Annotated in this window: 45 protein-coding genes and 4 pseudogenes (2 of these 49 cut by a window edge); 41 read left to right on the top strand and 8 right to left on the bottom strand. The window is 45.1% G+C overall.

The genetic code is table 11. The features are described 5' to 3' along the window. On the bottom strand, positions 1 to 286 hold the start of the coding sequence (locus tag AC0IYG_RS11675) for a 3-hydroxyacyl-CoA dehydrogenase (protein WP_471711244.1). It extends 494 nt beyond the left edge of the window; 286 of the gene's 780 nt are visible here — the first part of the coding sequence; it begins with the start codon at positions 284 to 286; its stop codon lies off the left edge, out of view. Between the two features lie 111 nt (positions 287 to 397). Continuing rightward, positions 398 to 3,829 (bottom strand): isoleucine--tRNA ligase, encoded by a 3,432-nt coding sequence (gene ileS, locus AC0IYG_RS11680; RefSeq protein WP_471711245.1) that lies wholly within the window; start codon positions 3,827 to 3,829, stop codon positions 398 to 400. Between the two features lie 200 nt (positions 3,830 to 4,029). Between ileS and can the strand changes: the two genes are divergently transcribed. Continuing rightward, positions 4,030 to 4,662, top strand: a complete 633-nt coding sequence (gene can / locus AC0IYG_RS11685) for a carbonate dehydratase (RefSeq protein ID WP_471711246.1) — start codon at positions 4,030 to 4,032, stop codon at positions 4,660 to 4,662. A 108-nt stretch (positions 4,663 to 4,770) separates the two neighbouring features. Beyond that, a complete protein-coding gene (locus AC0IYG_RS11690; RefSeq protein WP_471711247.1) occupies positions 4,771 to 5,937 on the top strand; it encodes a PepSY-associated TM helix domain-containing protein in 1,167 nt (388 codons plus the stop codon). Position 5,938: 1 nt separating this feature from the next. Here the strand turns inward: AC0IYG_RS11690 and AC0IYG_RS11695 are convergent, their stop codons facing one another. Further along, complete coding sequence (locus AC0IYG_RS11695; RefSeq protein WP_471711248.1) at positions 5,939 to 6,715, bottom strand: glycoside hydrolase family 16 protein; 777 nt, start codon at positions 6,713 to 6,715, stop codon at positions 5,939 to 5,941. 168 nt (positions 6,716 to 6,883) lie between these two features. Between AC0IYG_RS11695 and AC0IYG_RS11700 the strand changes: the two genes are divergently transcribed. From AC0IYG_RS11700 to AC0IYG_RS11730, 7 genes are read left to right on the top strand one after another with little or no spacing between them, the layout of a single operon-like run. Next, positions 6,884 to 7,894 carry a bile acid:sodium symporter family protein gene (locus AC0IYG_RS11700; protein ID WP_471711249.1) on the top strand — a complete coding sequence of 337 codons (1,011 nt, stop codon included), beginning with the start codon at positions 6,884 to 6,886 and terminating at the stop codon, positions 7,892 to 7,894. A 15-nt stretch (positions 7,895 to 7,909) separates the two neighbouring features. After that, positions 7,910 to 8,533 (top strand): DUF4230 domain-containing protein, encoded by a 624-nt coding sequence (locus AC0IYG_RS11705; RefSeq protein ID WP_471711250.1) that lies wholly within the window; start codon positions 7,910 to 7,912, stop codon positions 8,531 to 8,533. A 27-nt stretch (positions 8,534 to 8,560) separates the two neighbouring features. After that, on the top strand, positions 8,561 to 9,937 hold the full coding sequence (locus AC0IYG_RS11710; RefSeq protein ID WP_471711252.1) for a glutamine synthetase family protein: 1,377 nt from the start codon (positions 8,561 to 8,563) through the stop codon (positions 9,935 to 9,937). Positions 9,938 to 9,973: 36 nt separating this feature from the next. Then, positions 9,974 to 10,747 carry a glucose 1-dehydrogenase gene (locus AC0IYG_RS11715; RefSeq protein ID WP_471711253.1) on the top strand — a complete coding sequence of 258 codons (774 nt, stop codon included), beginning with the start codon at positions 9,974 to 9,976 and terminating at the stop codon, positions 10,745 to 10,747. 2 nt (positions 10,748 to 10,749) lie between these two features. Next, positions 10,750 to 12,141, top strand: coding sequence for an aldehyde dehydrogenase family protein (locus AC0IYG_RS11720; protein ID WP_471711254.1), 1,392 nt, complete (start codon positions 10,750 to 10,752; stop codon positions 12,139 to 12,141). Between the two features lie 7 nt (positions 12,142 to 12,148). Then, positions 12,149 to 12,847: a glutamine amidotransferase-related protein gene (locus AC0IYG_RS11725; RefSeq protein WP_471711255.1), complete on the top strand. Its 699-nt coding sequence runs from the start codon at positions 12,149 to 12,151 to the stop codon at positions 12,845 to 12,847. Between the two features lie 34 nt (positions 12,848 to 12,881). Beyond that, positions 12,882 to 13,397, top strand: coding sequence for a phosphoribosyltransferase family protein (locus AC0IYG_RS11730; RefSeq protein WP_471711256.1), 516 nt, complete (start codon positions 12,882 to 12,884; stop codon positions 13,395 to 13,397). A 6-nt stretch (positions 13,398 to 13,403) separates the two neighbouring features. Here the strand turns inward: AC0IYG_RS11730 and AC0IYG_RS11735 are convergent, their stop codons facing one another. Next, positions 13,404 to 15,350: a KUP/HAK/KT family potassium transporter gene (locus AC0IYG_RS11735; RefSeq protein WP_471711257.1), complete on the bottom strand. Its 1,947-nt coding sequence runs from the start codon at positions 15,348 to 15,350 to the stop codon at positions 13,404 to 13,406. 183 nt (positions 15,351 to 15,533) lie between these two features. Continuing rightward, a pseudogene (locus AC0IYG_RS11740) lies at positions 15,534 to 16,884 on the bottom strand (Nramp family divalent metal transporter). Between the two features lie 152 nt (positions 16,885 to 17,036). On the opposite strand from AC0IYG_RS11740, the pseudogene AC0IYG_RS11745 reads away from it, so the two are divergent. The 10 genes and pseudogenes from AC0IYG_RS11745 (at position 17,037) to AC0IYG_RS11790 (ending at position 28,210) form a co-directional block, all read left to right on the top strand. Beyond that, positions 17,037 to 17,700 (top strand): annotated as a pseudogene (locus AC0IYG_RS11745) (metal-dependent transcriptional regulator). 13 nt (positions 17,701 to 17,713) lie between these two features. Continuing rightward, positions 17,714 to 18,796, top strand: coding sequence for an LptF/LptG family permease (locus AC0IYG_RS11750; RefSeq protein ID WP_471711258.1), 1,083 nt, complete (start codon positions 17,714 to 17,716; stop codon positions 18,794 to 18,796). Between the two features lie 2 nt (positions 18,797 to 18,798). Further along, positions 18,799 to 19,713 (top strand): DMT family transporter, encoded by a 915-nt coding sequence (locus AC0IYG_RS11755; protein WP_471711259.1) that lies wholly within the window; start codon positions 18,799 to 18,801, stop codon positions 19,711 to 19,713. Between the two features lie 90 nt (positions 19,714 to 19,803). Continuing rightward, entirely contained in the window at positions 19,804 to 20,754 is a 951-nt protein-coding gene (locus AC0IYG_RS11760; protein ID WP_471711261.1) for a glycosyltransferase family 2 protein, read from the top strand. After that, on the top strand, positions 20,747 to 22,087 hold the full coding sequence (locus tag AC0IYG_RS11765; RefSeq protein ID WP_471711262.1) for a hypothetical protein: 1,341 nt from the start codon (positions 20,747 to 20,749) through the stop codon (positions 22,085 to 22,087). The genes AC0IYG_RS11760 and AC0IYG_RS11765 overlap by 8 nt, the downstream gene beginning before the upstream one ends. An 80-nt stretch (positions 22,088 to 22,167) precedes the next feature. Beyond that, positions 22,168 to 23,868 (top strand): hypothetical protein, encoded by a 1,701-nt coding sequence (locus tag AC0IYG_RS11770; protein ID WP_471711264.1) that lies wholly within the window; start codon positions 22,168 to 22,170, stop codon positions 23,866 to 23,868. Positions 23,869 to 23,939: 71 nt separating this feature from the next. Further along, positions 23,940 to 24,887, top strand: a complete 948-nt coding sequence (locus AC0IYG_RS11775; RefSeq protein ID WP_471711265.1) for a glycosyltransferase family 2 protein — start codon at positions 23,940 to 23,942, stop codon at positions 24,885 to 24,887. Between the two features lie 4 nt (positions 24,888 to 24,891). Further along, a pseudogene (locus AC0IYG_RS11780) lies at positions 24,892 to 26,354 on the top strand (MBOAT family O-acyltransferase). A gap of 97 nt (positions 26,355 to 26,451) precedes the next feature. Further along, the gene (locus AC0IYG_RS11785; RefSeq protein ID WP_471711266.1) at positions 26,452 to 26,832 is read left to right on the top strand and encodes a co-chaperone GroES; all 381 of its coding nucleotides are present in this window, start codon (positions 26,452 to 26,454) and stop codon (positions 26,830 to 26,832) included. A 58-nt stretch (positions 26,833 to 26,890) separates the two neighbouring features. After that, positions 26,891 to 28,210 (top strand): DEAD/DEAH box helicase, encoded by a 1,320-nt coding sequence (locus AC0IYG_RS11790; RefSeq protein ID WP_471711365.1) that lies wholly within the window; start codon positions 26,891 to 26,893, stop codon positions 28,208 to 28,210. Positions 28,211 to 28,407: 197 nt separating this feature from the next. Here AC0IYG_RS11790 and AC0IYG_RS11795 read toward each other — a convergent pair whose 3' ends face one another. Further along, complete coding sequence (locus AC0IYG_RS11795) at positions 28,408 to 28,599, bottom strand: cold-shock protein (RefSeq protein ID WP_026630672.1); 192 nt, start codon at positions 28,597 to 28,599, stop codon at positions 28,408 to 28,410. A 224-nt stretch (positions 28,600 to 28,823) separates the two neighbouring features. Between AC0IYG_RS11795 and AC0IYG_RS11800 the strand changes: the two genes are divergently transcribed. The 17 genes from AC0IYG_RS11800 to AC0IYG_RS11880 all read left to right on the top strand — a co-directional run bounded on the left by AC0IYG_RS11800 (position 28,824) and on the right by AC0IYG_RS11880 (position 52,019). Beyond that, positions 28,824 to 29,684 (top strand): YheT family hydrolase, encoded by an 861-nt coding sequence (locus tag AC0IYG_RS11800; RefSeq protein WP_471711268.1) that lies wholly within the window; start codon positions 28,824 to 28,826, stop codon positions 29,682 to 29,684. Positions 29,685 to 29,793: 109 nt separating this feature from the next. Then, positions 29,794 to 31,701, top strand: a complete 1,908-nt coding sequence (serA, locus tag AC0IYG_RS11805; protein WP_471711270.1) for a phosphoglycerate dehydrogenase — start codon at positions 29,794 to 29,796, stop codon at positions 31,699 to 31,701. Positions 31,702 to 31,760: 59 nt separating this feature from the next. After that, entirely contained in the window at positions 31,761 to 32,834 is a 1,074-nt protein-coding gene (locus AC0IYG_RS11810) for an aminotransferase class V-fold PLP-dependent enzyme (RefSeq protein WP_471711271.1), read from the top strand. Positions 32,835 to 32,904: 70 nt separating this feature from the next. Next, entirely contained in the window at positions 32,905 to 33,813 is a 909-nt protein-coding gene (locus AC0IYG_RS11815; RefSeq protein WP_471711272.1) for an Rpn family recombination-promoting nuclease/putative transposase, read from the top strand. 152 nt (positions 33,814 to 33,965) lie between these two features. After that, the gene (locus AC0IYG_RS11820) at positions 33,966 to 34,583 is read left to right on the top strand and encodes an RNA polymerase sigma factor (RefSeq protein ID WP_471711273.1); all 618 of its coding nucleotides are present in this window, start codon (positions 33,966 to 33,968) and stop codon (positions 34,581 to 34,583) included. A 63-nt stretch (positions 34,584 to 34,646) separates the two neighbouring features. After that, positions 34,647 to 35,108, top strand: a complete 462-nt coding sequence (locus AC0IYG_RS11825; protein ID WP_471711274.1) for a hypothetical protein — start codon at positions 34,647 to 34,649, stop codon at positions 35,106 to 35,108. Between the two features lie 37 nt (positions 35,109 to 35,145). Continuing rightward, the gene (locus tag AC0IYG_RS11830) at positions 35,146 to 35,424 is read left to right on the top strand and encodes a FecR domain-containing protein (protein WP_471711275.1); all 279 of its coding nucleotides are present in this window, start codon (positions 35,146 to 35,148) and stop codon (positions 35,422 to 35,424) included. A 77-nt stretch (positions 35,425 to 35,501) separates the two neighbouring features. Next, a complete protein-coding gene (locus tag AC0IYG_RS11835; protein ID WP_471711276.1) occupies positions 35,502 to 35,816 on the top strand; it encodes a FecR domain-containing protein in 315 nt (104 codons plus the stop codon). Between the two features lie 238 nt (positions 35,817 to 36,054). After that, positions 36,055 to 39,534: a TonB-dependent receptor gene (locus tag AC0IYG_RS11840; RefSeq protein WP_471711277.1), complete on the top strand. Its 3,480-nt coding sequence runs from the start codon at positions 36,055 to 36,057 to the stop codon at positions 39,532 to 39,534. An 18-nt stretch (positions 39,535 to 39,552) separates the two neighbouring features. After that, the gene (locus AC0IYG_RS11845; protein WP_471711278.1) at positions 39,553 to 41,442 is read left to right on the top strand and encodes a RagB/SusD family nutrient uptake outer membrane protein; all 1,890 of its coding nucleotides are present in this window, start codon (positions 39,553 to 39,555) and stop codon (positions 41,440 to 41,442) included. 28 nt (positions 41,443 to 41,470) lie between these two features. Further along, the gene (locus tag AC0IYG_RS11850) at positions 41,471 to 42,172 is read left to right on the top strand and encodes a DUF3823 domain-containing protein (RefSeq protein WP_471711279.1); all 702 of its coding nucleotides are present in this window, start codon (positions 41,471 to 41,473) and stop codon (positions 42,170 to 42,172) included. A 38-nt stretch (positions 42,173 to 42,210) separates the two neighbouring features. Next, positions 42,211 to 45,747: a PVC-type heme-binding CxxCH protein gene (locus AC0IYG_RS11855; RefSeq protein WP_471711280.1), complete on the top strand. Its 3,537-nt coding sequence runs from the start codon at positions 42,211 to 42,213 to the stop codon at positions 45,745 to 45,747. 47 nt (positions 45,748 to 45,794) lie between these two features. Continuing rightward, positions 45,795 to 46,526, top strand: a complete 732-nt coding sequence (locus tag AC0IYG_RS11860) for a ThuA domain-containing protein (RefSeq protein ID WP_471711281.1) — start codon at positions 45,795 to 45,797, stop codon at positions 46,524 to 46,526. 152 nt (positions 46,527 to 46,678) lie between these two features. Beyond that, positions 46,679 to 47,797, top strand: a complete 1,119-nt coding sequence (locus AC0IYG_RS11865) for a Gfo/Idh/MocA family protein (RefSeq protein ID WP_471711282.1) — start codon at positions 46,679 to 46,681, stop codon at positions 47,795 to 47,797. Positions 47,798 to 47,857: 60 nt separating this feature from the next. Continuing rightward, the gene (locus tag AC0IYG_RS11870; protein WP_471711283.1) at positions 47,858 to 48,706 is read left to right on the top strand and encodes a sugar phosphate isomerase/epimerase family protein; all 849 of its coding nucleotides are present in this window, start codon (positions 47,858 to 47,860) and stop codon (positions 48,704 to 48,706) included. Between the two features lie 10 nt (positions 48,707 to 48,716). Then, on the top strand, positions 48,717 to 50,792 hold the full coding sequence (locus tag AC0IYG_RS11875; RefSeq protein WP_471711284.1) for a CehA/McbA family metallohydrolase domain-containing protein: 2,076 nt from the start codon (positions 48,717 to 48,719) through the stop codon (positions 50,790 to 50,792). A gap of 84 nt (positions 50,793 to 50,876) precedes the next feature. Further along, complete coding sequence (locus tag AC0IYG_RS11880; RefSeq protein WP_471711285.1) at positions 50,877 to 52,019, top strand: cellulase family glycosylhydrolase; 1,143 nt, start codon at positions 50,877 to 50,879, stop codon at positions 52,017 to 52,019. Between the two features lie 61 nt (positions 52,020 to 52,080). Here AC0IYG_RS11880 and AC0IYG_RS11885 read toward each other — a convergent pair whose 3' ends face one another. Both AC0IYG_RS11885 and AC0IYG_RS11890 read right to left on the bottom strand, forming a co-directional pair. Continuing rightward, a complete protein-coding gene (locus tag AC0IYG_RS11885) occupies positions 52,081 to 52,242 on the bottom strand; it encodes a hypothetical protein (RefSeq protein ID WP_471711286.1) in 162 nt (53 codons plus the stop codon). A 9-nt stretch (positions 52,243 to 52,251) separates the two neighbouring features. Then, the gene (locus AC0IYG_RS11890; RefSeq protein ID WP_471711287.1) at positions 52,252 to 52,989 is read right to left on the bottom strand and encodes a DUF6934 family protein; all 738 of its coding nucleotides are present in this window, start codon (positions 52,987 to 52,989) and stop codon (positions 52,252 to 52,254) included. Between the two features lie 254 nt (positions 52,990 to 53,243). Between AC0IYG_RS11890 and AC0IYG_RS11895 the strand changes: the two genes are divergently transcribed. From AC0IYG_RS11895 to AC0IYG_RS11915, 5 genes and pseudogenes are all read left to right on the top strand, one after another. Beyond that, on the top strand, positions 53,244 to 54,776 hold the full coding sequence (locus AC0IYG_RS11895) for a sulfatase family protein (RefSeq protein WP_471711288.1): 1,533 nt from the start codon (positions 53,244 to 53,246) through the stop codon (positions 54,774 to 54,776). A gap of 68 nt (positions 54,777 to 54,844) precedes the next feature. Next, the gene (locus tag AC0IYG_RS11900; RefSeq protein WP_471711289.1) at positions 54,845 to 55,879 is read left to right on the top strand and encodes a T9SS type A sorting domain-containing protein; all 1,035 of its coding nucleotides are present in this window, start codon (positions 54,845 to 54,847) and stop codon (positions 55,877 to 55,879) included. 144 nt (positions 55,880 to 56,023) lie between these two features. Further along, a pseudogene (locus tag AC0IYG_RS11905) lies at positions 56,024 to 56,164 on the top strand (RNA polymerase sigma factor); the annotation flags it as partial. A 181-nt stretch (positions 56,165 to 56,345) separates the two neighbouring features. Continuing rightward, positions 56,346 to 56,540 carry an RNA polymerase sigma factor gene (locus AC0IYG_RS11910; RefSeq protein ID WP_471711290.1) on the top strand — a complete coding sequence of 65 codons (195 nt, stop codon included), beginning with the start codon at positions 56,346 to 56,348 and terminating at the stop codon, positions 56,538 to 56,540. 118 nt (positions 56,541 to 56,658) lie between these two features. Then, a protein-coding gene (locus tag AC0IYG_RS11915) for a FecR family protein (protein ID WP_471711291.1) crosses the window boundary here: on the top strand, positions 56,659 to 57,671 show its 5' portion. 112 nt of this gene lie beyond the right edge of the window; only the first 1,013 of its 1,125 coding nucleotides appear in the window; the start codon lies at positions 56,659 to 56,661; the stop codon falls past the right edge of the window.

Consider the following 57,671-nt stretch of genomic DNA (forward strand, 5'->3'; position numbering starts at 1 on the left):
CGATTTTCCGGGCAGGAGCAATGCCTGCGCAGTTAATGACAATGCTTATAAAGCCAAACGTTTCCAGCGCAAGATCGATAGCATTTTGCACATCACTTTCACTGGAAACGTCGGTTTTTATAAATTTTATTTTGTCAAAGAATTCAGACTCTAACTTTTCTCCGGCAGCAACATTGAGATCAAGAATAACAACATTAACTCCCGATTCAACAAACAAACGCGCCGTCGCCTCGCCAAGCCCCGAAGCTCCACCTGTTATTACGGCTGCGGCATTGTTAAGTTGCATTTGATTAGCTGTTTAATATCACCTTATTAAAAACACCACGCTTCCCAATGCTTTGGAAATGGAAGCGGGTGTTTTCTTGATTGCTTTCGGTTGGATAAGCCTCGTAATGCATTACGAGACAACCTCGATCTTAACTTTTAACAAAAATTCATCCATTTCGATCTCGTTGGCTTCGCCGTTGAGGTCACCGATGAAATTGAGTTCCAGGGCTTGGACTTCCTGGCAGATGTAATCTTTATTAGCCGTTACCGCACTCGTTAGCAGCCGGTCATTGTCTTGTAACGTGATTTTGATTTTGTCCGTAACCTCGAAACCGCTGTCTTTCCGCAGGTTTTGAACACGGTTAACAAAGTCACGCGCAATTCCTTCCAGGCGAAGCTCGTCTGAAATAGTCGTGTCGAGAGCGACTGTTAACCCGCCTTCGCTTGCTACAAGCCATCCCGGAACGTCTTCTGCGTGAATTTCAACGTCGGTCAATGCGATCTCAATAGGTGAAGTGGCTGGATTCAAAGTGATCGTGCCATTTCTTTCAATTTCTTTGATCGCCGCGTCATCCATAGCGGAGATTGCTGCTGCAACTTCTTTCATTTTTGGGCCAAATTTCGGTCCTAATGTCTTGAAGTTCGGCTTTATTTTTTTAGTCAAAATGCCGCTGTCGTCATGTACAAATTCAATGTTCTTCACATTAACCTCGGACAAAATAATCGCAGTAACCTGCTCGATCTGACGTTTCGTGGTGTCATTCAAAACTGGGATCAAGATCTTAGACAATGGCTGGCGCACTTTGATTTTATGTCCTTTCCGGATCGAATGCACCAACGAACTGATCGTCTGCGCCCGCTCCATAGCAGCTTCCAAATCCAGGTCTACGACTTCCGTTTCAATTTTTGGCCAATGCGTTAAATGCACAGATTCATATTTATGCTCCGTGTTATTTGCAATCGAAGCCGCGCGGTCGCCATCCGTCAGGTTTTTGTACAACCATTCACCGAAGAATGGCGCGATTGGTGACATCAGCTGCGCAACGGTTACAAGGCAATGCTGCAATGTTTCGTATGCCGCTTGTTTGTCTTCCGTAAGACCTTCGCCCGATTCCTGAGATGGATTCCAGAAACGGCGGCGGTTCAGGCGGATATACCAGTTGGAAAGCTGATCCGTCACAAAATCCTGAACAAGTCGGCCCGCTTTGGTTGGGTTATAGTCGTCAAATTGCTCACCGACTTCCTTAACCAATGTATTCAGCTTAGAAAGGATCCAGCGATCCAGTTCTGTGCGTTTCTCAATCGGCACCGAATTGGATTCACCGAACTCATAACCATCCAGATTGGCATATAATGCAAAGAAATTATACGTGTTAACCAGCGTTCCGAAGAATTTGCGCTGCACTTCTCCGATGCCTTCAATGTTGAATTTCAAGTTGTCCCAAGGCTCTGCGTTGGTGATCATATACCAGCGCGTCGCATCCGGACCATATTTTGACAATGTTGCAAATGGATCAACCGCATTTCCAAGACGTTTGGACATCTTGTTGCCATTTTTATCCAAAACCAAACCCGTGGAAACCACATTTTTGAACGCAACCGAATCAAACAACATGCCGGCGATGGCATGCAATGTGAAGAACCAGCCACGCGTCTGATCCACACCTTCCGAGATGAAATCGGCAGGATAGCTGTTTTCGAAAATTTCTTTATTTTCAAATGGATAATGCCATTGCGCATAAGGCATGGCACCCGAATCAAACCAAACGTCGATCAGATCCGGCTCCCGGTGCATTACATTGCCTTTTTTGGAAACCAATACAATGTTATCCACATAAGGACGGTGCAGATCGAAATCTCCGTTTTCCAGTTTCAGCAAATAATCGGAGTTGGTTGCAGCTTGCTCTCTCGTCAAATGTTCAGAAAGCAATGCTTCTTCGAGCAAATCCTTCAATTCTTCGATTGAGCCAACACACACCTCGTCGCCGTGCTCGCTGCGCCAGATCGGCAGGGGCGTTCCCCAATAACGCGAGCGCGACAAGTTCCAGTCAACAAGGTTTTCAAGCCAGTTGCCAAAACGTCCGGTTCCTGTGCTTTCCGGTTTCCAGTTGATGGTTTTGTTCAATTCCACCAAACGGTCCTTCATTGCAGTGGTTTTGATAAACCAGCTGTCCAAAGGATAATATAAAACAGGCTTGTCCGTCCGCCAGCAATGCGGGTAAGGGTGCTCGTATTTCTCAACTTTAAATGCCTTTCCTTCTTCTTTAAGCTTAATGGCGATCAAGACATCGGTTGCCCTGAATTCCGGATCATTCTGCTCTTCATCTGAGTAATATTCAGGTTTTACAAAACGACCGGCGTAATCAGTGATTTCTTTGACAAAACGGCCTCTGCGATCCACAATAGGAACATCTTTACCAGTTTCGTCCTTCACCATAATCGCCGGAATGCCATTGGCTTGCGCCACCCGGAAGTCATCCGCACCAAATGTTGGCGAAGTGTGCACGACGCCCGTTCCGTCCTCGGTTGTCACAAAATCACCAAGGATAACGCGAAAAGCAGGTGCTGTGGGCTTCACATAAGGCATTAGCTGCTCATAATGAACACCTTCCAGATCTTTTCCTTTAAATTCTTTCAGGATCGTCCAGGGAAGCAGCTTTTTATCGCTGGCTTCGTAACCTTCAAAATCACCGTCAAGTCCTTTTTCTGAAAAATATTTTCCAAGCAGGTCTTTGGCCAACACTACGGCCACCGGCGCATGCGTGTATGGGTTAAAGGTTTTTACCAAAACATAATTAATGTTGGCGCCAACCGTCAATGCGGAGTTTGCAGGAAGCGTCCATGGCGTTGTGGTCCAAGCCAGTATACGGATATCCAAATCTTCCTGATCTGCAAAAACCTGGAAAGTCTGCGGCGTTGTAACCTTAAACATGGCCACAATTGTGGTGTCCTTAACATCCTTGTAAGTCCCGGGCATATTCAGCTCGTGGGACGAAAGTCCGGTGCCGGCAGCCGGGGAATAAGGCTGGATTGTATAACCTTTATAAAGCAAACCCTTGTCATACAGCTTTTTAAGCAGGTTCCAAAGGCTCTCAATGTATTCACTTTTGTATGTAATGTATGGATCTTCCAGGTCAACCCAATAACCCATCTTTTCAGTCAGGTCATTCCATTGATCCGTAAATTTCATCACCGTTTGGCGGCATTTCTCATTATATTCTTCAACAGAAATGGTTTTGCCAATGTCATCTTTGGTGATTCCAAGTTCTTTTTCAACCTGCAATTCTACGGGAAGCCCGTGCGTATCCCAGCCTCCTTTTCTTTTTACCTGGAAGCCTTGTAATGTTTTGTAACGGCAAAAAATATCCTTAATAGAACGCGCCATAACGTGGTGAATACCAGGTGTTCCGTTGGCCGAAGGAGGGCCTTCGAAGAATGTAAATGAAGGAGCGCCTTCGCGTGTTTCAACCGACGCTTCAAAGATTTTTTTCTCTTTCCAAAATTGCAGGACTTCGTCTCCTATTTGTGGATAACTGAGGTTTTTATATTCGTTGTATTTCATATGCGCTGTGAGCTTTTAGCCTCGACTATTAGCTTTGTAATGTTATTTCAATGTATTGTTAACACCAACCGAGGATTTTAAGAGCGCAAAATTACGATTTTTTTTCTGCTAAAAGGATGCTTGGTTCCGATCGAATATGAAAGCATATTGTATTATTTTGCAGCCGTTTCCTCACCAATTTTTCACAACTCAAACCGCATATGGAACAATACAAGAGGCTTTTGACCTACAATAAGACCTGGGCTGCCGAGCAGCTGGGAGTGGATGAGCAATATTTCGAAAATCTGGCCCAAGACCAGAAACCGGATTTCTTGTGGATCGGTTGTGCGGACAGCCGCGTCCCTGCCGAGGATCTTACGGGCTCGCGGCCTGGTGAAATGTTTGTCCACCGCAATGTGGCCAACCTCGTTGTTCACACCGACATTAACATGTTGAGCGTGCTGCAATATGCCGTTGAAGTGTTGAAAGTGAAGCATATCCTTGTTGTGGGACATTATGAATGTGGTGGTGTAAGGGCTTCGCTGACAAATAATGACCTTGGGCTGATTAACAAATGGCTGCGCCACATTAAGGATGTTTATGACAAACACGAAGTTGAGCTGGAATCGATTACGGAAGAAAAAAACCGTTTCGACAGGCTTGTTGAGCTGAATGTTGTGGAACAGGTGAAAAATTTATCCAAGACGGACATTGTTCAGAAAGCGTGGCACAGAAATCAGCCTCTGCATCTGCATGGCTGGGTCTATGGCATGCATGACGGCATTCTCAAACCGATTATCGATATGCCGCCGGGCACGGAGATCACAGGAATCAATAAATATAATTTTGATTGATAAAAGAAATCCCGCTCCTAATCGAGCGGGATTTCTTGTTTTTCGAAATGTTCGCATTACATTAGTAATTTGATTGAGTCTAAATAGTAATTGCGAACTGGCGTATCGATGAAAAAACTGATCGGGAAACTCCATCTTTACCTTGGTCTGGCCACGGGGATTGTTGTATTTATGGTGGCAATCACCGGCTGTATTCTGGCTTTTGAGCAGGAAATCAAGAGCATTACGCAGCCTTATATGTTTGTAGAGCCGCCAGCCAATGCCAAAGTGCTGCCTCCGTCTGTTTTGCAAGCCAGTGCAGAAAAAATGCTTCCCGGTAAAAAGGCCAACGGCGTGCTTTATGGCGTTCCGACGCGCAATGCGGAGGTTGGATTTTACAATGCAGATCCTGAATATTATTACGTCGTTTATGTCAATCCTTATACGGCTGAGGTGAAGCATGTGTGGAATGAAGAAGATGATTTTTTCCACTTCATCCTGCACGGACATTATTATTTGTGGCTTCCGCCGACAATCGGGCAGCCTGTTGTTGCATCCGGCACATTGATATTCCTCGTGATGCTGATCAGTGGGCTTGTGTTGTGGTGGCCAAAGAACAAATCGGCCGCGAAGCAGCGTTTTTCAATTAAATGGAATGCTGCATGGCGCCGGAAAAATTACGATCTGCACAATGTCTTTGGGTTTTACGTGCTATCGATCGGTTTTCTGCTTGGTTTTACGGGTTTGATCTGGGGTTTCAAATGGTTTTCGCAATCCGTTTACACTGCGACCGGCGGGCAAGGCTCGGATGAATATTACAATCCAGCCTCCGACTCCACTTTGCAAGTGGGCGCTTTTACGCCAATTACTGCGGTTGATAAGGCTTGGAGCACATTAAGGAAGGAGTATCCGACGAATGCAGGCATGAACATCTCCATCCCGCACTTGAAATCAGAGTCGATATTTTCTTACGTGAATTTCCGTGCAGGGACTTATTATACAGTTGATTACAATTATTTTGATCAATATTCCCTGAAAAGAATCAAAACGACCGGCCCTTATTCGGGAAGATATAAAGACGCAGATTTTGCCAATAAACTGCGTAGAATGAATTACGATATCCACGTGGGCGCCATACTGGGACTTCCTGGCAAGATCATCGTTTTCCTGGCCAGCCTCATTTGCGCGAGCTTGCCCGTAACCGGAACGATAATCTGGTGGGGAAGGAAGAAAAAGCAATCCAAAAAGGTGAAGAAAAGCTTCCGGACATTGAAGCCGGACCTGGTGAGCCGCTGAATTATTCGTTCTGATAAACGCGAACGTAATCGATTTCAAACTTTGACGGAAACGTCGTTTTTGAAACATCGCCACCGTTATCACCGCCCAGCGCAAGTCCCAGCAAAATGTAATGCGGATGCCGGAAAGGATGCATGGCAGTTTGTTTCGCATTTGTCGCCTTGTCGAGATCCTGCGAATTGATCAGCTTATCATCAAGATATATTTTGATTGATTTTTCGTCCCAATCCATTCGCCAAACATGAAACTTTTGTGACCATTCAGGATCATTGAAGTCCTTGACGGGCAGTTTTACTGTGTTCCAAATGGGTTTATAACGCTCAGACGAGCCCCAGGCCAGGTTTGCGAGCAGCATTCCGCGGTAAAATTCCATGATATCAATTTCGCCATTATCCGGCCATTCGCCTTTCTCGCCCAATGTCCAGAAAGCCGGCCATAAGCCTGATCTGGTGTCAATTTTGGCTTTCATTTCAAACCGTCCGTATTGCCAGCTTTGCTTGTTTTTTGTCATTAAACTTGCGGATGTGAATGCAGCATACTCGCGGTTTTCTTTCCAATTATTGCTATTTGGCACGTAATTCGGATTTTTAACTTTCTCTTCCTTTGCCTCAATGATCAGATGTCCGTTTTGACAATAAGCATTTTGTGCCTGATACCATTGCGCTTCATGATTTCTCACAAAACCCTTCTCAGCTTGCCAGACTTCCGGATTTGGCACACCGTCTTTTTCAAATTCATCGGCCCAAACCAGCTTCCATTGTGCTTGTGCAGCGGGCATAATTATTAAGTTAAGAAGTGCAAAGAGGCTTAAATGCTTCATGAATCGGGGCATGCGTGGAAAATTCAGCGTTATGCCATACAAAGTGTGCCATTTAAATAATATACCGTACGGCAGTTTTGCACGAACTTTTCGCCTTCTTTGTGAAAGTGCCGAATTAAAGTAACGATGAGTAAAATATTTGAAACAGCTAAAAAAGCGGGTCTGGACGCCTTTATGCTCGCTTTACTAAGCATGATCTTCCTGGCCTGGCTTTGGCCTTATCCGGGGATGAAAGAAAGTCCCGTGCCTCTTTCGCAAATATCGACCATGGCCGTTTCCATCATTTTTTTCTTCTATGGTTTGCGGTTGAGTCCGGAAAAACTACGCGCCGGTTTGGTTAACTGGCGGCTGCATGTGATGGTCCATTTGTCCACATTTGTGCTTTTTCCGCTGCTGGCGCTGGCCTTTAAGCCTTTTTTTAAAACAGAAGACAGTCAAACATTATGGTTGGCAATTTTCTTCCTGACCGTGCTCCCTTCAACAGTTTCTTCGTCCGTCGTGATGGTTTCTATCGCCAAAGGAAACATTCCTGCGGCCATATTTAATGCCAGCATATCAAGTCTCATCGGCGTGTTCATTACGCCCTTATGGATGGGCGTGGTGATGGATACCGGGCCAGGACATTTCGATCTTTTTTCAGTAGTCGGAAAGTTGTCTTTACAAGTATTGTTACCGGTGCTTGCGGGGATCTTGCTTAATAAAAAGTGGGGCCACGTGGCTGAAAAGAACAAAAAGTACATTCGTTATTTCGACCAATCGTCTATTTTGCTGATCGTTTACACTTCCTTTTGTGAATCGTTCGGCGAGCATTTGTTTAGTTCGTTGGGAGTAAAAGAAATCGTATTTTTAGGGATAGGAATGCTGAGTTTGTTTCTCGGAATTTATTTCCTTTTGACATTCATCAGCGGCTTGTTACATTTCAATCGTGAAGACCGGGTTACTGCGGTTTTCTGCGGTTCTAAAAAGTCTTTGGTTCAGGGAGCGGTTATGTCGAAAGTGCTGTTTCCAGGAGCTCAGGCAGGATTAATGCTTTTGCCGATTATGATTTATCATGCGCTGCAATTGATAGCAGCGAGCATTATTGCGCAGCGCATGGCTCGTGAAGTGGAAGAAGAAGGGCAGAAGCAGATTTTATAATTAAAACAAAACCTTATGCGCCTATTATCGTGGCTTATGCGCCTGATTGTGCTCATTTTGCTACTCGCCGGGTTGCAATCGATGTGGAGTAAATTCCAAGACGGCAATTGGGTTCCGGACTGGATGGGCAGCAAAGATCAGACTGAAACCACGCATGCGCTTGTGTTGCAGGAGATTAGTGCAATGGGTAAGCTGGAATTGGTCAAATATAATTTCAAAGATGTTGTGGAACAGCAGATTGTAAAAATGTGGCTGCCCAATGCAAAGGCGATTCTGATCGTTCAGGGCGAAGCAATCGGTTGTGTGGATTTAACCAAAATAGAAATTGCCGACATTTCCTCAGAAGCAGAAACATTGGTCGTTAACATGCCCGAACCCGAGCTTTGTGTTTTCAAAATAGATCACAGTAAGTCAAGGGTTTACAATACAGAATATGCATTCAATGAAGAAGCGAAACTTGTTCAGGAAGCATACAAACAAGCTGAAAAACAGATCCATAAATCGGCTCTCGATATGGGCATTTTGGATCAGACAAAAGAAAATGCAAGAAAGATCCTGACGCCGGTTCTGGAAAAAGCCTCTGGGAAAAAGGTCGTTTTGAAATTTCCGCTTGAAACAAAAATTGAAAAGTTGCGCTAGTTAAATGTTCCTAAATAACCCTTTCTGATGAGTAAAAGAGGATTCCTTACGCAAGAAGAACTGACAACAAAAATAGGGGAAGGGCTGATAGAAACGATTGTTGTTGCCTTTACGGATCATTACGGACGGCTCATGGGAAAGCGCGTTGACGCTGATTATTTCCTCGATTCGGTCATCAAGTCCGGAACGCATGGCTGCAATTATCTGCTGACGACGGATATGGCGATGGATCCGGTGCCGGGTTACCAATATGCCAACTGGGAGCTCGGTTACGGCGATTTTCACCTCGTCCCCGATCTGTCGACTTTGCGCATAGCAGACTGGTTAGAGAAAACGGCCTTGATCATTTGTGATTTGCACAATGAAAAGTCGCACACATTGGAATCCGTCGGGCCAAGATCGATTTTGAAAAAACAGCTGCAAGCACTTGAAGAAGATGGTTTTAAATGCTTCGCAGCCTCAGAACTCGAATATTATTTACTGGAAAACAGCTATAAACAAGCATTTCAGCAAGGCTATCAAAATCTTTCGCCAGCGGGCTATTATCTTGAAGATTACCACATTATGCAAGGAACGCGTAATGAAAAATACACTTCCGCTGTCAGACGCCATCTCAAAAACTCAGGCATTGAAATAGAAACTTCGAAAGGAGAATGGGGCTTAGGTCAGCACGAATTGAATGTAAAATACGCCGAAGTGCTGCCTATGGCCGATAATCATGTTGTATATAAGCAATGCATGAAGGAAGTTGCTGACGCAATGGGCGTTTCCGTCACTTTCATGGCCAAGTTTGCGAGTGATCAGGCCGGTTCGAGCAGTCACATTCACATGAGTTTGTGGAAAAATGGTGAGAATGCATTTGTTGGTGATCAGGAAATTGGACCGGTGAAAGGTTCTGACCTTTTTCGGTGGTTTCTGGGAGGCTGGATCAAGCACGTGCCGGATGTTATGCCATTTTACGCACCGACGATCAATTCCTATAAACGTTTTGTAGACGGTTCATGGGCACCAACGAGGCTCGCGTGGAGTTACGACAACCGCACAGCAGGCTTTCGCGTGGTCGGAAGCGGGGCAAGTTTGCGAATAGAATGTCGCATCCCAGGCGCCGATTGCAACCCATATCTCGCATTTGCAGCATCCTTAGCATCCGGATTGGACGGCATCAAGAATAAGATCGAGCCGCCGGAATGTTTCATCGGAGACATTTACGCAGCCGCACATTTGCCCCGGGTCCCTTATACATTAGCCGAAGCCACAGCCCTTTTTGAAAACAGCGAATTCGCAAAAAACACATTCGGTCCCGAAGTCGTCGAACATTACAGCCATTTTTTCAAAACCGAACAAAGGGCATACGACACATCGGTGACAGACTGGGAGCGGAAGCGTTATTTTGAGCAGATATAACTCAATTACTATCATAAATTAATCATCGAAAACCCAATGCGTTTAGAAAATAAAGTTGCCCTAATAACCGGGGGAAGTGGCGGAATTGGCCGCGAAACTGCACTTTTGTTTGCCAAAGAAGGCGCGAAGATCATTGTAACTGATGTGAATGATCAGGCTGGGCAAGAGACTGCTGATGAAGTTGTTGCGAACGGCGGCGAGGCGTTCTTTTTGCATTCCGACGTTTCCAAAGCTGCTGATTGTGAAGCTGCTGTGGCATTTGCGGAAGAGAACTTTGGCAAGCTCAATATCATTTTCAACAACGCCGGCATTATGCATAGCGATGACGACAATGCGATGACGACTGAGGAATCCATTTGGGATTTGACGATGAACATTAATGCAAAAGGCGTTTTTCTGGGTTGTAAATACGGAATTCCTGCCTTGCAAAGAGCGGGTGGCGGCTCCATTATCAACACGGCTTCATTCGTGGCGATATTGGGTGCGGCGACGCCGCAAGTGGCTTACACAGCCAGCAAAGGCGCTGTTTTGGCATTAACGCGCGAACTGGCCATCATTCACGCGCGTGAAAATATCCGTGTAAATGCATTGTGTCCGGGCCCGCTGCGGACCGAATTGCTGATGAAATTTTTGAACACGGAGGAAAAGAAACAACGCAGATTGGTCCACATTCCTATGGGGCGCTTTGGCGAGGCAAAAGAAATGGCCTATGCCGCATTATTCCTTGCTTCGGATGAATCGTCTTTCGTAACAGGAACCGATTTTTTAGTGGACGGCGGGATCACTTCTGCTTATGTAACGCCGCTTTAATCATGGCTACGCAAAAAACAATAAGTCCTATCGACGGTTCTGTGTACGTGGAACGCACATTAGCTGATCAGGAAGCGGTTGAGGCGGCTTTGGAAAAAGCAGTTGCTGCTCAAAAAGAATGGCGCAAAACTTTGTTATCAGAACGCGAGTCGATCTGCCGTAAAGTCATCGAATATTTTTTAAACAATGCGGACGAAATAGGGTTGGAGTTGACCTGGCAAATGGGGCGTCCGATCCGTTATACGGCCAATGAGATCAGAAAAGGCTTTCAGGAGCGGGCCAATTACATGATTTCTATTGCTGATAAAGCGTTGGCTGATGTGGAAGTTGAAGAAATATCGGGCTTCAAAAGATTCATTCGCAAAGATCCGCTGGGTGTTGTGTTCGTCGTGGCACCCTGGAATTATCCTTATCTCACTTCCGTGAATTCTGTAATTCCTGCCTTAATGGCTGGAAATGCGGTTATTTTGAAACATGCGCAGCAAACGCCGCTTTGCGCTGAGCGTTATGCTGCCGCATTTGAATATGCCGGTTTGCCAGGTGGCGTTTTTCAATATTTGCATTTGAATCACGAGCAAGTTGCTCAGGTGATTGTGGACAACCGCATTGATTATGTGGCTTTTACAGGTTCAGTTGAAGGCGGGCATGCGGTGCAAAAGGCTATTAACGAGCGGTTTATCATTGGCGGTCTTGAATTGGGCGGTAAAGATCCGGCTTATGTTCGCGCGGATGCAAATCTTGCTGATGCTGTGGAAAATCTGGTCGACGGCTCATTCTTTAATTCCGGGCAGTCGTGTTGCGGGATTGAGCGAATATATGTGCACAAGGCTGTTTATGATCAATTTGTGACCGAGTTTGCTGCGCTAACGAAAACTTACACGCTGGGCGATCCTACTGATAGTGAAGTAACACTCGGGCCAATGGTAAGGACTTCTGCTGCTGAATTTGCTCAAAAACAAGTGGATGAGGCGATTGCACAAGGTGCAAAAGCGCTGATCGACCCGGATCTTTTTCCTAAACATCAGTCCGGAACACCTTATTTCGCACCGCAGGTTTTGGTCAATGTTAATCATACAATGCAGGTGATGACAGAAGAAACCTTTGCGCCCGTTGTAGGAATTATGCCCGTTGAAAGTGATGAGGAGGCCATTAAGTTGATGAATGACAGCCAATACGGGCTTACTGCTTCGATATGGACGACTGATCTGGATGCTGCCTTGAAAATTGGCGAGCAGGTGGAAACAGGAACGTGGTTTATGAACCGGTGTGATTATCTGGATCCGGCGCTGGCATGGACGGGAGTGAAAAATTCAGGAAGAGGCTGCACGCTTTCTGCCATGGGATACGAGGCGTTAACGCGGCCAAAATCATTTCATTTGAAAATAAACGCATAATCTGGTCATGAAAGTTGGGTTGCTGGAATGTGATCACGTTAGAGACGATTTAAGATATATTGCCGGAGATTACCGCGAAATGTTTCCTGCGTTGTTTAGTAATGTCGCTCCCGAGTGGGAATTTGAGTTTTATGACATTTGCAATGGCGATTTTCCTGAGTCGGTCGATGCATGTGATATTTACATTTGCACAGGCTCAAAAAGCTCTGTTTATGATAACGACGAATGGATCGTCACGCTGAAAAAGTTCGTCGTTTCTATTTATAAGGCCAATGCTGTCTTCATTGGCGTGTGCTTTGGGCACCAGATATTAGGAGCTGCATTGGGAGGAAAAGTTGAAAAATCGCCAATAGGGTGGTGTGTAGGCGTTCATCAGTTTCAGTTGACTGCCCGGGAGAGTTGGATGGAGCCTTTTAGCAATTCATTTAATTTGCTGATGATGTGCCAGGATCAGGTGGTGCAATTGCCTCCGTATGCAACGCTGCTGGCAGAAACAGCGGACTGCCCGAATGCCATGTTCCGCGTCGGCAGCCGCATGCTTGGCATTCAGGCGCATCCCGAATTTCCAAAAGAATATGATCAGGCATTGATGGAGCTGCGGGTCGAGCGGATCGGGGCAAATAAGGTTGCGCTGGGGATTGCAAGCCTGGAATTGCTGACGCAGGAAATCATGTTTGCTTATTGGATAAAGAACTTCTCTTCTTAATTTTATCAATTAACCGTTAACGATACGCATCCCAATGACAGACATTACAATTTCAAAACGTCAGATTCTTAGTCCGCTTCAAACAGGACAGAAAATCCGGAGGATCGCGTTTGAAATATATGAGCATAATTTTGAGGAAACCAGCATTATCATTGCAGGCATTGCTGGCGAAGGTTATGCTTTTGCCAAAAGATTGGCGGCCGAGCTGACGAACATTTCACCCTTACATGTGCAGCTGGTTGAGCTCCGTTTCGATAAACACCTTCATTTTCAAAGCCCTATTTTATTCGACAAAGACATTGATGTTGAAAATCAGGTTGTGATCATCGCGGACGATGTGCTTAACACGGGGCGCACGCTCGCATTCGCATTGGAGCCGTTCTTGAAAGTGAACATGAAAAAAGTGCAGGTCGCAGTCGTTGTAGACCGCAGCCATCACAAGTTTCCAATCCATGCCGATTATGTCGGATATGCATTAAGTACGACGCTTACAGAGCATGTCGAGGTCGTTCTGAGCAGGCCGGATGAAGAAGGTGTTTATTTGAAATAAGCGTTTTTAGGTAAAAACGCGCCTCAGCTTCACATTCTCAACAGGACGGATAATCAGCGGCACTTTCTCGATTTTTACAGAGCTGCTGTCGAGTCCGAACCACTTGTCTTCGGGTGTGGTAAAATCTTTTACAAAGAAATAAGTCTTCATCACCAGCTGCTCGAAGAGAGGAAGGTCATTTTCAAAAGACAGGAAACGTTCAAGCACAACAAACCGGAAATCACCCGTAATATTCTGTCTGCTAAGGGATTCGTAACGGCTTGTAATGTCCACTTCCTTATTCATCACCATGTCTTCCACCACTTTTCGGAAAAACATATTAATGCGCTGATCCACCCGGAAACCAAGCCGGAAATTGATCTTGATCACATTGTCATTATTATCATCGTCGGACAGCACTTTGTATTCCATTGTGTAAGGATCATCCGTAATGTCCACGTGGATAAACCAGTAAACGTCAGCTCGTTTAGGCCGTTTTTGGAAGATGGAATAAATCACTTTCGTTTCAATCTCGGAAGCACGCGAGGCATTGGTCATGAAAACAAGATGCGTCGTGTATTTTGGAATGCTGATGTCGCGGCTGAGCTCGTGCAATGCGGGCAAATATTTTTCGAGCTTGGTGTATTCCGTAAGTCGCAGCTTAATGTAAAATGCTTTAAGCCAAACGGTCATTAACCCTGCCACAAGTGTTCCGATAAGGATTGTAAACCAGCCTCCATGTGTGAATTTGAGCAGGTTAGCACCCAGGAACATGCCTTCGATAAATAGATAAAGCAACATGAAACCGATCACGATCCAAAGGTTCACCCGTTTCATATACAGATAGTAGGAAAACAAAATGGTCGTCATAATCATCGTCAGCGTGATGGCCAGACCATAAGCTGCTTCCATGTTGGATGATTTGCCAAAATATAACACAACGCCTGAGCACCCCAGCCAAAGCAGCCAGTTGATACTCGGAACATAAAGCTGACCTTTTTGATCACTGGGATAAACCAGCCGGACTTTTGGCCAGAAATTCAATCGAATTGCTTCGGAAATTAATGTAAATGAGCCTGTTATAACCGCCTGACTTGCAATAATGGCAGCCAATGTCGCAATCACAACGCCCGGAAGAAGCCACCATTCGGGCATAATTTCGTAAAATGGCTTGCGCGAGTCGAGCAGATTGCCCATTTCAGAAAGCAGCCACGCGCCCTGGCCGAAGTAATTGAGTAAGAGGCATATTTTTACAAAAATCCAGCTAACCCGAATGTTCTCCCTTCCGCAATGGCCCAGATCGGAGTAAAGTGCTTCTGCACCCGTTGTACAAAGGAAAACAGCGCCGAGGATCCAAAAACCCCCTGGATGTTTGGTGATGAGATCGTAACCATAAACCGGGTTGAATGCTTTCAGAATTTCGGGATGCTCCATAATCTGGAAAAGCCCTAAAACGCCGAGCATGACAAACCAGGTTATCATAATTGGTCCGAATGCACGTCCTACCACTTTGGTTCCAAAGGCCTGAATGACGAAAATGAGCGTCAGAATGCCGATTACGATGGGGATTGTTTGAATGTTGGGATAAATGAGTTGCAAACCTTCCACGGCGGAGGAAACCGAAATAGGGGGTGTGATAATCCCATCGGCGAGCAATGTACTGCCACCGATCACGGCCGGGACGGTAAGCCACTTGGCATGTTTCCTTACGAGGGCGTAAAGTGCGAAAATACCACCTTCGCCTTTGTTGTCAGCCCTTAAAATAAGGATTACGTATTTGACCGTGGTTTGCAGCGTCAGCGTCCAGAAAATGCAGGAAATCGCCCCGTAAATGATCTCTTCTGTGATGACCTCGTTCAGGATAATCGCCTGCATTACGTACAGCGGAGAAGTGCCTATATCCCCATAAATAATCCCGAACGCAACCAGTACACCCGCTGCCGTAACCTTGTCTAATTTATGCTTTGATTCCATTCACTTTAGGTCGAAAAACGGCGAAAGTTAGGAAACCGCATGCAAAGAAGGTACTTAAGGCGGCAAAATTAATTTCCGATCAGACACTTAAAGCGGAACGGTTCGGGTGCTAATTCTGTTTTGGCGCCCGAGCCTGCCTTTTAAGTAGCGTGAATGGTGTTAAAGTAAGTTAAAGTTTTAAGGTCAGGAGAATGTTTTCCATAGCAAAAAGAGGTTCAGACACACGATGATCAGGGTGATAACCCATGCCAGAACGGTAAGCAGCTTCGAGTTGGCGAAGCGGCCCATGATCTTACTATTGGAAGTAAAAAACACCAGCGGGACCACTGCGAAGCTCAGTTGCAGCGACAAAATCACTTGGCTGAAAACCAGCAGATCCGCCGTTCCTTTTTCACCATAAAGCGAAGAAACGATAAGCGCCGGAACGATGGCGATCCCTCTTGTAATGAGCCTGCGTAACCATGGTTTCAGCCGGATATTCAGGAAGCCTTCCATGACGATCTGTCCTGCTAATGTGCCTGTTAATGTGGAGCTTTGGCCCGAAGCAAGCAATGCTAATGCAAAGAAAATCCCCGCAAGACTTACGCCCAAAACCGGATCAAGCAAATGATAGGCGTCGGTAATGTCTGCGATTTCAAAGTGACCGTTCGCGTGAAAAGCCGTTGCGGCAAGTATTAATATGGATGCATTAATGAAGAATGCGAGCGCCAGAGAAACCGTGGAATCGATGGTTGCGAAGCGTATGGCGGATTTTTTACCTTCATCATCACGGTTAAAAGCCCGCGTTTGCACAATGCTGGAATGCAGATAAAGATTATGCGGCATCACCGTTGCGCCGAGAATCCCGATTGCAATGTAAAGCATGCCGGAGTCGGTAACAATCTGCGTTTTTGGGATCAGGCCATCGACGATTCCTGCCATAGAAGGCTGAGAAACAATCATTTCATAGATAAAGCTGAGCAGGATAATGCCCATTAAGCCAGCGACAATGCTCTCGATAATCCGAAAACCCTTTTGTTGGAAATAAAGCACTATTAGGACGTCAAATGCAGTGAAAAGCACGCCTATGGGCAAAGGAAGGCCGAAAAGCAAGTTGAGCGCAATGGCTGAACCGATCACTTCTGCGAGGTCCGTGGCTGCAATGGCGATTTCTGACAAAACCCAAAGCACAAAAGAAACCGGTCTTGAATAATAATCGCGGCAAGCCTGAGCGAGATCGCGTCCCGATGCAATGCCGAGTTTCAATGACAAATGCTGCAAAAGCATCGCAAAAAGATTGGATATCAAGATCACAGAAAGCAGCGCGTAACCAAATCGCGAGCCACCTTCAATGTCCGTTGCCCAGTTTCCCGGGTCTGATATATCCCACCGCGACCATCAAACCGGGTCCGGTAAATGCCATCATTTTTTTCCAGAATCCTGCACCTTCGGGAATAACAATGGATGAATGCACTTCCGACAAAGAGGCGAGCCTGTCGCCGTCAGCTGCTTTCGTTTTGTGCAAAGATTCCTGTATTTTCAAACTATCGAACATTTTTAAAGCGGTTGTAATAAACAATTTAGTTTACTAAAAACAAAGATAAACGAATTGGTAAATATATTTTTAGGTTAGTCTAAATTTTTTATTTTACCGTTTGTAAATCGTACTTTTGCTTATATTAAGATTAGGCCACTGTTGCTACATCAATGCAAAATTCTTTCACAGAAGAAAATTATCTCAAAATCATTCATTCCCTATCCGGCCGTGAAGGCGTGGAGGTGAGCACCAATGCGCTTGCTGAAAGCACTTCAACCAGAGCAGCTTCCGTAACGGATATGCTCAGAAAACTGGCGGACAAGGGCTTGATACATTATAAGAAATATCAGGGCGTAAGGCTTACCGACAGCGGGGAGAAGGTTGCGATCAAAGTGATCCGGAAGCATCGTCTTTGGGAAGTGTTTTTGGTTGAAAAGCTGGGCTTTGGCTGGGATGAGGTGCACGACATTGCGGAAGAACTGGAACATATTCCTTCTGAGATCCTTGTAGAGAAGCTGGATACATTTCTGGGACATCCAAAATTTGACCCACACGGCGATCCGATCCCTGACGCAAAAGGAAATCTTACGGAGCCTGATTATACTATTTTGACGGACGTGCACATTGGCGAAAAGGTTTTAATGATGGGCGTTCTGGATCATGCGCCGTCCTTTTTGCAGCATTTGGACCGGTCAGGCATTACGCTTGGAGCGGTGATAGAAGTGAAGGAAATTAATGAATATGATAAATCTGCTTCTGTACAAATAAACGGCGGCCCAACGTTGTTTATCAGTCTCTGAGGTGTCCAAAAATTTACTGGTTCAGCGCCGATGAGACTTTCCCTGCCATGAGATTGAAAATATTGGATCGTTACCTGATCAAGAATTTCCTGATAACCTATGTTTTCGTAGCATTCGTCATCGTGCTCATCATTTGCATGATCGATTATACGGAGAAAGTGGATGATTTTCTTGACAAAAAAGCGCCGCTGAAAGAGATTATCATTGATTATTATCTCAATCTCATTCCTTACTGGATCAATTACATCAGCCCCTTAATGGTGTTCATTGCGACGGTTTTCTTTACATCCAGGATCGCAGCACGGACCGAAATCATTGCTATGCTGAGCAGCGGGATCAGTTTCGGCCGCATGCTTTTGCCTTATATGCTCGGCGCGGTGATTCTGGGAATTCTGACCTTCGTTCAGGTGGGGTGGATTTTGCCAAAAGCCAATAAAATCCGTAACAGTTTCGAGAAAACGTATGTCAAGCAGGAATTCTATTTCAGCGGGCATAATGTGCACATTACCATTGCGCCCGATGTGTATGCATATCTGGAAAGTTACAACACGATGACCAAAACGGGTAATAAGTTTACCATGGAAACGATCAAGGGCAATGTGCTTTTACAAAAGTTTTATGCGGATAAAATAGTCTGGCAGCCCAAAAAAGGCAAATGGACATTGCAGAATTATCAGGTGCGGACACTGGATAGTCTGGGTGAAAAGCTGAGAAGCGGCGCTGCAATCGACACGACGATCAATTTGTCGCCAAAGGATTTTGAAAGTGATTATAACCTGTTCGAAACATTCACCTTACCCGAGCTGAATGCTTACATTGACTTGCTGAAAAGCCGCGGCGCCGACGGTCTGGAAGTGTATCTCATCGAAAAATACATCCGTTTTACGCAGCCTTTCGCCATCCTGATCCTGACCGCCATTGGTGTAATCGTATCCGCCAGAAAAAGCAGGCGAGGTGTAGGTTGGCAGATTGCGCTTGGTTTCATGCTCGCATTCATTTACATCTTATTTTTCTTGTTATCAAAAGGCGTTGCGGAGGCCGGCACCATCAACACATTGTTTGCGGTCTGGCTGCCAAACATCGTTTTTTCATGCATAGGGCTGATTTTATATAAAACATTGCCCCGATAACCATGTTTTCACGGACCTCACTGCGTTCTTATCTGCATCTTCATTTTCTGGTTTTGATCTGGGGTTTTACGGCGATAGTAGGCCTTATGGTCACAATTTCGCCGGTTGCACTGGTTTTTTACCGCACATTGTTTGCCGCAATCGGATTATGTGCCATTATATTTTTTAAGAAAAAGCAGTTTAAGGCCGAAAGCCGCGACGTGGTCCGAATGCTCGCCGTCGGTTTCATATTATCGGCGCATTGGATGCTGTTCTTTGCATCTGCACGCGTTTCCACGGCCTCTGTTTGTCTGGCCGGAATGGCCACAACTTCGCTATGGACAAGTTTGATTGAGCCTTTGGTTAACAAAAGGAGCGTCCGGCCGCTCGAAGTTGCTTTGGGCATTCTGGCGTTTGCGGGCTTATATGTTGTTTTCAAATTTGAGTTTGATCATGCTTTGGGACTCATGCTGGCCTTGGCTTCCGCCTTGCTGGCCGCCATGTTTACGGTTGCCAACAGCAGGCTCGTGCAGCGAATAGATGCTTACATCATTACTTTTTACGAAATGATCGGGGCAACATTCTTCTCACTTTTTTTTGTGGGCATATTCGAATGGCAGGGCTGGTCCAACGGCGAGCCATACATTCCGGCGGGGAAAGATTGGATCTGGATATTGTTCCTCGCGTTGATATGCACGGTTTATGCAAGCACGATGGCGACGCAGTTGATGAAACAATTTTCGGCGTATCTGATCAATCTGACCATTAATCTGGAACCGGTTTACGGCATTGCGCTGGCTTTTTTCTTTTTTGGTGAAAAAGAAAGAATGACCACTGAATTTTACATGGGCACTGTGCTCATATTGCTCGCTGTATTGCTTTATCCGCTGCTGATTAATACGGTTTTAGGCCGAAAAGGCGCACCGGCCGGAAAATAATCGGGCAAAGCTAAATCCGAAGACTCGGGTGATTAAAAGAGCATATTAACTTATTACTGCTATTTTTGTCGATTCAACCAAAGGTGTTCTATGAATCCAGCGCGTTTACTTCTGGTAATTCCATGCTACAACGAAGAGGCAATATTGCATTTGACCTATTCCAAACTGAACGTTTATTACAACGGACTTAAACAGCAAGGTCTTATCACAGAAGATAGCCGCATTTGCTTTGTCAATGATGGCAGCAGGGACCGCACCTGGCACATTATAGAGGAGCTTTGCAGTCAGGATGCGAACATTATAGGCGTTGGGTTATCACGCAATTTTGGCCACCAGAGTGCGATTATGGCTGGTTTGGAAAAGAACATTGATCATTTTGACTGCTTCATCACCATCGACGCCGACTTGCAGGACGACATAAATGCCATCACCGCTATGATTGAAAAGCACCGCGACGGCGCAATGGTCGTTTACGGCGTGCGGGGCGACAGAAGCTCCGACAGCTGGTTCAAGCGCTTTACCGCAGAAAGCTTTTATGTTTTGATGCAGAAAATGGGCGTTCCTGTTGTTTTCAATCACGCAGACTTTCGCTTGATGGATCGCCGGGTTTTGCAGGAACTGGGCAATTTTAAGGAAATCAATATGTTTTTACGCGGCATTGTGCCGCTTATTGGTTTCCGAAATGATAAAGTGATTTATAACCGCCTCGAACGCGAAGCTGGCGAAACCAAATATCCGCTGAGCAAAATGCTGCTTTTCGCGTGGAATGGGATCACGTCCTTTTCGACATTTCCAATGCGGCTGGTGCTTTATTTCGGCGTTTTCAATTTCATTGTAGCTATGCTCATCGTGGCGTACATTCTTTTCTCCTACCTTGTTGGCTACACCGTTCCCGGCTGGACTTCCACCATGCTGCCGCTTACGTTTTTCAGCGGTTCCAATATGATGGCGCTCGGTTTAATCGGAGAATACATTGGCAAGATTTACGAAGAAGTAAAAGGCCGTCCTCGTTATATTATTGAAAAAACTGTCAATGAATAGATTTTATAGAAAATACCGGAGTGTAGGCAACTGGATTAATATTTTCCTGATGCTGACTGTCCTTGTTCCGTTACTCGCGCTATCATATTATAATCATCCTTCGCCGGCAGACGATTTTTGCTATATTTTCACTGTATTCAAAGTGGGCTGGCTGGAAGCGATGAATTTGTATTACACAGAATGGACGGGTCGTTATTTCGGCATTTTTCTGAATCACAGTAATCCGTTGCTTTTTCATTCGATTACTGGCTTTAAGGTGCTTCCGGTAATCCTCATTCTGGCGACCGTTTTTAGTCTTTACAGCCTCTTCCGGCATCTAACACCCACACTTTCGCGTGTTGCGCACATTGGTTTCGCCGGCGCTGTCTTCTTCCTTTATATCTTGAAGATGGCAAGCATGGCCGAGGCTTTTTACTGGATGGCAGGATTTGTAACATTTACAGTTCCGAGTGTGCTGACCCTTTTCTGGATCGTCATTGTTTTGCGCTGGTATAGACAGGATACCCAGCCCGCGAAGATTTTACTGGGCGTGCTGGCAGCATTTCTCATCTTTGCTGCAATGGGAAGCAGCGAGCCTAATCTGCTGACCATGTTGCTGTTGGTTGGAGCTTGGTGGGTTTATCGCTTGCTTTTTCACCGCAAAGTAGATGGCTTTATGATTGCTATGCTGATCGCTACGCTGTTTTCGTGTTACGTATTTTTTACCGCACCCGGCAATGACGCCCGCATTGGCACAAATCCCTTGGGGGGCAACATTCCTTTTTCTGTTATTTCGTCATTTAAAAAATTGGCATTCCTGGTTTTTGACTGGGTTTTCCGAACGCCGCTCATTTTCTTTTCCATTGCCTGGCTAGTCGTACTTTCCCGCTTATCGACTGGTGCGCGCAATTACTTTTCAATTCCAGTTTGGTATGCATTGCTGTTGTTTATAGGCTTGCTTGCTGCACAACTTTTTCCAAATTATTATGGAGTCGGAATTGAGCCCGCACCCCGGGTTATTAACTGCGTTTATTTCTTTTTCCTGATCGGGTGGTTTTACATTATAGGCGTGATTTTCCATTATTTCAAAAACAGGAAGATCGACTATTTCCACTTTACCGTAACCCGATATGCGGCTTTATATGCGGTTTTAATCATTTCTATCACACTTTCGGTTTACCGCAGTGCCAATATACATTTGATCTACGCCGACCTGATCCGCGGAACTGCCGCAGCATTCGATAAGGAAATGTATGAGCGTTACAGGATTTTGGAAACGTCTAAAAGAGAACACGGTTTATCTGCCACCGATTTATTCGAAACCGCTATCCATATTTGTGGACGACGACATTAAGACAAATCCGGACCATTGGTGGAACAAATGCATGGCCGGATATTTCGGTAAGGGAGTTATTATCATGAAAGATACAAAAGGTGAACAGCAGTAAACGAATTGCCATTGGTGCCGCAATGACCCTGCCCGTGCTGCTTTGGGTGTTTGTCATTTTATATTATTCGGTCAATCTTCCCTGGTACGACGATTTTGATCCATTTCCGGACTTTTTGCGAAAATGGATTACGGATCCTTTGTTTTCGGACCGCTTAACATTGCTTTTTCAGCCCAATAACGAGCACCGCATGGTGATCGGAAAGCTTGTTACGCTTTCTTACTATTGGATAACCGGGCAGTTGAACTTTACTTTCCTGCACATTGCCGGGGCTTGCTTCACATTAGGAACGCTCTATATTTTCTGGCTTTCTTTTTCCAAAACCAAGATCAACTGGTGGTATTTTCTGCCCGTTCCTTTTCTGCTTTTCCAATTGCAGTATCACCTCGTTTTCTTGTGGGCGATATGCAGTCTGCAACATCAGCCGGTCGTGTTTTTCATTTCACTTTCGATGTTTTTGCTTTCCAGGGAGCGGTTTGGCTGGGCGGTTCTGGCTGCGATTTGCGCAACTTATGCCATGAGCAACGGGATTTTTGTGTGGCCGGCGGGCTTCATGATCTTGCTTTTAAGATCTCATTATAAGCAACTCACGATCTGGCTTATGGCCGGTGCGATAGCAGTAGGGCTTTATTTTTACGGCATGTCAGCTCAGGGAAATGAGTCGAGCATGGCGTTTTTTGTGAAAAATCCGCACTTGTCGTTCTTAGGCTTCTTTGCATTTCTTGGCGGCTTATTCGATTTCTTTCCCGAAAAAACAATTGTTGTTCGTTCAGCATTGCCCGTTTTGATAGGCTTTCTGGTTACGATCTGGGTTGTCATCTGGTTGTATAAGCAACTTCTTCCCTGGCTGTCCGGCACATTTAAATGGCCTAAAAATGTGCCTTATGCGAGTTCAGCATCAACAACGGATAAGAAAAATCAGGACATGTTCCTGCTCGGGATTCTCACATTCTTGTTGGTTAATGCGCTCATTATCGGGTTATTAAGGCCGCGTTTTGGGTTTTTTGTAATGATCGTGAGCAATTACAAAATGTATCCCGCGCTTTTCCTGATTGTTGCTTATCTCACATTCCTCAATGCAGTTTCACGGAAGCAGGTTCAGGAGTGGATATTTCAGTTTGCTTTAACAACCAGCGTCATCATTTGGGGAATTTCAATTTATGGTTATTTGCCCGTCATTGCAGAGCGGAGTAAGTATTTGACAGTCAATGGTTATAATCAAGAGCATAATGCTTTTGGCTTGGGTCATGTGCCATTTTCGAAAAGTGCTTCTTATGTGGATGCGATGATGAAGCAAATGGTGGAGTTGGGCGTTTATCAATATCCCGACGCTCCGGAACACATAGCAGCAGAAATTGGCAGGATACAAAATCCACTGCCCGCGCAGGAAGGCGTTACGATCGACACGCGCAATGATATTTTATACATTAATGATCCTGAAAGCCAAAGGTCGCTAAGCCGTAGCAATGGTCAATATGCCTTCGTTAGGGATGCTAAACAGCTTTATTTCTTCAAAATGACACCTCAGAAATACATGGGCAGGAACATTTTGAAACAATATGATAAAGGTGCTGACACAGAAATTCCGCTAACTTCGCTCAAACCCGGATCGTATGATTTGGGCATTATTACCATTGAAAACGGTAAGTCGACAGGCGGGCTTCTTAGAAAAATTACAATCCCATAAATAATTTGGGCACCTGATATGCGCTGAAAGGTGTATTTTTGCCGCCGTAGGTCAAATAGCCAAACCGAAGAATGTCTAAAATCCCTCAGATTTCAATTGTTGCTCCGCTGTATAACGAGTCCGAGTCATTTCCAATGCTTGTGCAGCGAATCAATGCATTGATGGATTCCAGTCCGCTGGCAATTGAAGTTGTGCTGATCGACGACGGGAGCAGAGACGACACTGCGCTTAAAATCAGGCAGCTAGCGCTGACAGACGAGCGTTATCACGGCGTTTTTCTTTCCAGAAACCATGGTCACCAGCTCGCATTAACAGCCGGAATTGCTGCCGCAAGAGGAACTGAGGCACTTTTTGTCATTGATGGCGATTTGCAGGACCCACCCGAGCTGCTTCCCGATTTTTACAATTTGTTGCAGGATGGCAATGATGTCGTGTATGCGGTTCGGAAAAAGCGAAAAGAGGGCGTTATTAAGAAAATGGGTTATCATTTATTCTATCGTCTGCTGCGTTCCATTTCGTATGTGGAGATCCCGTTGGACAGTGGCGATTTTGCGTTGATCAGCCGTCGGGTTGTCGATGTGCTTAATAAAATGCCTGAGGAAAGCCGCTATTTGCGTGGAATGCGGTCCTGGATTGGTTTTAAGCAAGTGGGTTTTGAGTATGAAAGAGATGCGCGGGCAGCGGGAGAATCCAAATATTCGTTCAAGCAGTTGTTTCAGCTGGCTTACAACGGAATCTTCAATTTTAGCGAATTCCCGATCAAATTCATGAGCCGTGTAGGCGTTTTCGCGATCCTGATTTCCCTGGTTTATTTTGTTACGGTGGTCGTAAAAAAGATGTTTTTCGCGCACGTGATCGAGGGTTTCACTTCTTTGCTTTTTGTTATTATCCTGTTCAGCGGCGTGCAGTTACTGGCACTGGGCATCATTGGAGAATACGTTCTCCGCATATTTTTTCAGTCCAAAAATCGCCCTTTGTTCATTATTAAAGAGGAGATAGTCAACCGAGAGTACATTTGAGCTGATGCTGTTTACCGATATACAATTCATCATTTTCTTCATTGTTGTTACGCTGGCTTATTTCAGCCTGTCGTGGCGTGGGCGGTGGATGCTTTTGCTGGCAGCCAGTTGCTACTTTTACATGGTTTTCAAGCCGATCTTCATCCTGATCCTGTTTGGAACCATTGTAATCGACTATTATGCAGGGATTTGGATTGAACAATCACGAGATCAGAAGCGAAAAAAGCTGCTGCTTGTCATCAGCTTAATTTCCAACATTGGGATCCTTGCATTTTTCAAATACTACGATTTTTTACAGGATTCCATTAACAGTGTGCTGGCCAGCTTCGATTTAAGGCCCATTGTTCCGGCATTAACGAGACTGATTCCCAGCCGGATAGCAGAATGGATGACGACAGGGGAGGGCAGGATTTTGCTTCCGATCGGCTTGTCGTTTCACACATTTCAGGCGATGAGTTATACGATTGAAGTTTATCGTGGTAACCAGCCCGCCGAGCGACATTTTGGTGTTTATGCATTATATGTGATGTTTTACCCGCAGCTCGTCGCCGGTCCGATCGAGCGCCCGCAAAATATGCTTTTTCAGTTCCATTCGTATTTTAAATATGATTTTGAGCTGGTCAAGTCAGGGTTAATGCAAATGGCCTTTGGGTTTTTTAAGAAAATGGTCATTGCCGACCGGCTAGCAATGTTTGTCGATTACGCTTACGATCCAGCTTCGGACCACAATGGCCTGACATTGCTCACCGCAACCGCATTTTATTCCTTCCAGATTTACTGCGATTTTTCCGGTTATTCAGACATTGCAATTGGTGCGGCGCGGGTAATGGGTTTTACATTAATGGACAATTTCCGTTCGCCGTATGAATCCAGATCCATTCCGGAATTCTGGGGACGCTGGCACATTTCGCTTTCCACGTGGTTCCGTGACTATTTATACATTCCGCTTGGCGGCAACCGGAATGGCGAATTCATGAAATATCGAAACCAGATGATTGTGTTCATGGTCAGCGGGTTATGGCATGGAACAAGCTGGAGCTTTGTGATCTGGGGCGCATTGCATGGACTTTATCAAATTACGGCTTCGCTGCGGGATAAATATTTGAAGCAGGCGAACATTAAAATGCCTGACAATTTCTTTTTTCGGTTAATTAATATCCTGATAACCTTTGCATTAGTCACATTGGCGTGGATATTTTTCCGGAACTCTTTAAGCCGTTCGATGGTGATTTTTAAGAAAATCGGAAATATTTGCTTATCCGATCAGCTGCTCAGCCCTTTCAATCACGTAGAAATGTGGTTCTGCGTTTTCCTGGTCGCTTTTTTGCTTTGGAAAGAACATTATTATGAGAAGATTCCGACCTCGAACAACGTCGTATTTTTCATCTTATTCCCGCTTCTAGCTTTTTCTGACCTACTTTTTGAAGCGTTATAACTCAAAATCAGTTTATCTATTTTCAGTTTTAACAGAGTTCGAAGCCGTTAAACATTTGCACCCAATTTTTTGTTATAAAATTTGATAGACGATTGACGTCTCTTGTTCAGAATTAAGTGATTTAGTAAAATGTACGAAGTAACAGCCGATAATAAGTTAAGAAGTCTGATCGTTGTAGGCGATCGTGTTTTGATTCGCCCAAAAAGCCCAAACGATCGCACAAACAGCGGTTTATATCTGCCTCCGACTGTAACTGAAAGAGAGCAGGTCCAAAGTGGCTATGTGATCAAGGTTGGACCGGGTTATCCGATTCCGGTGGCGGCCGAAGATGAGCCTTGGAAAGAGACAGAAGAAAAAGTGAAATACATGCCATTGCAGTCTAAGGAAGGTGATTTGGCGATTTATTTACAGCGTAACGCAATTGATCTGGAATATGACGGGCAAAAATATGTCATCGTTCCGCAATCATCGATTTTGATGCTCGAACGTTCAGAAGATCTGTTTGACTGACCGTCCGGATTTTGTAATGGCCTGGATTTTTAATCCGGGCTAACCGTTATCTTTGAAGATGACAAATCCGGAAAATACAATAATTAATCTTGCTGGGCTGGGAATTACTGAGCTGAATGAAATGCAGCAGCAGGCCAACACGGCCATTCAGGAAAACAACGAAGTGGTGCTTTTGGCGCCGACTGGTTCAGGAAAAACACTCGCCTTCTTACTCCCGCTCCTATCTATATTAAAGCCCGAAGTCACCCATGTGCAATGCATGGTGATTGTGCCTACGCGTGAACTTGCGCTGCAAATCGAGCAGGTTTGGAAGAAAATGTCCACCGGTTTCAAAGTGACTTGCTGTTATGGTGGCCACGATATGCAGACTGAAATCAGAAGTCTGGTCGAAGCACCCGCATTGATCGTAGGGACGCCCGGGCGTATTTTAGACCACATTCGCAGAAATTCATTTTCAGGCAGGCACATTTCCACGCTTGTGTTGGATGAGTTTGATAAATCGCTGGAACTGGGTTTCCAGGAAGAAATGGCGGACATTATCAGGAACATGCGAAACCTGAAAAAGAAGGTGCTCGTTTCAGCCACAACATCAAAAATTCCGCCTTTTACCAACATTAAGGAGCCCGTTACAATTGATTTTGTAACCAATAAAAATAAAAGCGCCGGCCTCACATTGGTGCAGGTTTTATCAGATCAAAAAGATAAATTCAGCCCATTGATCAAATTGATCAGCTTTTTGGGTGCCGAGTCCACGCTTATTTTCTGCAATCAACGCGATTCGGTGGAGCGTATCAGCGCAGTTTTAAGCGAGGAAGGCATTGATTGCGCTTATTTTCACGGAAAGCTGGAACAGGAAGATCGGGAGCGGACATTAATCCGCTTTCGGAATGGTTCCGTGTTGTTTTTAGCAGCGACGGATCTTGCAGCACGTGGTCTCGACATTCCCGACATGAAGCACGTAATCCATTTTGAGTTGCCAATGAAAGGTGATGAATTCACGCACCGCAATGGCCGCACGGCGCGCATGCTTGCCGAAGGAACCGCGTATATCTTGCTGGCAAAGGATGAAAAATTGCCTGATTACATTACGAATAAGCCGAAAGTTCTCGATTTGCCAGCCAAAGTGGCGGCGCCTCCGGTTGCTGATTGGGTGACCGTTTATATCAGTGGCGGGAAGAAAAGAAGCTCAATAAAATGGATATCGTTGGCTTTCTGTTGCAAAAAGGTAAGCTCGAAAAAACAGGATCTGGGCCTGATTGAGGTGAAGGACAACATTTCATTTGCAGCAGTGAAAAGAGATAAAGCGAAAGCAATGCTTCAATTGGTTGCAGTCGAAAAAATGAAAGGAAAGAAATATAAAATAGAGATCGCCCGCTAACGGGAGGTTATGAAAAACTGCATGATGCTGGCCGCGCTTACAGATCCGGCCAAGAGACATGCAATAATGCGTCTGGAACCTGCAAATGCAGAAATTTACCGGGCGTGTGAGGAAATGAATGCTAGAAAGTGAGTGGAAAGGGCATAAAAAAAGCATGCAGTACAGCATGCTTTCGAAATGTCTTATAATGACTAAAACTAGATAACGCGAACGTTAACTGCATTTAGACCTTTTTTTCCATTTTCTACGTCGTAAGACACTTTGTCATTCTCACGGATGTCGTCTTGAAGACCTGAAACGTGAACGAAAATGTCCTTCTCACCAGTTGATGGTTGGATGAAACCAAATCCTTTGGAATCATTGAAAAACTTTACTGTACCTTCTGCCATTAGTATTGATCTTATATTTTTAAAAACCAAATGTATACAGAAAAAATATAAATGCAAGATTAAAATTCAAAACGCTTAGAATAATTCTAGTTAATTCATTGACCTTTGCCCCATGCCTTTGATTGAAATAACTTCACATATATCCCCTTACTGGCTTCCTAACGGGCATTTGCAGAGCATTTACCCGGCGTTATTTCGCAAAGTTAATGGTGTAAATTATCATCGTGAAAGAATTGAAACGCCAGACGAAGATTTCCTCGATCTGGACCTGGAGTTACGCAAAACAGCCAAATTCCCGAGGCCTCGTCATCTTATCGCATGGATTGGAAGGCAACAGCACGCGGCAATACATTTTGGGAATGGTCAGGCTCCTTAACCAGCATAACTTCGATTGTCTCGCCTGGAATTTTCGGGGCTGCGGTGGCGAAATGAATAAGACCGCGCGATTTTATCACAGCGGCGCGACGGAAGACCTGGATTTGATCGTTAAGAATGCTTTACAAAAAGGTTATGATGAAATCCACCTGATCGGTTTTAGCTTGGGCGGCAATCTTACACTCAAATATCTTGGCGAGTCAGGCACTTTGCTGGATAAAAGAATTAGAAATGCATTGGTTTTCAGTGTGCCGATGGACTTGCGCGCTTGCAGCCTTTCCATCATTCAGCCTGAGAACAAAGTATATATGCACCGGTTTCTGAATACGCTAAGGCCAAAAGTGAATGCAAAAGCAGCCTATCACCCGGATCGCATTAACCTTAATGATCAGAAGCTGGTGCGGACGCTTTATGATTTTGACCACGTTTTTACTGCACCGTTGCATGGTTTCGATAGCGCAGATCATTATTATGCGCAATGCAGCTCCAAGTTTTTTATCAAAGACATAGCCATTCCAACAATGGTTATCAATGCGAAGAACGATCCAATTGTGCCGTATGAAAGTCTTCCCGTTGATGCATTACGCGCGCACGAGCATATTACGCTCATGGCAACATTGGATGGCGGTCATTGCGGATTCAGGCCTGCACGGCTCAAAAACGGTGTTTATTGGTCGGAAGAGCGCGCTTTGGAGTTTCTTTCATCATAAAACGGATTCTGAGATTATTTTGTTAGTGTCGTATGTAACAGATTCGTAATTTTGCGGCTGTTAACACCAATTCTATTTAACCGATTAATATTCAGTTATTTCCCGCTTCATGTCCACATTAACACTTAATCCATCTCCGTACATTATCATTGATTTTGACAGCACTTTTACGAAAGTTGAAGGGCTTGATGAATTGGCAGCGATAGCCTTGAAAGGCCATTCGGAACGTGATCAGATTGTTCAGAAAATAATTGACCTGACGAATAAGGGCATGAACGGCGAAATGTCGTTTGCTGATGGACTGCGCCAGAGAATTGCGCTTTTGAAAGCAAATCGCTCCCATATAACCGAACTCGTTTCTTTTTTGAGGACCAAAGTTTCGGATTCTTTTCAGCGCAACAGGCAGTTTCTGACCGAAAACGCGCAGCAGATTTTTATCGTTTCCAGTGGATTTAAGGAGTTTATCGTGCCGGTGGCCACAGAATTGGGCATTCTTCCGGAGCATGTTTATGCCAATGAATTTGTGTTTGACGAAGAAGGGAACATTATCGGGATTGATGAGGAGAATGTGTTATCGACAGATGGTGGGAAAATCAAATTGCTGTCCTCGCTGAATTTAACGGGTGACGTTTATGCAATCGGGGATGGTTATACGGACTATGAACTGAAAGCGTCCGGGTTGGCAAGCCGTTTCTACGCATTCACCGAAAACGTTGAGCGTCCGAGAGTTACGGCAGTTGCAGATCACATTGCAACTTCGTTCGACGACTTTTTATATGATAACAAGATGAGCAGAAGCCAGTCTTATCCTAAAAGCAGGATTAAGGTGCTTTTGCTTGAAAATGTGCACCCATCAGCGCTTCGCGCGTTTGAGGAGGAAGGTTTTAATGTTGAGTTTGTAAAAGGCGCACTGGACGAAGATGAGCTTTGCGAGCGCATTAAGGACGTTTCCATCATTGGAATTCGCTCTAAAACCAACATTACCAAGCGCGTTTTAGACAATGCAAACCGTCTGATGGCAATCGGCGCTTTTTGTATTGGCACAAATCAGATTGATCTTGAAGAAGCTGCGAAGAAAGGAATTGCAGTTTTTAATGCACCATATAGTAACACCCGTTCGGTTGTAGAACTTGCTGTGGGTGAGATGATTATGCTGATCCGTAACATTGTTGGCAAAAGCAATCAGTTGCACCAGGGAATCTGGGATAAATCTGCCAACGGAAGTTTTGAGGTTCGCGGAAAGAAATTGGGAATGGTGGGTTACGGAAGCATTGGAACACAACTTTCTGTCGTTGCGGAAGCGCTGGGAATGGAAGTTTATTTCTATGATGCGATTGAAAAACTTTCTCTGGGTAATGCCAGAAAAGTGAACACGTTGGAAGAGCTTCTGGCGCTTTCGGACGTGATTAGTTTACACGTTGATGGCCGGAAAGAAAACACCAATTTGATCGGTAAACGCGAATTTGACCTCATGAAAAAAGGAGTCATTTTCCTAAACCTATCACGCGGACATGTTGTCGACATTGAAGCACTTGCAGATGCAGTGAAAAGTGGAAAAGTTGCCGGAGCAGGCGTGGACGTGTTCCCGAAAGAGCCTAAGACCAATGATGAGATCTTCGAAAGCGAATTGCGTGGATTGCCAAATGTGATCCTGACGCCGCACATTGGCGGAAGCACAGAAGAAGCGCAGGAAAATATCGGACATTTCGTGCCTTCCAAATTGCTTGAATTTATGAATAATGGCAGTTCTTACGGAAGTGTGAACTTCCCGGAAGTGCAGTTGCCAAAATTGAAAGACTCGCACAGACTCTTGCACATTCACGCGAACGTTCCGGGGATTCTGGCTAAGCTGAACCATATTTTTGGTAAAAACAATATCAACATTACAGGTCAGTATTTAAAAACCAATGAGCATATCGGTTACGTGATCGTTGATATTGCGAAGGGTTATACGGAAGAATTCATTCAGGAAGTGAAAGAAATTGAAGGCACAATAAGGTTCAGAATGTTATACTGAGATCTTGAAGAAACAAAATATTCATCGCACCGGCGACCCGGTCATTCAGTCGTAAACCAATGTCTTTAACATATTTTACCCCGGGTCCGGCTCAGCTTTATCCGACCTTTGAGAAGCATTTACAAACTTTTGTAAGCGAGCAGCTTGGTTCGATCTCTCATCGGGGCCAGCAATATCGCGACCTGCATAAATTTACGGTTGATCAGTTGCGCATTCTTTTGAATGTGCCAGATTCGCATCAGATCATGTTTTTAGGATCTGCTTCGGAAGCTTGGGAGCGAATTTTGTTCAGCTGCGTAGAGTTGGAAAGTTTTCATTTGGTGAACGGATCGTTTTCCAAGAAGTTTTGCGAATATTCGACCGCACTGAACAAGTATGCGCATAAGTTTGAGAAACCGATGGGCCAGGGCTTTACAGCCGACGAAATTGAAGTTCCGGAATATGCAGAACTCATTTGTGCAACGCATAATGAAACAAGTTCCGGCGTGCAAATGCCCGTTTCTGAAATTCACAAGCTCAAACAAAAACATTCTGATAAATTCATCGCTGTCGACATTGTATCATCAGCGCCGTATCCGGATCTGGATTATTCATTAATCGATAACGCCTTTTTTTCAGTACAAAAAGCATTTGGATTGCCAGCCGGACTTGGTGTATGGATTGTGAGTGAAAAATGTTTGCAAAAAGCGCAACAGATTAAGAATCAATTCTCCATCGGTGCGCACAACGACTTGCCGACGCTTTGGAAAAATGCCTTGAACAATGAAACACCTTCGACGCCAAACGTCATGGGAATTTATCTTTTGGGCAAAATTGCAGAGGATTTTAACAAAATCGGCGTCTCAGAAATCAGAAAGGAAACGGAGTTGAAGGCTGCGTTGATTTACGATTTCATTGACAAAACGGCAGGATTTTCATCATTTGTAAAAGAAATTGCAAACCGCTCCCAAACTGTGATCGTAGCTGATGTTGAAGCGCCGTCAGCAGATATTATCAAAAAAGTAAAGGAAAAAGGAATGGTGATAGGAAGCGGCTATGGACAATTTAAAGCCTCTCAGCTGCGCATTGCCAACTTCCCTGCCACTTCCTATGACGCCGTCGAAGAGCTGATTCACGCATTAGGGAATATTTAAAAAATATTTATTCCTAAGCGTTACCATGAGAATGTTTGGACGTATCAATGTTCAAACACTCTCATTTTTTGTGAAAAGAAACGACATACTCTGGAAATCCATACTGGAAGACACATTCGAAGACTTCCTGCTTTTCTTCTTTCCCGAAGCCAACGCGCTATTTGATTTTTCAAAACCATTTGAATATCTCGACAAAGAGCTGGAACAGCTTTTCCCGCCAGAGGAAGATCATTTTGCCAGTAAATTTGTAGACAAGCTGGTTAAAGTTTTTACCAAAGAAGGGCAGGAGCAATGGATCCTCGTTCACATTGAAGTTCAGGGCTACACGGATCACGCTTTTGCCGACCGCATGTTCACTTACTATTACCGGATTTGGGATAAATATCGCAAACGCACAACCGCGCTGGCGATATTAGCGGATGATAATAAGCTTTACTATCCAAGCTGTTTTGAGCAATCGTTTCTCGGGACTTCATTACGGTTTGAGTTCAACATTTTGAAAGTTTTAGATCAATGCGACCGCAAGCTCGCGGAAAGCGATAATGTGTTCGCACACGTCATTATGACGGTCAAAACCGCGTTGAAGAGTAAGAAAATAGGAGAGCAGGACTTGTTTGATTTGAAAATTCAACTGGCCAAGAGACTGTTGGGTAGAAAAATATCCAAATACAAAATTGGAAAGCTGATGGATTTTTTGAAATTTTATGTGGTCTTGAACGACTCGTATTTGCATGAGTCGTTCAATAAAGAAATAGATTATCTAACACTAAAAACATACACGACCATGGGAATGGATGAAGCAGTTCTTTATATTTCAAGAGAGGAAGGCAAAGAGCAGGGAATTGAAATCGGCCGATTGGCGAGAAATATCGAGTTTACAGAAAAGTTGCTGAATGATTCGCGCTTCACTCATGAAGAAATAGCACGGCTCGTTGATGTCCCGTTGGAATTTGTGTTAGATGTGAAGCAGAAGATATAATCTCACTCAAAATATTAGTGCCAGCGCAAAGCTCTAAGCTTTGCGCTTTTTTTATTCTTAACCGTTGTAGTTTCTCCAAAAGCCAAATATTCAAATAGTATTTTAGGGATAATTATTTAGCTTTATGCCTTGTTAGTAAAACAGATGCAGCGGTGATCAATTTGGATGCCTTAACCGGGGAAATGACGGACCAGCAACTTTGGCAGCGAATTCGTGAGGGGAATGAGCAGGCGTTTACCATCATATTTGAAAAATATCACAGGACGCTTTACAACTACGGAAGTAAACTCACTTCCAATTCTGCAATCGTCGAGGACGCTGTGCAGGATGTCTTTATTGACATTTGGCGGCTGCGTAATAACCTCACGGACAATGTAACTTCAGTGAAATTCTATTTATATCGAGCATTGCGGAGAAGAATACATTTGGCGCAGGACAAATTTCCGGTCACCGAGGAAATCACATTCCTTCCTGATCATGAAACACCAGCGAATGCTGCAAATTCAGAGACCATTCTGATCGACGTCGAGTCGGCTTCCATGCGGGCAAAACAAATTCAAAACTTGCTTTCTCAATTGCCGCAACGCCAGGTTGAGGCGCTTACGCTTCGTTATTTCGATGATTTTTCAGTCGAGGAAATTGCAGGGATTATGGGCGTCAGTTTAAAATCAGTTCGTAACTTTATTTATAAAGCACTCACTTCTCTTCGCCATAATCGGCAAATACTTCTTATTTCCAGCCTCATCTTCTGCGTGTTAGGCGTTTTCTAGAATTTTTCTATAAAAAAATTTCATTTTCGAGGGGTCATTTTATGATTTCCATGCTCTTTCTTTTTGAAAGCCGAATTTTTGCATCCCGATGATATGAAGCATGACCCTTACGCTCTGACGGAGCTGATCCGAAGTGATGAATTTATCGCGTGGGTAATGCACCCGGACGCAGCCAGTGAGCATAAGTGGCAAACATTTCTGGAAAATAATCCGGAGAAAAAGCAGACCATCGCAGCCGCTCGCGAGTATGTGATCCTTTTGGCCAAAGACACCGGCCGCGATCAGCCTACGAAAAAGCAAAGCGATCGCATGTGGAATGCAGTGGAAAGCCGAATGCAAGATGCTATGCCGTTGCCAGCCGTTGAAGAACCTGCAAAAGGAAGGACAATCTCAGGATGGCGGTGGATGAGGGTTGCTGCTTCGGCGGCTTTGATATTAAGCATCGGGTCGGTTAAGTTACTGGTTTTATTACAGACAGGCCGGACCGGCTGGGGGCGTTGCTGTTATGCAGAATGTAAGTGCTGAGAAGGTTATTCAAAGGCATAATGATTCGGGAAAGCCAATGATGGTCCTTTTAACAGACGGCAGTTCGGTCGTTTTAGAGCCTGGCGGCAGGCTGAGTTATTCAGAAGCAGCTCACGCTAAGCGGAGAGAGGTTACGCTGACTGGAAAGGCGTTTTTTGAGATTGTTAAAAACAGAGAGAAGCCGTTTTTGGTGTATAGTTACGGTTTGGCGACAAAAGTTCTCGGCACCAGTTTCATGATTGACGCTTCGGAGGCAAACAAAGAAATACGTGTAGAAGTTAAGACCGGGACTGTTTCTGGTGTTTTCTATCAGTAATCTTGACAAGAAAGCAATTGAAGAAGAGTCTGACAAGCCGGAACTAACAGGAATTACATTAAGCCAGGATCAACGCATTGCATTTTCAAAAAGAGAGCGGCAAGATCATCAAACTGAGTGAGCAGCCGAATGATCTGGGAGGTGACATGAATATTTCAAAACAAGCTTTTGTGTTTGATGAAACGCCTGTTCATGAAGTGTTTGAGAAAATGGAAAGTGCCTACAATGTGCAAATCGCCTATGACAAGGCGCTCATGGGCAATTGCACGTTGAATGCAACATTGATCGGTCAGCCATTTAAAGAAAAGTTGGAAGCGATCTGCAATGCATTGGATGCCGAATATGAGATCCAGGACAACCTGGTTGCGATAAGAGGAAAAGGTTGCAAATAAGGTGCGAAAGAAGATTTACAAACAATTGCCGGATAAAAACACAGTCACTAAACCCATAAACAGCTGCATATGAGATAAACCTATCCCATTTACATAAAAAAAGACCAGCCATGTTCCAGCATGACTGATCTCTAAGTTCCCCGAAGTAACTGACATTACTTTACATCCGCTTTTCAGGGGGATGCAAGGGAAGATTTCGTTGAATAATCTCCTTAACCAACAAATTCATTTCAAAAATATGAAAAAAGTTCGACGACTTGAAGACTTTCTAATCACACTCATGCGAATAACGTTCATTCAATGCATCCTGGCAGGCCTGTTTATGGGCATCTCCTGGGCACATGACGGAAGGGCTCAATCTGCATTGAGCCAGAAAGTTACGGTGGACATTCAGAACGAGGATATCAAAAAGATCCTCGCACAGCTCGAAAAACAAACAAACGTAAAGTTCGTTTTCAGCTCCAAACTGATCCAGTCAGACAGAAGAGCCTCCATAAGGGCACAAAACGGCGCATTAGCAGACGTTCTGGATGCCTTGTTGAAGCCTATGGATCTGCGATACAAAGTAAAAAATGACCTGATCGTAATTCGTCCGGGTAACCAAACCGAAAAACAGGAAGAAGTTGCAGCCGTGGAGACCATTTCAGAACCGGAACAAAAAGTGGTGGATAAAACCATTACTGGAACGGTTAAGGAAGAGTCAGGAGCAGGATTGCCAGGTGTAAGCGTAGTGCTTAAAGGCACGCAAACCGGAACATCGACAGATTCAAAAGGAAAATACTCAATCACAGTTCCGGATGGAGAAACTACATTGATCTTCTCATTTGTGGGTTTTTTGTCACAGGAAGTGTTGGTTACCAGTGTGCAAAATGCTTTTGACGTAACATTAAAAGTAGATGACAAATCACTCGAAGAAGTCGTTGTGGTCGGTTACGGCACCCAAAAGAAAGAATCCTTAACGGGCGCCATTGCAACAGTCACCAGCAAAGATCTGGAACGCGTGCATGGCGGGTCAACAGTAAGCTCAGGCTTGGCTGGAAAAATCCCAGGCGTAACATTCAGAATGCCGGACGGACGCCCGGGTGCAAGCGCAACGGTTCAGATAAGGAACATGGGAAATCCGCTATTTGTGATCGACGGAATTCAGCAGGATGCAGGACAATTCAACAACATTTCACCGAACGACATTGAGAGCATTACCGTGCTAAAAGATGCCTCAGCGGCTATTTACGGGGTTCGTGCAGCAAATGGGGTTGTGGTTGTAACGACCAAAAGAGGAAAGAACGGAACCAAAAACACAATCAATCTGGATGCTTATACAGGCTGGCAAAACTGGTCACGCTTCCCGAATGTGGTGAATGATTCTTACCAGTGGATGGCGGGAAAAGCGGAAGCGGAAATGAACCAGTATGGCAAAACTTCAATCACCCAAGCGGAGCTCGACAAATACAAAGCCGGCACAGAAATGGGTTATAAAAGCTTCAACTGGAAAGATTTTATCGTTAAGAAAAACTCCCCGCTTTCTTCTGTGAACCTGAATATGACAGGTGGATCCGATAAGATCAGTTATTACATTTCGGCGACGCGCCTGAGCCAGAATTCGGTTTTGGGAAGAGAGTTTACTTTCAAAAGAAATAATCTGCAAAGCAACGTCGACGCAAATATTACCGACGGTTTGAAAGTAGGCGTGCAAATCAATGGTCGAATCGAAACCCGGGACCAACCTGGGATTCCGGGAGGTGATGATTACTGGCTGCCGCGTTTTGCTATTTTGCGCAACAGGCCATTTGAACGCCCTTATGCCAATGATAATCCGTTGTATCTCAACGATATAAAGCACAACGAAACAAACTGGGCCTACAATAACAAAAAACTCGGCGGTTATCAGACTGACATCTGGCGCGTGCTGCAAACCAACATGACCGGTGAATACAAAATTCCGGGATTCAAAGGTTTGGTAGCCAAAGGAATGTATTCTTATTACATCGCCGATCAAGTTTTGAATGGTCACGAGTACACATATGAGGCCTACACTTACAATCCGACAGACGACACTTATAAAGTAACGGGCGGCAGCACGAACCCTTGGAGAGAAAGACGCACCAGGAAAGTGATGCGTAATGTTTATCAGGGTCAATTGAATTATAATAACACATTTGGTAAACATACGGTCGGAGCAACATTCGTGGCGGAGCGGCAGGAAGAACGCAATCAGGAGCAATGGGCGCACTCTGTTCCCAAAACCAATGTGCTTCCCCTCATGTATTTTGCAACAATGGACACTTACGACGATCGTGATGACCAGCTTGCGCGTATAGGGTATATCGGTAGGGTTAATTATGACTTTGCAGGCAAATATTATGTCGAATTATCGGCCCGCCGTGACGCTTCCTGGAAGTTCGCACCGGACCGTCGCGTGGGTTATTTCCCATCTGCTTCGGCTGGTTGGAGAATCACCGAAGAGGACTTTGTAAAGAACATGTTAGGAAGCGGAAGCTTTCTCGACGATCTGAAAATCCGTGGTTCTTATGGTGTGTTGGGTGATGATGACATTGGCATTGGACCTTACGATTATTTGCCGGGCTATAATTACAATCAAGGCAATGCGGTCCTGAGCGGAACAGCCATTGTTACGTCAAGAGATAAAGGTCAGATTATAAACAACATTTCCTGGTTCAAAAGTAAGATTGCGGACGTAGGAGCAGACTTTTCACTATTTGGAACAAAGCTTACCGGCTCAGTTGATTATTTTTATCGCCTTCGCACAGGGCTGCGCGGAAGGAAATATGACCTTTTGGTGCCAAGCGAACTAGGTTACGCACTTCCCGAAGAAAACGTGAACAGTGATTCGCAGTATGGCTGGGAAGGCGCTTTGACTTACAATGGAAAATCGGGTGATATCAGCTATTCTGTTGGCGGAAATGTGTCTTTCTCGAGAAGCAAGTTTATTTCATCATATAAGCCCATTTTTAACAATTCCCTGGACCAGTATCGCGCTTCCATCGAAGACCGTTACAACAACATTTTCTGGGGTTATGAAACGATCGGGCAGTTCCAGTCTCAGCAGCAGATCAACGAATATCCTGTCAACATTGATGGCCAGGGAAACCGCACATTGTTGCCGGGTGACTTGATTTACAAAGATATAAATGGAGACAATGTGATTAGCGGACTGGATGAAAGACCAATCGGTTACACCACAAGCGGCCAGCCAAACATTAACTTCGGTCTGAATTTCGCAGTGAGCTGGAAGGGAATTTCATTCAATGCAGACTTTTCCGGCGGGGCGATGTATTCATGGAATCAAAACTGGGAGCAAAGATGGGCTTACCAGAATGACGGTGCTTTGAACAAAATATTCCTCGACAGATGGCACCGCGCTGATCCTTTTGACCTGAACAGCGAATGGATTCCTGGTAAATATCCAGCTTTGCGCTACAATGACGGCAATCATAGCAACTACAACAAGCAATCCACTTTCTGGCTGCATAACGTGAAATACATCCGCGCCAGGACGATCGAGGTCGGTTATTCTCTGCCCAAGACATTGTTGGAAAAAGTGAAGCTGCAACGTGCCCGGGTTTATATCAATGGCTATAACCTGTTCTCAATCGATAATTTGAAAGAATTTGGCGTGGACCCAGAAATCGCTGACGACAATGGATTACAGTATCCGCAAAACAAGTTCGTCAACGTAGGGGTCAGTATTTCAATTTAATAATCCATAGCATTCGAGATGAAAAAGATCATATATATACCAGTTTTCTTAATGTTGCTCCTGAGCTGGGGCTGTAATGACGACGAATTTCTAGACAGACCGCCAACAAGCATCCTGACCGAAGCGCAGGTTTGGGGCGACGAAGGCCAGGTGCTGGCACTTTTGGGAAACTTATACAACCGATATTATGACATTGGCACCGTTGAAGATTGGCAGTCGCTGGCCGGATTAAATGAAGCTTTTTGGTCAAATGCAGGTGATTATGCTAACTTTCAAAATAGCGGATGGGCAACTAATTCATGGGCAACCTGGGATTATGGTTACATTCGGGAGATAAACCTTTTTATCCAAAAGTGCGAAGCAGCTGAAAAACTTGCACCTGCCGTTCGAGACCGGTTTCTCGCAGAGGCGAAGTTTTTGCGGGCTTCCTACTATTTTGAATTGGTAAAAAGAATGGGCGGTGTTCCGCTTATTTTGGAGCCAATGACTTATGATTTCAGCGGAGATCCGACCTATTTGCAGCATCCAAGAGCCAAGGAATCGGAAATCTATGACTTTGTTATCAAAGAAGCAGAGGAAATCAAAGATAAGCTGCCCACGAATGTTGGAGAAAAATCACGTGCAACCAAAGCCGCAGTGCTCGCTATGCAGGTTAGAGCGGCATTATATGCTGGTTCTATTGCAAAATATGGCGCAACTACGCCGCAGGTTGCATTGCCGGGAGGGGAAGTTGGGATTCCTGCCAACCTTGCCACAGGTTATTATACCAAAGCGTTAAGCGCAGCAAAAGAGATCATCGGCGGAAATGCGGGTGCTTATTCTCTTTATACCAAAAAGCCCGATTTGTCAGAGAACTTTTCTAGCATTTTCTATGATAAGGCCAATAATCCGGAAGTGATCTTTGTAGAAGACTATAAACTGCAAAGCGGTAAGGTTCATGGCTTTACAATTTCCAATCAGCCGCGATATGGTGCGGAGGAAGAAGAAGGCGGGCGAATTAATCCGTCGCTGAATCTGGTGGAAGCATTTGAAAAACTGGATAATACATTTGCCCCGATCCCGACGGTGAATGCAGCCGGTCAGCCGATTTATTACAATGAACAAACGGACATTTTTGCAGGAAGAGATGCCCGTCTGGCGGGAACAGTAATGTTGCCCGGCACAGCGTACAAAGGCAGAACGGTGGACATTTGGGCTGGTTATCAGCTTGCTAACGGAAACATTGTCACCGGAGACGACAGAGGTGCGCAAAAAACATTGCCCGGCAAAACTGTCCCCGAGCAAGTAGTCGGCTTCGACGGCCCGATCGATGGTTTTGAGTTCACAGCACAAAGCGGTTTTTATCTCCGTAAATATCTCGATCCGGTTGTCGGATCAGGACAGCGCGGAGTGCAAAGCGAGGTTTGGTTTGTTCGCTATCGTTATGCGGAAGTGCTCCTGAATGCTGCTGAGGCCGCATTTGAATTGGGACAACTGGCTGACGCCGCAAAATATATGAATGAAGTCCGTGCCCGGGCTGGGCTTGTGAAACCACTTTTGGCATCACAAATCACATTTGACCGCATTGCGCACGAGCGCCGCGTAGAGCTCGCTTTCGAAGGACATTATTTATATGATATGAAAAGATGGCGCATTGCACATTTGATCATGGACGGAAATGCAATTTCAGCAACTGATTTGTCCAAAGATCTTGGCAAAGCCACCAAACGAAACACGCAGCCCTGGGGCCTCTGGTCTTACAAAATCTACGCGCCAGGAACTGCCAATAATGGTAAATGGATTTATAAGCCCGTGAAATTAAGCCGTGTAACCGGAGCCGACCGCTTTCAGCTGGGGAATTACTATTCCTACATCGCAGATGAAATCGTTAACAACAATCCGAAGATCGTCCGGAATCCGAATCACTAGGTTATCACTTCAAAAAAGATACGATATCATGAAAAATAGATTTCATTTTATACCATTACTGGCTCTGATCACCCTTTTTGCATCTTGTGCGAAGGACAATTTTACGGAGCCAAAGTCAACATTAACCGGCCGGATCGTCTATAATGGCGAGCCGATCGGAATAGAATACAACCAGTTCAGGCTGCAATTATGGCAACCGGGCTTTGGGAAACTTGCGGCTATCGATGCGCCTGTGGATCAGGATGGTTCTTACTCGGCGGTGCTTTTTAATGGCAAATACAAAATGGTTGTGCCAAAAGGAAGAGGGCCGTTCCGGACTTTAGAAAAAGACGCTGCTGCCAAAGACACGCTGTTTGTGAGTCTGGAAGGAAACCAGGAAGTGGACGTGGAGGTGATGCCTTATTACATGATTCGTACGCCTCAGTTTTCCGGTGCTGAAAACAAAGTTTCGGCCACTTTGAAACTCGAAAAAATCATTAATGATGTCAATGCGAAGGACATTGAGCGCGTTTCGCTTTTTATTAATAAAACGCAATTTGTATCCCGCGCAACCAATGTTGGCGTAACGGATATCAACGGCGGCGACATTAAGAACCTGAACACCATTAACTTATCCACGGAGATCCCGGCCCTCGTGCCTACGCAGAAATTTGTTTTTGCAAGAATTGGTGTCAAGATCAAAGACGTGGAAGACATGATCTTTTCACCCGTTCAAAAAGTCGAGTTTTGAATTTTCCTAAACCATAAAGCAAGTAAACAGCGTAGTTAATGAGGAAGTACAGTTTAATATTGCTCATCGGGTTATTGACATTGGGGTGCGCAAAGCGTAAAACAGATACTTCGGGAGTTAAATCCAGTGTTTCAAAAGGCAGAAGGGCAGAAGTTCTTTTTCTCGGCCATAACAGCAAACACCACGATTCTGGAAAATATGCGCCCTGGCTTTCGGTCAAATTGTTCAAAAGCGGCATCAACATGTCCTACACCGTTGATCTCAATGACATTAACCCCGAAAACCTTAAAAAATACGACGGCCTGATTATCTACGCCAATCACGATTCGTTATCACCTTCACAAGAAAGCGCAATGAAGGCCTTTGTCGAAAGCGGCAAGGGCCTCATTCCGCTACATTCGGCGTCCGGCTGTTTTAGAAATTCGAATTGGTATATTAAAACCATCGGCGGACAGTTTGCTTCTCACAAAACAGGCACTTTCAAAAACACGATCTTGAAGCCCGATCATCCGGTTATGCAAGGCATCACCGATTTTGAAACGTGGGATGAAACTTATGTTCACAAAAACCTGAATCCGGATAAAACCGTTTTGGGCGAACGCGTGGAAGGCGATGTGCACGAGCCTTACACCTGGGTTAGGAATGAAGGAAAAGGACGCGTTTTTTACACAGCATATGGTCATGAAGACAGCACGTGGACAAACAGAGGTTTTCTGGATCTGGTCAGAAATGGCGTCATGTGGGCCATAGGCGATAATGTAAAAGCTGAAATCGCAGCCCTCAATTTGCCCGACGTGGACATTTATCAATCCGATACGATTTCCAAGTATACCAAAAGGCATGTGGTGAATAAAATGCAGGAATCGCTTTCGCCAGGCGAATCGAACAAGCTGACGCAGGTTCCTGCTGATTTTGAAATACAACTTTTTGCCGCCGAGCCTGACATTACCAATCCCATCGCCATGGCCTGGGACGAAAAAGGAAGGTTATGGGTCGTAGAATCTGTCGATTATCCCAACACTTTTAAGGAAACAGACGGCGCTGCTAATGACCGCATAAAGATTTGTGAAGACACAAATGGCGACGGTAAGGCCGATAAATTCACCGTTTTTGCGGATAAACTCAACATTCCGACGAGCATGGTTTTTTCAAATGGCGGGATTATCGTCTCCATGGCGCCGGATTTCGTTTTTATGAAAGACACAAATGGCGACGACATTGCCGATGTGCGCGAAGTGATCATGACCGGCTGGGGCAAGAACGATACGCACGCCGGTCCCTCGAATCTGCAATATGGTTTCGATAACAAGATCTGGGGCGTGCTGGGTTATTCCGGATTCCGGGGCACGATTGACGGAAAGAAATTCAACTTTTCACAAGGCGTTTATCATTTCAAACCCGACGGAAAAGAGTTCGCTTACTTAGGCAGCAGCAGCAATAACACGTGGGGATTGGGCATGACGGAAGACAATAATGTGTTCCTGTCAACCGCCAACAACACGCATAGCGCCTATTATTCCATGCCGGGCCAATATATGCAACGCAGCATTGGCGACGACCAACCCGCAGTTTTATCCGTTCAGAAAATTGACGGACATTACGACGCACATTCAGTAACGCCCAATCTGCGTCAGGTCGATGTGGTTGGTGGTTTTACTTCTGCTGCGGGTCACCGTTTTTACACAGCAAGAAATTTCCCCAAAGAATATTGGAACCGCATTGCATTTGTAACCGAACCGACCATTCGTTTGGTGCATAAGGCAGTTTTGGAGCCCGATGGAGCAGGTTTTAAGGAAAAAGACGGCTGGAATTTCATGGCCAGCTCGGACGAATGGTTTGGTCCCGTGCAAGCGGAAACCGGCCCGGATGGAGCAGTTTGGGTAGCCGATTGGTATAATTTCATCATTCAGCACAATGTTTTCGTGCCCGCGCAGTCGCCCGCCGAGTTCATTATGCCATTCAAAGAACAGCCGCACGGACCCGGCAACGCATTCAGCAGTCCGATGCGAGACCTTAACCACGGCCGCATTTACAGGGTTATTTATAAAAACGGCAAGAAAACGCCGGTCATGAAGTTATCGAAAGGCGATCTGCCCGGATTGTTGGCCGCATTGGAAAATGACAACATGTTCTGGCGCATGACCGCGCAGCGGCTTTTGGTTGAATCAAAAAAACTTTCCGTCGTTCCTGACCTTTACAAAATCATTAGCAATCCGAAAGTCGATGAGATCGGATTAAACAGTCCGGCAGTGCATGCATTGTGGACTTTGCATGGGCTGGGCGTTTTGGATGGTTCCAATGCGGAAGCTTTGCAGGTTGTAAATAAGGCGCTTACGCATCCGGCGGCAGGCGTGCGTAAAGCGGCTGCAAGTGTTTTGCCAAAAAATGAGCAGAGTTTTGAAATGCTTCAAAAAGGCATGAAAGATGCAAATCTGAATACACGGCTAAGCGTTTTTATAGCTTTGGTTGAGCTGCCAGCTTCCGAAAAAGTGGGTGAAGCAGTGTATCAGGCCGCATTAGATGAACAGAATGCAAAAGATCCCTGGTTGTCAAAAGCGCTTTTGGCAGCCGCTATTAGCCATGAAAAAGGATTTTTGACTGCCGCAGAAAAGCAGTCACTTAAATCCGCATTTAGCGAGCAGATCACGCAGGCACTCCGCAAGGAAGTGTATCCGCTGGGCCGCAGAAATACGATGCAATTTCCTCCGGATGTGACCGGAAAGGAAATCACCATTAAAGCCAGCATTACGAAGGCGAAAGACAAACCACTGCGCGGTTTCATCGCCGGACAGGGTGGGAAAGATGGTGGTTATGCATTATACATTCAGGATGAAAAGCTCATTATGGCCGTAATACAGCATGGAATGGTGAGCCAAGCCGCAACAAGTGAGCCACTTCCCGAAAAGTTTGATGTCGTAGCGAGCTTGACCAAAACGGGTGACATTACCATTGCAATTGATGGTAAGGAGGCTGTAAAAGGTAAAGCACATATGCTTTTCGCAGCGCCTTTGACCAACAGCGTCCGCACTGGGGAAGATGTAAAAGGAGAGGACAAGCTTGGTTCTTATGAAGATGAGTTCGGGTTTGTCGGTAATTTCCAAAAAGCCACATTGGAGCTGAACCGGCCCTCGGAAAGCAATGCCGGGGAAATGGAAAATGAGAAAATTGCTGCTACAAAAACTACAAAATCATCCAACGCGACTGTCATCGAATTGAAGGTCGAAAAGGAGATTATGCAATTTGATAAAAAGCAGATTACAGTAAAAGCGGGGCAAAAAGTGATTATTAACCTGGAAAACCCCGACGGCATGCAACACAATCTGCTGATTATTAAACCAGGCACTTTACAGAAAGTAGGAACCGCTGCCGATGAAATGCTGCGTGATCCGAAAGCGGCTGAAAAACAATATGTTCCGAAGATTTCAGAGGTTTTATATTCCACTAAGCTGGTCAATTCCGGTGAAACGGTCACACTTGAATTCACGGTGCCCAACGAACCAGGGGATTATCCTTATGTATGCACGTTCCCGGGACACTGGCGCGGCATGAACGGGATCATGCGGGTGGTGAAATAGAAAAGTCAGTCATTCAAATTCCTAACCTTAACCTTTAATTCTCACAAATGACAAATTCATTTTTAAAAATTTTCCTGACGCTTTTCCTGCTGGTCAATGTTATTGCAGTGCGTGCAGAAAGCAGCTGGCCAGGGAAAAAGGCAATTCGTGTGTTAATGGTTGGCGGCGGATCTTCGCATGATTTTGACAAATGGTATAAAGGAGCAGACGTCGAAACTTTGCAAAAAGACGGCCTTGCAGCAGTTGAATACACGAGCGACCCGACCACCATTTTGGCAAAGCTCAAAGACATCGATGTCCTGCTTTTGGCAAATAACCAACCGATTGCGGACGCCGCAACGCGCAAGGCGATCTTTGCATTCGTTGACGCTGGAAAAGGCCTTGTCCTGGCGCATCCTGCACTTTGGTATAACTGGGCGGATTGGCCGGAATATAATCAGAAATTGGTCGGCGGAGGCTCAAAAGGCCATGACAAATACGGGCCGTTTGATGTGACGGTTACGGATACAAAACATCCCGTAACCAAGAATGTGCCCCAAACTTTTCATTTGGACGATGAGCTTTATTATCAGATTCCCGACAAAACAGGATCGCCGATCGAAGTGCTGGCAACAGCGAAAGCAGCTACTTCGGATAAGGTTTTCCCAAGCATTTTTATTGTGAAATATCCCAAAGGAAGAGTTGTAGGAATCGCTTTGGGCCATGATGCCGCATCGCACACCATAGCACCTTACCAGACTATTTTAAGAAATGCCATCAGCTGGGCCTCCGGAAATTAAATCCTTTTGATTTGGATTCCCGGGCTAAGCCCGGGGCCATAGTGTGTTTAGTCCCTGATGGGACTTTCTCGGAACAATGCCAGTCCCGTCAGGGACGATTATTTACTAACCCGGGCTTCAGCCCCGGGCATTAACCAAAAAACAAAATAAAAATGAGTCAGAAGCAAATCACAGTCGTAATCGTTGGAATGGGTTTTGGAAAAGAATTTATTCCCATCTATCAAAGTCACCCGAATATTAAAGCCGTCGGAATTTGTACGCGCAGCAAAGAAACCCGTGATGAACTGACTGCCAAATTCAATCTCGACCCAAACCTGGTTTTCGAAAATTTTGAGGATGTTCCCAAGCGCGACGATGTTGACGCGATCCACGTGGTAACGCCCGTTCCGGAACATGCAAAAATGACATTGGCATCATTGAATGCAGGAAAACATACGGCCTGCACTATTCCTATGGCGATGACCGTGGAAGATTGCACCGCTATCGTTGAAGCAAAACGCCGCTCTGGAAAAGTGTATATGATGATGGAAACGGCGCTTTACACGCGTGAGTTTTTATATGGATTGAAATTGGCCGAGTCGGGCGAACTGGGACGCATTCAGTTTGTTCGTGGCTCACACATTCAGGATATGAGCATGGAAGGCTGGGGCGAATACTGGAAAGGTTACCCGCCTATGCTGAATGGCACGCACGCCATTTCCCCGCTTTTAAAAATCAATAACACGATCGCTGAAACGGTTGTTTGCCACGGATCAGGGCGGTTAGGCGACGATCTGGCAAGCCGCTATGGCTCACCGTTTGCGGTTGAAACAGCCACATTTACATTAAGAAATTCAGACGTTGTTGCAGAAGCAACGCGCTCCTTGTTTGACGTTGTGCGCCAGTATCGGGAGAGTTATGATGTTTACGGCACTAAAATGTCTTTCGAATGGGAGCAGTTGCAGGATGAAAGTCATGTCATTTTTGACGGTGGCGAAAATGCAAAACGCATCGACGTCCCCGATACAGACGAGCTTCTGATTGAGCCGATCAAACATTTCACAAAGCGCGAAAAGATCGACGATCCGAACCACGTTTCCTTTCTCCAAGGAGCAGGCCACGGCGGATCGCACCCGCATTTGGTGCAGGAATTTGTAGCCGCCATAGTTGAAGGCCGCGATTCCGCTGTGGATGCAGCATTGGCGGCAAATTACACTTGCGCGGGCATTTGCGCCCACGAATCAGCCATGAAAGGCGGTGTGCGCATTAATGTGCCTAGTTTCGAGGCATAACCAATTTTTGGACAGACTTTCCAGGTTTTGAAGATCTGGGAAGTCTTTAAACTTCTTCCAATGCTATTCGGAGCAAGCACTTTTATTTGGGTTTCCCCATTCTCAACGCAAAATATTGCCCTGCTTACCAAGGTGAAAAATATGGGCTATGACATTATTGAAATAGCCGTTGAAGACACGAACATTATCGACTGGGATTTGGTCAAAACCGTTGCTCGCGACCTGGATTTAAAGATTACGATCAGCGGCGCTTTTGGGCCCGAACGCGACATTTCCAGCACCGAGCCACTGCACCGCCAGCTCGGCAAACAATACATTATTGATTGCATCAAGATCGCCCAAAATGTAGGCAGCCCGATTTTCGGCGGGCCGGTTTATTCTGCTGTGGGTAAAACGCGGATTGTCTCTGACGAGCAAAAAAAGCAGGAACGCGCGTGGTGCATAGAGACATTAATTGAAGTCGGAAAAATTGCAGCCGACCACGGCGTTGTAGTTGGTCTAGAGCCGCTTAACCGCTTTGAAACGGATATGGTCAACACCGTTGATCAGGCGCTTTCCATTGTGAACGAAGTTTCCAGTCCGAACCTCAAAATTGTCCTCGATACATTCCATTCCAACATTGAGGAAAAAGACATTCCTGCATCAGTCAGAAAGATCGGAAAAGACTTGCTATGCCACGTGCAGGGCAATGAAAGTGACCGCGGAACGCCCGGAACGGGACATTTGGAATGGGAAGGCATTAAAGACGCATTGGTGGAAATCGGTTATGAGGGAGCCGTTGTGATCGAAACATTTGGCCAACCTTCAAAAGAACTTGCGCGTGCCGCCTGCATCTGGCGCCCCCTTGCCAACAGTGCAGACGAGCTTGCGGAGGAAGGATTGGGTTTTTATAAAGAATTGTTTACCTAAATCATTCATTATGCGTAACCTAATCACGCTTTTCCTGCTCTTTCTCGGTTTCATAGCACACAGTCAGATTCCGGTTGATTTAAGTGGATTTGACAAAAAGAAAGGCGTTAAGGTCACAAATGAAAACAACTTGCTGCACGTCGAGTGGCCAGCTGGAAATGCGTCTTTTGGTAAAATAAGCATCGATTTGAGCAAAGGTCAGCCCATCATTAACGGGCTTTTTATTGGAAAAAACAACAAATTCAAAACCATTGCAAAAGCCCTTGACCCGGGCATCATTCTGACTGTCGGGAAGCGGGACCTTGTTTCGCAAAATGGTTGGAATATTTTCTTTGATAAAACGGCATACCTGCCCTACAAAACTTATCCTGTTACATTGGATAAAACCGGTGTGAAAATCATCACAGCCGGTTCGCAAACGGAAATAATTGTTTCAGGGGCATCAGGGGGGCCATTTTCGGGATCGTACAATTTTACTTTATATAACGGAAGTCCGCTGATGAATGTCGCTGCTGTAATGGCAACTGATGTGGACTCACTGGCGGTGGTTTACGACGCCGGACTGGTGAGTAAGCAATCGCCCTGGGAAAAATTATTTTGGTCCGACACGGAGAATAATGTCAGGGACAAGGAGGTTGCAAAAATGGACACGGTAACAATGATGGCCGTGAAATATCGGACCATTATCGGGCAAAGCAAAGAAGGCAGTTTAGCGGTTTTCCCTGCACCGCACCAGTTTTTTTATCCGCTTGACAACGCTTATAATCTCGAACACATTTGGTATGGCAACAATTACCGGAACCAGTTTCCCGGTTTTGGAATTGGCCTCCGTCACGATTTACTGGGCGATCGACGCTGGGTTCCGTGGTTCAATGCACCGCCAAAAACGCAGCAGCGCTACAACTTCTTCTGTTTGCTAAGCGATGAAAAAGACGGCAAAGTCCTCGAACAAGTGAAGGCTTTCACGCATAATGACACTTACGAGCCGCTTCCGGGATATTACACAATGTCAAGTCATTTTCATCAAGAGCATGTAGATGAGGTGCTTACACGCCGGCCGATGCCCGAAATGCCTGGTTTTGTGAAAGCGTTTCGAAATACGGGTGTCAACATTGTGCATCTTGGAGAATTTCACGGGCCTGGAAGTCCGCGTGGGCCTGAGGCGAAACGCTGGCCGGAGATGAAAATGATGTTTGATGAATGCAAGCGTCTTTCCGACGGGAATTTTCTGCTGTTACCAGGCGAGGAACCAAACAATTTTTTTGGCGGACATTGGATGAATATTTTTCCAAAACCCGTTTATTGGTTAATGTCAAGGGAAAAAGATCAGTCTTTTGTGGAGGAAAATCCGACTTATGGAAAGCTTTACCGAGTTGGCAATAAGGAGGAAATGTTGAAGTTGCTTGAATTAGAAAAAGGCCTCGCATGGACGGCGCATGCAAGGACAAAAGGCTCAACAGGCTTTCCTGATAAATATAAAGATGAAGCATTTTATAAATCCGACCGTTTTCTTGGCGCGGCCTGGAAAGCGATGCCGGCGGATCTTTCGCAACCGAAATTAGGCAAGCGCGTGCTCGACTTGATGGACGACATGGCGAATTGGGGGCAGAAAAAATATGTGATTGCGGAAGCTGACTTGTTTCGAATTGAGCCTAATTATGAGCTTTACGGACATTTGAATGTCAATTACATGCAGCTCGATGAAATGCCGAAGTTCGAAAATGGCTGGCAACCTTTGCTGGATGCGATGGAAAAAGGCAAGTTTTTCGTTTCAACAGGAGAAATATTGCTGCCTTCTTTTACGGTAAATAATGTGGCTTCCGGCGAGACAACGAAAGCAGATGCAAAGGGCAATGTCGAAATTAAGCTGAATGCAAAATGGACGTTTCCTTTGAACCGGGCGGAGGTGATTTCAGGGGATGGCAAGGAAGTTTTTCATGACATTATTGATTTGAAAGACACCGAAGCATTTGGTGAAAAATCATTCATATTTACCAAAAATCTGAAAAACAGGAAATGGGTGCGGCTGGAAGTTTGGGACGTTGCCGCGAATGGCGCATTTACCCAGATTGTCTGGCTGGAATAAGTGGTTTTGGCAAAATATTTGAGATGAATATTTTGGTCTTTGTCACCTCTTTTAAAATAGTTATAATTTAAAATCCTTAACGGAATGAAATTTCTAAAAACAACAATCTGGGCGCTGCTCATTTGCCTTTCCTTCCCAAGTTTTGCTAACAACGCGGACGAGAAGAAACAGGCAAATCCGCGCGAGATCTGGACAAAAGAGCAGGCAAATCAATGGTATAGCAAGCAAGGTTGGCTGGTGGGAGCGGATTTCTTGCCAAGCACAGCCATTAATCAGCTTGAAATGTTCCAGCAAGCTGATTTTGACTCGGTTACCATTGACCGTGAGTTGGGGTGGGCAGCAAAAATTGGCATGAACACGATGCGCGTTTATTTGCATGATCTTTTGTTTCAGGAGGATTCGGCAGGTTTTGTAAAGCGATTGGATGTATTTCTTAACATTGCGCAAAAGCACAAGATCAAGCCATTATTCGTGTTATTTGATTCCTGCTGGGATCCGTTTCCTAAGTTGGGAAAGCAGCGTGATCCGAAGCCTGGTGTTCATAATTCGGGCTGGGTGCAAAGTCCGGGTCTGGAAGCATTGAAAGATAGCACGCAATATCCGCGTTTGGAAAGATATGTGAAGGGAACCGTTGCTGCTTTCGCGAATGACAGCCGCGTCCTGGCCTGGGACATCTGGAACGAGCCGGACAATCCGAACACGAGTTCATATGGCAATGTGGAGCTGCCGAATAAAGTGGAATATGTGATTCCTTTGCTTTCAAAGGCATTTGTTTGGGCACGTTCGGTGAATCCTTCGCAGCCGCTAACCGCGGGTGTTTGGAACGGAAACTGGGAAACACACGAAACATTGACGCCGATTGAAAAAGTAATGATCGACCAATCCGACATCATTACATTCCACAATTACGAAGATGCGGCGGATTTCGAAAAGCGCATTAAGCAGTTGCAGCAATATGGCCGCCCGATGATCTGCACGGAATATATGTCACGCGGGAACGGCAGCTTTTTCAAAGGCTCACTGCCCATCGCCAAGAAATACAATGTTGGGGCCATCAACTGGGGCCTTGTAAGTGGCAAATCCCAAACTATTTACCCTTGGGACAGCTGGAAAAAAACCTACACCAGCGAACCAGACCTCTGGTTCCACGACATCTTCCGCAAAGACGGCACGCCGTACAAGAAGGATGAAGTTGAGTTGATTAAGAAATTGACTGCGGCTAAGTAGGGAGGGAAGTCGTCAAAAATAAAGACCTGCTAAATCACTTTGGCAGGTCTTTATTTTGATATCAGTGATTTTTAACAAATTCTTTAACATTCATTTTGGAAATCCTTTCCCAAAGCTCTCCATTCTTCGCATCCGAAGCTTCTTTTTCTGTGGCAAAAGGTCCTAAATTTTTTCTTTTGACAGGAGTGGCAGTTGCAGTCTTGTCTTTGTGTGTAGTTGCCATAATTATTTTTTATTCAATATTAACATTTTTAAGAGAAATCAGGAAGCTGTCATAACAGCTATTTTTGACAAAAGGCTCAATGTGATTACCTGTTATGCCAAAGATTTTGAAACTTTCGGACGCATGATCGATCTCCTGACTGATCAAAATATTGTATAACCTTGACCTCGACTTTGTATTGCCAGTAAAAATTACAAGCGCGTCAGGATATGAATCGAAAAATATTTTAAGCGCTTGAATAACTGTTGCTAAAATAGTTTTAATGTCGCCATTGTTGCTAGTTGTTTTAAAATCCAGACATGTATCCGGTAAAACATTGGCAAGACTTAATGAGAAAATTTGAGGATCGGCGCTTTGGTCAAAAATTACGGCTTTGTGAATTTCTTTCTTACCAATGCTTAAAAAATCAAAACGCGTAGCATTATTCAGCGAGTTAAACTCGTAAAATGGGTCATTCATTGATGTTATAGTATGTGTAGACCTGATATGACAGGGAATATTCAGCAATTTCCAAAAACCTTTGTAAGCTCCTAAGGCATCTTCCGAAAAGACAGAACGCCGTATAGTCTTGCCATTAACAGGGATTTGTCCTTTAGATTGTAACTGTTCCCAGAATGAGGGGTTAACTTTCAATAGGTGAGGCATAAGCAAGTCGTTCTTAAATTCCCCAGCTTCCTTAGCCGTTGCAAACTTTCCTGCCTTTCTTTTCTTCCGACTCAGTTGTTCCAGCTTTATGTCAAATTCCATTGCTATGTATGTAAGTGATAATCAAATTTGACTTTTTTTTGGCATATAACAAAATACAAATAATGAATTCCCGGCATGAATTGTTCGGGTCTTTCTGCTCAGGAAATCAAAACGATGTGCTTCGTCGAGGACTGTGAAGTCGTAGAAAGGTTCATTCATTTATATGTAGCATAGTATGTGTGTCTGCAATATTAGGCAAGAAGAATTAAATGACAATTAATATCTTCACAGCTTATCCATCCTATGCCTTATTCATGAGAAAAATTTGCCTGCTTATGCTTTGCATTGCTTTTGTGCAACCGGCAGTTTTACAAGCCCAAAAAAGACAGCAAAAACCTAACGTCATATTCATATACGCTGACGATGTTGGCTACGGAGACCTCAGCAGTTATGGCGCTACGAAAATCGCGACACCTAACATTGACGGGATAGGGAAGGAGGGAATCCGGTTCACGAATGCGCATACGACATCTGCGACTTGCACACCGTCCCGTTTTGGGTTGTTGACCGGAAAATATCCCTGGCGGCAGAAGGGCACAGGCGTTTTGCCGGGTGACGCGTCGTTGATCATACCGACGGACCGGCTGACTTTGCCCAAAGTATTTCAAAATGCAGGTTACAAAACGGCTTCCGTTGGGAAATGGCATTTGGGGCTGGGAGAAAATAACAAGCAGATCAACTGGAACGAGCCGATTACCAAAGGCCCGAACGAAACCGGCTTCGATTATGCTTACTTTTTTCCGGCCACGTCCGACCGCGTTCCTACCGTTTTTATCGAAAATCATGAAGTGCAGGGTCTGGATAAGTCGGATCCCATCCATGTGGATTATTCCAAAAAAATAGGCAACGAGCCGACTGGATTGGAAAATCCGGACTTATTGAAATTGCCTGCTTCGCCAAATCACGGCCATAATAACACGATTGTAAACGGCATTGGCCGCATTGGCTGGATGACGGGTGGAAAGCAAACGCGCTGGACGGACGAGGAAATTGCACATGTGTTTTTGAGCAAAGCCGAACAGTTTATGGAGGAAAATCAGAAAAGCCCTTTCTTTCTTTATTTCTCTTTAAATGACATTCACGTTCCCCGAATGCCGAGCAGCCAGTTTAAGGGAAAAAGTCAGATGGGTTTGCGTGGCGATGTGATCCTGCAAATGGACTGGACCGTTGGGGAAATTCTGAAAAAACTGGAAGAACTAAAATTGGCAGAAAACACATTTATCATCTTTTCCAGCGATAATGGTCCCGTTCTGGACGATGGTTATGCGGATAAAGCAGTGGAACTGGCAAAAGGGCACAAGCCAGCCGGAACATTAAGAGGTGGAAAATACAGCGCTTTTGAGGGTGGAAGCCGCGTCCCGTGGCTCGCGCGCTGGCCGCAGACCATCAAGCCCGGAACTGTTTCGGACGCATTCATTTGCCAGATCGATATGCTCGCGTCTTTCGCCAATTTTTTTCAACAAAAAATGGAAGTCGATGACGCTCCGGACAGTTTCAACACGATTGAAGCAATGTTGGGCAAAACAAAAACAGGCCGGCCTTATCTTGTCAAACAAGGTGGCGCGTTGTCTCTTACCAAAGAAAACTGGAAATACATTGAGCCAAGAGAAGGCAAAGCCATTCAGGAGCTAACCAACACGGAAACGGGTAACAATCCATCGCCTCAGCTTTATGATTTGAGTAAAGATTTGGGAGAAAAAACGAATCTCGCAGAAAAATATCCGGCAAAAGTAAAGGCTATGGCAGCAGAATTGGCCAGGATTCGCGAAGCGGGACGGAGCCGGTAAAAATTTCCTGAAAATACTTTGTGACCATTACAAAAGTGTGACGTCTAAATGCATAAAACCCATGTTTTATGACGTCACATTTTATTCAATTTGCCAGAGTTTCCGCAGCTTTTTTATTGTCTGCATTGTTTCAATGTGCCCTTGCGCAGACTGTTTATTTCCATCAGGACTTCCTCGGATCAGGACCATTTGTTAGCGTAATACCTGATTCAGCGCAATTTAGCCACATTGTTGAGACCGTCCCTTCGCTGTCTTATTCCAGGTTTTCAAAGGGTTTCATGGATCTCGTCCGGACGCAGCAGGACTCGGCAACGGGCGGGATCATTCGTGTTTTGCGGGCTACGCCTTTTGAGCCGAATCCTCAAACATTATTTATTCAAATCACCCTCAGCGCAGAATCCGTGCAGTCGGCGGCATTGAATGCTATGTATTTTTATGTGGGTGAAAACTTCAATGCGGATAACCATTCTTTTCCGGGCAATGCATTAATGTTTGCCAAATTTTCTTTCAATTTTCAGGAAAGCGGCTTCACTATCAAGGACTTCGCCACCCAAAATACGAGCAAGCTTATTGCTAAAAAAAAACGGGTGACACTGACCTGGGTGCTTAACAATTCGCAAAAATTGCTCCCTTACAAATTGTCCAATGCGCACGCTGTAACCTATAACGCATTGCCTGGAACGTATGATTTATGGGTTGATAATGAGCCTATCAGCCTGAACAGCAAAGCATATCCAGGCAATTCGCTGTTTTCGGCAACCAAGCTTTCCAATTTTGAAATGCGGTTCAGGAATGGTCAGGGGAAAGTGCGTATCCACGAAATGTTGATTCGCAATGGTGCGTCAGATCTGAAAGAAGGCGAGGTTGTTGTGGCACCCAATCCGGCTACCCGAACATTGATCAATTTGCGGGCTGAGCACGTTCAGTTGGCGTCGGTTAGGCTGGTTAATTTGTGGGGCAGGAACGTGCATTCCGACACAAAAGTCATCGCGCCCGACAAAATTGAGATTCATCCTGCTGAGGAATTGTCGTCAGGGATTTACATTGTTTCATTTGAAAATAAGCGAGGTCAAAAGCAATCAATCAGGGTTATGATCGAGTGATGATCTGCGGAAAATTTTTGGTATAGGATGAAAATTGGATTAAGTTGCACTATGAAATTACATTCCCAATCCCAGGAAAATTCTGACCATAAGATTATCTGGCAGCAATTTTTGTCAGGGAATGTAACCGCATTTGAAAAGCTGATGTCCATCCACTTTCGCACGCTGTTTCATTATGGCTGCAAATTTTCCAGAGATCATGAATTTGTAAAAGATTCTATCCAGGATCTTTTTATGCATTTGTGGGAAAAGCGCGAACGCCTGAATGCTGATGCTGCCGTGAAGCCTTATCTCATGGCTTCGCTGCGCAGACTCATGCACCGGAGCACGTCTTCGAAATCTTGGGTGGGCGAGGGCACTTCTGAAAATGCGGGAGAAATATTTGATCTGGAATTTTCGGTTGAGGATCAATACATTGACACAGAATCCACGCTTGTCCGCACAAGGCAACTGGAAAAGCTGCTGCATGAATTGCCTGAAACGGCAGAAGGAAGTGATTTATCTGAAATTTTTCCAGGAACTCACGCGCGAACAAATTTCCGAGATCATGGCCGTGTCCCCGCAAACCGTTTCAAATTTGCTTCAAATTGCCATTAAGCAGCTCAAAAAACATTGGAAAGCAGAGTTTCTGACTTTCTTTCTGATCCATTTATTTATATAAAAAAAGGCCATAATGCCACCGAAAAAGGCGTTTTATACTTTTTCTTCGAAATAATTTAAATTTTATTGGTATCGCGTCCCACTTTCTGTCTATCGTATGTTAGCAGCAAACGACGCATATGGACCGCTATCAAGATTTTACCGTTGAAGACTTCGTCTGGGATTCCTTTTTTCGCCAATGGGTGCTTGCCCCAACGGGCGAAACGGACGACGTTTGGCAGGATTGGCTTGAAAAAAATCCGGAATCTTTCGATAAAATCCAGCAGGCGAAAGGTATCGTGCTTTCCCTGCGTTTGCATGAACCGGAAATTAGTGACGATGAAATTTTCCGGATCGTAAAACATACGGTCAACAATATTGAAGTTGCCGATAAATATCCGTCCTTTCAAGAGCCAGTTATTCAGCGAAAAGTTTACAGCTTTCCGTGGTTTCGTGCCGCCGCTTCGGTTGCTTTATTGCTCATTGCGGGCTGGATTATTTACTCGTTATCCAGCAAAAAGCAGGCTCCTGAAATCGCTGTTAACAAACCAGCGAGCACCATTCAGAGTGATATGATTGAAAAATCCAACGCTTCTCAAACGCCTATGACCGTGCTCTTAGAGGACGGAAGCAAGATCACATTGGCTGCAAATGGTCGAATTCGCTACGCAAACAAATTCCTCGCTGCAAAACGTGAGGTTCATTTGGAAGGGGAAGCGTTTTTCGACATTACGAAAGATCCCGAGCGTCCATTTTTTGTCTATTCCAATGGTTTGATTACCAAAGTTTTAGGAACGAGTTTCACCATCAAGGCTTATGGCAATTCCAATGAAGTGACGGTGGAAGTGAAAACCGGCCACGTTTCTGTTTTTCCTGAATCGGATCCGGCTTTGAAACAAAAAACTGCCAGTCCAGAGTTACAAGGCGTTGTGCTGCGGCCTAATCAAAAAATAATTTATTCCAGAGAGGAAATCCGGATGGTGAAAACCTTGGTTGAGAAACCTGAAATGGTCGTTGCAAAAGCCGAGATCCCGCAATTTGAATTTGAAGACACGCCCGCAAGCGAGGTTTTTGACACCATTGGAAAAGCTTATGGAATCGAGATCCTGTATGACGAGGAGTTATTGAAAGATTGTCCGCTTACGGCAACACT

The sequence above is a fragment of the Dyadobacter sp. AC419 genome (assembly GCF_979253085.1).

Coding starts and splice junctions, on each gene's coding strand:
- AC0IYG_RS11700 (WP_471711249.1), top strand. CDS start 6,884: ATGAGTAAAATATTTGAAACAGCTAAAAAAGCGGGTCTGGACGCCTTT.
- AC0IYG_RS11690 (WP_471711247.1), top strand. CDS start 4,771: ATGAAAAAACTGATCGGGAAACTCCATCTTTACCTTGGTCTGGCCACG.
- AC0IYG_RS11845 (WP_471711278.1), top strand. CDS start 39,553: ATGAAAAAGATCATATATATACCAGTTTTCTTAATGTTGCTCCTGAGC.
- AC0IYG_RS11840 (WP_471711277.1), top strand. CDS start 36,055: ATGAAAAAAGTTCGACGACTTGAAGACTTTCTAATCACACTCATGCGA.
- AC0IYG_RS11810 (WP_471711271.1), top strand. CDS start 31,761: ATGTCTTTAACATATTTTACCCCGGGTCCGGCTCAGCTTTATCCGACC.
- AC0IYG_RS11750 (WP_471711258.1), top strand. CDS start 17,714: ATGAGATTGAAAATATTGGATCGTTACCTGATCAAGAATTTCCTGATA.
- AC0IYG_RS11795 (WP_026630672.1), bottom strand. CDS start 28,599: ATGGCAGAAGGTACAGTAAAGTTTTTCAATGATTCCAAAGGATTTGGT.
- AC0IYG_RS11735 (WP_471711257.1), bottom strand. CDS start 15,350: ATGGAATCAAAGCATAAATTAGACAAGGTTACGGCAGCGGGTGTACTG.
- AC0IYG_RS11850 (WP_471711279.1), top strand. CDS start 41,471: ATGAAAAATAGATTTCATTTTATACCATTACTGGCTCTGATCACCCTT.
- AC0IYG_RS11870 (WP_471711283.1), top strand. CDS start 47,858: ATGCTATTCGGAGCAAGCACTTTTATTTGGGTTTCCCCATTCTCAACG.
- AC0IYG_RS11900 (WP_471711289.1), top strand. CDS start 54,845: ATGACGTCACATTTTATTCAATTTGCCAGAGTTTCCGCAGCTTTTTTA.
- serA (WP_471711270.1), top strand. CDS start 29,794: ATGTCCACATTAACACTTAATCCATCTCCGTACATTATCATTGATTTT.
- AC0IYG_RS11725 (WP_471711255.1), top strand. CDS start 12,149: ATGAAAGTTGGGTTGCTGGAATGTGATCACGTTAGAGACGATTTAAGA.
- AC0IYG_RS11875 (WP_471711284.1), top strand. CDS start 48,717: ATGCGTAACCTAATCACGCTTTTCCTGCTCTTTCTCGGTTTCATAGCA.
- AC0IYG_RS11730 (WP_471711256.1), top strand. CDS start 12,882: ATGACAGACATTACAATTTCAAAACGTCAGATTCTTAGTCCGCTTCAA.
- AC0IYG_RS11715 (WP_471711253.1), top strand. CDS start 9,974: ATGCGTTTAGAAAATAAAGTTGCCCTAATAACCGGGGGAAGTGGCGGA.
- AC0IYG_RS11755 (WP_471711259.1), top strand. CDS start 18,799: ATGTTTTCACGGACCTCACTGCGTTCTTATCTGCATCTTCATTTTCTG.
- AC0IYG_RS11775 (WP_471711265.1), top strand. CDS start 23,940: ATGTCTAAAATCCCTCAGATTTCAATTGTTGCTCCGCTGTATAACGAG.
- AC0IYG_RS11790 (WP_471711365.1), top strand. CDS start 26,891: ATGACAAATCCGGAAAATACAATAATTAATCTTGCTGGGCTGGGAATT.
- AC0IYG_RS11890 (WP_471711287.1), bottom strand. CDS start 52,989: ATGGAATTTGACATAAAGCTGGAACAACTGAGTCGGAAGAAAAGAAAG.
- AC0IYG_RS11705 (WP_471711250.1), top strand. CDS start 7,910: ATGCGCCTATTATCGTGGCTTATGCGCCTGATTGTGCTCATTTTGCTA.
- AC0IYG_RS11885 (WP_471711286.1), bottom strand. CDS start 52,242: ATGGCAACTACACACAAAGACAAGACTGCAACTGCCACTCCTGTCAAA.
- AC0IYG_RS11910 (WP_471711290.1), top strand. CDS start 56,346: ATGAATTGCCTGAAACGGCAGAAGGAAGTGATTTATCTGAAATTTTTC.
- AC0IYG_RS11860 (WP_471711281.1), top strand. CDS start 45,795: ATGACAAATTCATTTTTAAAAATTTTCCTGACGCTTTTCCTGCTGGTC.
- AC0IYG_RS11760 (WP_471711261.1), top strand. CDS start 19,804: ATGAATCCAGCGCGTTTACTTCTGGTAATTCCATGCTACAACGAAGAG.
- AC0IYG_RS11765 (WP_471711262.1), top strand. CDS start 20,747: ATGAATAGATTTTATAGAAAATACCGGAGTGTAGGCAACTGGATTAAT.
- AC0IYG_RS11695 (WP_471711248.1), bottom strand. CDS start 6,715: ATGCCCGCTGCACAAGCACAATGGAAGCTGGTTTGGGCCGATGAATTT.
- AC0IYG_RS11895 (WP_471711288.1), top strand. CDS start 53,244: ATGAGAAAAATTTGCCTGCTTATGCTTTGCATTGCTTTTGTGCAACCG.
- AC0IYG_RS11720 (WP_471711254.1), top strand. CDS start 10,750: ATGGCTACGCAAAAAACAATAAGTCCTATCGACGGTTCTGTGTACGTG.
- AC0IYG_RS11855 (WP_471711280.1), top strand. CDS start 42,211: ATGAGGAAGTACAGTTTAATATTGCTCATCGGGTTATTGACATTGGGG.
- AC0IYG_RS11880 (WP_471711285.1), top strand. CDS start 50,877: ATGAAATTTCTAAAAACAACAATCTGGGCGCTGCTCATTTGCCTTTCC.
- AC0IYG_RS11865 (WP_471711282.1), top strand. CDS start 46,679: ATGAGTCAGAAGCAAATCACAGTCGTAATCGTTGGAATGGGTTTTGGA.
- AC0IYG_RS11710 (WP_471711252.1), top strand. CDS start 8,561: ATGAGTAAAAGAGGATTCCTTACGCAAGAAGAACTGACAACAAAAATA.
- AC0IYG_RS11785 (WP_471711266.1), top strand. CDS start 26,452: ATGTACGAAGTAACAGCCGATAATAAGTTAAGAAGTCTGATCGTTGTA.
- ileS (WP_471711245.1), bottom strand. CDS start 3,829: ATGAAATACAACGAATATAAAAACCTCAGTTATCCACAAATAGGAGAC.
- AC0IYG_RS11830 (WP_471711275.1), top strand. CDS start 35,146: ATGATGGTCCTTTTAACAGACGGCAGTTCGGTCGTTTTAGAGCCTGGC.
- can (WP_471711246.1), top strand. CDS start 4,030: ATGGAACAATACAAGAGGCTTTTGACCTACAATAAGACCTGGGCTGCC.